At 66.1% G+C, this 56,110-nt stretch carries 53 protein-coding genes and 1 riboswitch (2 of these 54 cut by a window edge); of the genes, 17 read left to right on the top strand and 36 right to left on the bottom strand.

The annotated features are described in order from the left end of the window. The 11 genes from BRADO_RS28270 to BRADO_RS28220 form a co-directional block, all read right to left on the bottom strand. Positions 1–216: the start of a GMC family oxidoreductase gene (locus BRADO_RS28270; protein WP_012029621.1), read on the bottom strand. Its footprint begins 1,353 nt before the window's first position; 216 of the gene's 1,569 nt are visible here — the first part of the coding sequence; its start codon is at positions 214–216; the stop codon falls past the left edge of the window. Positions 217–254: 38 nt separating this feature from the next. Further along, complete coding sequence (locus BRADO_RS28265; protein ID WP_012029620.1) at positions 255–803, bottom strand: hypothetical protein; 549 nt, start codon at positions 801–803, stop codon at positions 255–257. A 49-nt stretch (positions 804–852) separates the two neighbouring features. Continuing rightward, complete coding sequence (locus BRADO_RS28260) at positions 853–1,248, bottom strand: VOC family protein (protein WP_012029619.1); 396 nt, start codon at positions 1,246–1,248, stop codon at positions 853–855. Position 1,249: 1 nt separating this feature from the next. After that, positions 1,250–1,567 (bottom strand): cytochrome c family protein, encoded by a 318-nt coding sequence (locus BRADO_RS28255; protein WP_012029618.1) that lies wholly within the window; start codon positions 1,565–1,567, stop codon positions 1,250–1,252. A 450-nt stretch (positions 1,568–2,017) separates the two neighbouring features. Then, positions 2,018–2,437, bottom strand: coding sequence for an alternative ribosome rescue aminoacyl-tRNA hydrolase ArfB (gene arfB, locus BRADO_RS28250; protein ID WP_012029617.1), 420 nt, complete (start codon positions 2,435–2,437; stop codon positions 2,018–2,020). Between the two features lie 1,110 nt (positions 2,438–3,547). Next, positions 3,548–4,927 carry a pitrilysin family protein gene (locus BRADO_RS28245; protein ID WP_012029616.1) on the bottom strand — a complete coding sequence of 460 codons (1,380 nt, stop codon included), beginning with the start codon at positions 4,925–4,927 and terminating at the stop codon, positions 3,548–3,550. Continuing rightward, positions 4,927–6,309: a pitrilysin family protein gene (locus tag BRADO_RS28240; protein WP_041757783.1), complete on the bottom strand. Its 1,383-nt coding sequence runs from the start codon at positions 6,307–6,309 to the stop codon at positions 4,927–4,929. Before BRADO_RS28240 ends, BRADO_RS28245 begins: the two co-directional genes overlap by 1 nt. 210 nt (positions 6,310–6,519) lie before the next feature. After that, the gene (locus BRADO_RS28235; protein ID WP_041757069.1) at positions 6,520–7,215 is read right to left on the bottom strand and encodes a hypothetical protein; all 696 of its coding nucleotides are present in this window, start codon (positions 7,213–7,215) and stop codon (positions 6,520–6,522) included. A gap of 174 nt (positions 7,216–7,389) precedes the next feature. Then, positions 7,390–7,887 (bottom strand): signal peptidase II, encoded by a 498-nt coding sequence (gene lspA, locus BRADO_RS28230; RefSeq protein WP_012029613.1) that lies wholly within the window; start codon positions 7,885–7,887, stop codon positions 7,390–7,392. Positions 7,888–8,081: 194 nt separating this feature from the next. Further along, on the bottom strand, positions 8,082–11,081 hold the full coding sequence (gene ileS, locus BRADO_RS28225; protein ID WP_012029612.1) for an isoleucine--tRNA ligase: 3,000 nt from the start codon (positions 11,079–11,081) through the stop codon (positions 8,082–8,084). Positions 11,082–11,387: 306 nt separating this feature from the next. Further along, positions 11,388–12,368, bottom strand: coding sequence for a bifunctional riboflavin kinase/FAD synthetase (locus BRADO_RS28220; RefSeq protein ID WP_012029611.1), 981 nt, complete (start codon positions 12,366–12,368; stop codon positions 11,388–11,390). A 267-nt stretch (positions 12,369–12,635) separates the two neighbouring features. Here BRADO_RS28220 and BRADO_RS28215 point away from each other — a divergent pair, with 267 nt between their 5' ends. Continuing rightward, positions 12,636–13,031 (top strand): response regulator, encoded by a 396-nt coding sequence (locus BRADO_RS28215; protein ID WP_006613531.1) that lies wholly within the window; start codon positions 12,636–12,638, stop codon positions 13,029–13,031. A 73-nt stretch (positions 13,032–13,104) separates the two neighbouring features. Here BRADO_RS28215 and BRADO_RS28210 read toward each other — a convergent pair whose 3' ends face one another. The 10 genes from BRADO_RS28210 to uvrC form a co-directional block, all read right to left on the bottom strand. Next, on the bottom strand, positions 13,105–13,959 hold the full coding sequence (locus BRADO_RS28210) for a TIGR01459 family HAD-type hydrolase (protein WP_012029610.1): 855 nt from the start codon (positions 13,957–13,959) through the stop codon (positions 13,105–13,107). A 15-nt stretch (positions 13,960–13,974) separates the two neighbouring features. After that, positions 13,975–15,561 (bottom strand): EAL domain-containing protein, encoded by a 1,587-nt coding sequence (locus tag BRADO_RS28205; RefSeq protein WP_012029609.1) that lies wholly within the window; start codon positions 15,559–15,561, stop codon positions 13,975–13,977. Positions 15,562–15,879: 318 nt separating this feature from the next. Then, entirely contained in the window at positions 15,880–16,425 is a 546-nt protein-coding gene (locus BRADO_RS28200; RefSeq protein WP_041757067.1) for a phage holin family protein, read from the bottom strand. A 395-nt stretch (positions 16,426–16,820) separates the two neighbouring features. Then, entirely contained in the window at positions 16,821–18,164 is a 1,344-nt protein-coding gene (locus tag BRADO_RS28195) for an aspartate aminotransferase family protein (RefSeq protein WP_012029607.1), read from the bottom strand. Positions 18,165–18,456: 292 nt separating this feature from the next. Next, a complete protein-coding gene (prmB, locus tag BRADO_RS28190; protein WP_041757065.1) occupies positions 18,457–19,431 on the bottom strand; it encodes a 50S ribosomal protein L3 N(5)-glutamine methyltransferase in 975 nt (324 codons plus the stop codon). After that, entirely contained in the window at positions 19,431–19,895 is a 465-nt protein-coding gene (locus tag BRADO_RS28185) for a molybdenum cofactor biosynthesis protein MoaE (protein ID WP_012029605.1), read from the bottom strand. The genes prmB and BRADO_RS28185 overlap by 1 nt, the downstream gene beginning before the upstream one ends. A 22-nt stretch (positions 19,896–19,917) precedes the next feature. Continuing rightward, a complete protein-coding gene (gene moaD / locus BRADO_RS28180; RefSeq protein ID WP_012029604.1) occupies positions 19,918–20,169 on the bottom strand; it encodes a molybdopterin converting factor subunit 1 in 252 nt (83 codons plus the stop codon). Then, positions 20,166–20,783: a CDP-diacylglycerol--glycerol-3-phosphate 3-phosphatidyltransferase gene (gene pgsA, locus BRADO_RS28175; protein WP_041757063.1), complete on the bottom strand. Its 618-nt coding sequence runs from the start codon at positions 20,781–20,783 to the stop codon at positions 20,166–20,168. The genes moaD and pgsA overlap by 4 nt, the downstream gene beginning before the upstream one ends. 252 nt (positions 20,784–21,035) lie before the next feature. Continuing rightward, entirely contained in the window at positions 21,036–21,371 is a 336-nt protein-coding gene (locus tag BRADO_RS28170) for a GIY-YIG nuclease family protein (RefSeq protein ID WP_012029602.1), read from the bottom strand. A gap of 310 nt (positions 21,372–21,681) precedes the next feature. Beyond that, positions 21,682–23,748 carry an excinuclease ABC subunit UvrC gene (gene uvrC, locus BRADO_RS28165; protein WP_012029601.1) on the bottom strand — a complete coding sequence of 689 codons (2,067 nt, stop codon included), beginning with the start codon at positions 23,746–23,748 and terminating at the stop codon, positions 21,682–21,684. A 252-nt stretch (positions 23,749–24,000) separates the two neighbouring features. Here uvrC and BRADO_RS28160 point away from each other — a divergent pair, with 252 nt between their 5' ends. Then, on the top strand, positions 24,001–24,645 hold the full coding sequence (locus BRADO_RS28160; RefSeq protein ID WP_012029600.1) for an outer membrane protein: 645 nt from the start codon (positions 24,001–24,003) through the stop codon (positions 24,643–24,645). 251 nt (positions 24,646–24,896) lie between these two features. On the opposite strand, the gene BRADO_RS28155 is transcribed toward BRADO_RS28160, so the two are convergent. The 4 genes from BRADO_RS28155 to BRADO_RS28140 form a co-directional block, all read right to left on the bottom strand. Then, positions 24,897–25,112, bottom strand: a complete 216-nt coding sequence (locus BRADO_RS28155) for a cold-shock protein (RefSeq protein WP_006612991.1) — start codon at positions 25,110–25,112, stop codon at positions 24,897–24,899. A gap of 252 nt (positions 25,113–25,364) precedes the next feature. Next, entirely contained in the window at positions 25,365–26,225 is an 861-nt protein-coding gene (locus BRADO_RS28150; RefSeq protein WP_012029599.1) for a 23S rRNA (adenine(2030)-N(6))-methyltransferase RlmJ, read from the bottom strand. A 104-nt stretch (positions 26,226–26,329) separates the two neighbouring features. Then, positions 26,330–27,034, bottom strand: coding sequence for a ribonuclease T2 (locus BRADO_RS28145; protein ID WP_012029598.1), 705 nt, complete (start codon positions 27,032–27,034; stop codon positions 26,330–26,332). A 121-nt stretch (positions 27,035–27,155) separates the two neighbouring features. Beyond that, positions 27,156–27,620, bottom strand: coding sequence for a hypothetical protein (locus tag BRADO_RS28140; protein ID WP_012029597.1), 465 nt, complete (start codon positions 27,618–27,620; stop codon positions 27,156–27,158). Between the two features lie 169 nt (positions 27,621–27,789). Between BRADO_RS28140 and BRADO_RS28135 the strand changes: the two genes are divergently transcribed. Together BRADO_RS28135 and BRADO_RS28130 are read left to right on the top strand one after the other, a co-directional pair. Then, positions 27,790–28,095 carry a hypothetical protein gene (locus tag BRADO_RS28135; RefSeq protein WP_012029596.1) on the top strand — a complete coding sequence of 102 codons (306 nt, stop codon included), beginning with the start codon at positions 27,790–27,792 and terminating at the stop codon, positions 28,093–28,095. 81 nt (positions 28,096–28,176) lie between these two features. Beyond that, entirely contained in the window at positions 28,177–28,716 is a 540-nt protein-coding gene (locus BRADO_RS28130; RefSeq protein WP_012029595.1) for a DUF3617 family protein, read from the top strand. A gap of 306 nt (positions 28,717–29,022) precedes the next feature. Here BRADO_RS28130 and BRADO_RS28125 read toward each other — a convergent pair whose 3' ends face one another. The 4 genes from BRADO_RS28125 to BRADO_RS28110 all read right to left on the bottom strand — a co-directional run bounded on the left by BRADO_RS28125 (position 29,023) and on the right by BRADO_RS28110 (position 33,580). Further along, positions 29,023–30,228 carry an ABC transporter substrate-binding protein gene (locus BRADO_RS28125; RefSeq protein ID WP_041757060.1) on the bottom strand — a complete coding sequence of 402 codons (1,206 nt, stop codon included), beginning with the start codon at positions 30,226–30,228 and terminating at the stop codon, positions 29,023–29,025. A gap of 84 nt (positions 30,229–30,312) precedes the next feature. Further along, positions 30,313–31,164, bottom strand: a complete 852-nt coding sequence (locus BRADO_RS28120) for a fumarylacetoacetate hydrolase family protein (RefSeq protein ID WP_012029593.1) — start codon at positions 31,162–31,164, stop codon at positions 30,313–30,315. Between the two features lie 31 nt (positions 31,165–31,195). Continuing rightward, positions 31,196–32,719 (bottom strand): bifunctional 3-(3-hydroxy-phenyl)propionate/3-hydroxycinnamic acid hydroxylase, encoded by a 1,524-nt coding sequence (locus tag BRADO_RS28115; RefSeq protein ID WP_012029592.1) that lies wholly within the window; start codon positions 32,717–32,719, stop codon positions 31,196–31,198. 69 nt (positions 32,720–32,788) lie between these two features. After that, on the bottom strand, positions 32,789–33,580 hold the full coding sequence (locus BRADO_RS28110) for a DNA-binding transcriptional regulator (RefSeq protein WP_041757782.1): 792 nt from the start codon (positions 33,578–33,580) through the stop codon (positions 32,789–32,791). A 140-nt stretch (positions 33,581–33,720) separates the two neighbouring features. Here BRADO_RS28110 and BRADO_RS28105 point away from each other — a divergent pair, with 140 nt between their 5' ends. Next, positions 33,721–34,704 carry a VOC family protein gene (locus tag BRADO_RS28105; protein ID WP_012029590.1) on the top strand — a complete coding sequence of 328 codons (984 nt, stop codon included), beginning with the start codon at positions 33,721–33,723 and terminating at the stop codon, positions 34,702–34,704. A gap of 13 nt (positions 34,705–34,717) precedes the next feature. Here BRADO_RS28105 and BRADO_RS28100 read toward each other — a convergent pair whose 3' ends face one another. From BRADO_RS28100 to BRADO_RS28090, 3 genes are all read right to left on the bottom strand, one after another. Further along, the gene (locus BRADO_RS28100; RefSeq protein ID WP_041757058.1) at positions 34,718–36,106 is read right to left on the bottom strand and encodes an ATP-binding protein; all 1,389 of its coding nucleotides are present in this window, start codon (positions 36,104–36,106) and stop codon (positions 34,718–34,720) included. A 319-nt stretch (positions 36,107–36,425) separates the two neighbouring features. Next, positions 36,426–37,157, bottom strand: a complete 732-nt coding sequence (locus tag BRADO_RS28095; protein ID WP_012029588.1) for a response regulator transcription factor — start codon at positions 37,155–37,157, stop codon at positions 36,426–36,428. Beyond that, the gene (locus tag BRADO_RS28090; protein WP_041757056.1) at positions 37,154–37,705 is read right to left on the bottom strand and encodes a MarR family winged helix-turn-helix transcriptional regulator; all 552 of its coding nucleotides are present in this window, start codon (positions 37,703–37,705) and stop codon (positions 37,154–37,156) included. The genes BRADO_RS28095 and BRADO_RS28090 overlap by 4 nt, the downstream gene beginning before the upstream one ends. A gap of 347 nt (positions 37,706–38,052) precedes the next feature. Between BRADO_RS28090 and BRADO_RS28085 the strand changes: the two genes are divergently transcribed. The 4 genes from BRADO_RS28085 (at position 38,053) to BRADO_RS28070 (ending at position 42,071) form a co-directional block, all read left to right on the top strand. Beyond that, positions 38,053–39,132: a branched-chain amino acid aminotransferase gene (locus tag BRADO_RS28085; RefSeq protein ID WP_012029586.1), complete on the top strand. Its 1,080-nt coding sequence runs from the start codon at positions 38,053–38,055 to the stop codon at positions 39,130–39,132. Positions 39,133–39,418: 286 nt separating this feature from the next. Continuing rightward, on the top strand, positions 39,419–41,059 hold the full coding sequence (gene hisS, locus BRADO_RS28080) for a histidine--tRNA ligase (protein ID WP_012029585.1): 1,641 nt from the start codon (positions 39,419–39,421) through the stop codon (positions 41,057–41,059). 185 nt (positions 41,060–41,244) lie between these two features. Beyond that, positions 41,245–41,448: a tautomerase family protein gene (locus tag BRADO_RS28075; RefSeq protein WP_012029584.1), complete on the top strand. Its 204-nt coding sequence runs from the start codon at positions 41,245–41,247 to the stop codon at positions 41,446–41,448. A gap of 227 nt (positions 41,449–41,675) precedes the next feature. Beyond that, positions 41,676–42,071: a thioesterase family protein gene (locus BRADO_RS28070; RefSeq protein ID WP_012029583.1), complete on the top strand. Its 396-nt coding sequence runs from the start codon at positions 41,676–41,678 to the stop codon at positions 42,069–42,071. 146 nt (positions 42,072–42,217) lie between these two features. On the opposite strand, the gene proC is transcribed toward BRADO_RS28070, so the two are convergent. Beyond that, positions 42,218–43,045, bottom strand: a complete 828-nt coding sequence (proC, locus tag BRADO_RS28065; protein ID WP_012029582.1) for a pyrroline-5-carboxylate reductase — start codon at positions 43,043–43,045, stop codon at positions 42,218–42,220. A gap of 164 nt (positions 43,046–43,209) precedes the next feature. Continuing rightward, the gene (locus tag BRADO_RS28060; RefSeq protein ID WP_012029581.1) at positions 43,210–43,710 is read right to left on the bottom strand and encodes a YbjN domain-containing protein; all 501 of its coding nucleotides are present in this window, start codon (positions 43,708–43,710) and stop codon (positions 43,210–43,212) included. Between the two features lie 403 nt (positions 43,711–44,113). After that, positions 44,114–44,308, top strand: a riboswitch (FMN riboswitch). 77 nt (positions 44,309–44,385) lie between these two features. On the opposite strand from BRADO_RS28060, the gene BRADO_RS28055 reads away from it, so the two are divergent. The 8 genes from BRADO_RS28055 (at position 44,386) to BRADO_RS28020 (ending at position 54,063) form a co-directional block, all read left to right on the top strand. Continuing rightward, complete coding sequence (locus BRADO_RS28055; protein WP_041757053.1) at positions 44,386–44,979, top strand: 6,7-dimethyl-8-ribityllumazine synthase; 594 nt, start codon at positions 44,386–44,388, stop codon at positions 44,977–44,979. A 301-nt stretch (positions 44,980–45,280) separates the two neighbouring features. Further along, positions 45,281–46,516 carry an MHYT domain-containing protein gene (locus tag BRADO_RS28050; protein WP_012029579.1) on the top strand — a complete coding sequence of 412 codons (1,236 nt, stop codon included), beginning with the start codon at positions 45,281–45,283 and terminating at the stop codon, positions 46,514–46,516. Between the two features lie 362 nt (positions 46,517–46,878). Then, a complete protein-coding gene (locus BRADO_RS28045) occupies positions 46,879–47,742 on the top strand; it encodes a xanthine dehydrogenase family protein subunit M (RefSeq protein ID WP_012029578.1) in 864 nt (287 codons plus the stop codon). 166 nt (positions 47,743–47,908) lie between these two features. Then, positions 47,909–48,409: a (2Fe-2S)-binding protein gene (locus tag BRADO_RS28040; RefSeq protein WP_012029577.1), complete on the top strand. Its 501-nt coding sequence runs from the start codon at positions 47,909–47,911 to the stop codon at positions 48,407–48,409. Continuing rightward, complete coding sequence (locus tag BRADO_RS28035; RefSeq protein ID WP_012029576.1) at positions 48,406–50,826, top strand: aerobic carbon-monoxide dehydrogenase large subunit; 2,421 nt, start codon at positions 48,406–48,408, stop codon at positions 50,824–50,826. The genes BRADO_RS28040 and BRADO_RS28035 overlap by 4 nt, the downstream gene beginning before the upstream one ends. 322 nt (positions 50,827–51,148) lie before the next feature. Further along, positions 51,149–52,018 (top strand): MoxR family ATPase, encoded by an 870-nt coding sequence (locus BRADO_RS28030; RefSeq protein ID WP_041757052.1) that lies wholly within the window; start codon positions 51,149–51,151, stop codon positions 52,016–52,018. After that, positions 52,015–53,220 carry a VWA domain-containing protein gene (locus tag BRADO_RS28025; protein ID WP_012029574.1) on the top strand — a complete coding sequence of 402 codons (1,206 nt, stop codon included), beginning with the start codon at positions 52,015–52,017 and terminating at the stop codon, positions 53,218–53,220. The genes BRADO_RS28030 and BRADO_RS28025 overlap by 4 nt, the downstream gene beginning before the upstream one ends. Positions 53,221–53,247: 27 nt before the next feature. Then, positions 53,248–54,063, top strand: a complete 816-nt coding sequence (locus BRADO_RS28020; protein ID WP_012029573.1) for an XdhC family protein — start codon at positions 53,248–53,250, stop codon at positions 54,061–54,063. Between the two features lie 6 nt (positions 54,064–54,069). On the opposite strand, the gene BRADO_RS28015 is transcribed toward BRADO_RS28020, so the two are convergent. Together BRADO_RS28015 and BRADO_RS28010 are read right to left on the bottom strand one after the other, a co-directional pair. After that, positions 54,070–55,164, bottom strand: a complete 1,095-nt coding sequence (locus BRADO_RS28015; RefSeq protein WP_012029572.1) for an HWE histidine kinase domain-containing protein — start codon at positions 55,162–55,164, stop codon at positions 54,070–54,072. A 313-nt stretch (positions 55,165–55,477) separates the two neighbouring features. Continuing rightward, a protein-coding gene (locus BRADO_RS28010; RefSeq protein WP_012029571.1) for a carbohydrate ABC transporter permease crosses the window boundary here: on the bottom strand, positions 55,478–56,110 show its 3' portion. It continues 192 nt past the right edge of the window; the window shows 633 of its 825 coding nt (coding positions 193–825); its start codon lies off the right edge, out of view; the stop codon is at positions 55,478–55,480.

Genomic DNA, 56,110 nt, shown 5'->3' with positions numbered 1-56,110 from the left:
CCAGGAGCCGGACGTGGTGCGCATGTCGGTCCAGGCGAGCTGGGTGAAGCTCTCCCATTCGTCGTTGATGAAGTCAGGGATCTCGTAGCGGCCGCCGGCCTCGAGGATCACGACCTTGATGCCCTTCTGTGCGAGCTCGTTGCCCAGGGTGCCGCCGCCGGCGCCCGAGCCCACGATCACGACCACGCTCGAATCGTTCAGATCGAATTTTGCCATTGTGGTTTCCTCCGTGTTCTCTTTGTTGTTCGCCGGCGTCAGGCTTTGGGCAGCCAGTCGATGTCGGAGAAGCCACGGTTGATGTAGCCGCCATGCTCGGCGGACGAGCCCTCGTAACCGAACTTCGGCCAGAGCTCCTTCTGATTGTAGAGCGACACCACGAGGTCGCCGCGCAGCGTCTTGAAGAATGTGGTCTGCTCGATGCCCTGCAGCAGCGTGACGCGGTCGGTCTCCCACGGCACCTGTGCGTACGGCACCTTGTGGCGGTCCTTCGCGTCCTGATCGAGCCTGGCCACGCCGTCCGTGATCATCGCCTTGACGGCGGCATCCGCGGCGGCTTTCTCGTCCCACGGCTTGACCGCGACGATGTAGTAGCGGTCGGCGAGGAAGTCGTGCGGATAGATGTCGCGTGCGACCTTCACCAGGGTCTTCAGCGTCGCCGGCGTCAACGCCTTCGCATCCTCGGCCCAGGCCTCGGTGACGCCGACGCCGGTCGCAGAGGCAACGGCGGCGGCCGGCACGGTCGCGGCCGCGCCCTTGAGAAAGACGCGGCGGTCGTATTTGTTGCGGCGATCGACTTCTCTCATGGCAGTTTCCTCCGTGTGATTTTTGTTTATGACTCTCATAGTCTGCTCGTCAGCCGAAGCGGCCGCCGCGCTGGATCACCTCGATCTTGTAGCCGTCGGGGTCGCTGACGAAGAAGAAGCGGGCGAGTGTCGCGCCATTGTGCTTGAAGTCGCGCAGCGGGCCCGGCGCCAGGTTCTCGCGCTCGAAGCGGGCGTGCTCGGCGTCGAGGTCATCGACCACGACCGCGAGATGGCCGTAGCCGTCGCCCAGCGTGTAAGGCTCCTTGCGATCGAAGTTGACCGTGAGCTCGACCTCGAATGGCGAGGAGGGATGGCGCAGATAGATCAGCGCAAAGCCGTCGAAGCGGAGATTGTCGGCGATCTCCAGGCCAAAGGCGCGCTTGTAGAAGTCGAGCGCCTTGGCCTCATCGAAGACGCGGATCATGGAGTGCACGGGCTTGGCCATCTCAATTGTCCTTCAGGTAGTTGATGATCGCGGCGCGCACGTCGGGCTTGGCCTGGCGATAGGCCATCACGGCGCCGGGGATCAATTCTTGCGGATTGGTCAGCCAGGCGTCGAGCTTGGTCTCGTCCCAGGTGAAGTCGGCCTTGGCGAAGCCGGCCGAATAGTGGAAGCCTTCGACCGAGCCGGCGCGGCGGCCGACGACCTTTGACAGCGGCGGTCCCTGCCGCAGCGGCTCGGCGCTGCTCAGCGTGTGGCAGACGCCGCATTGCTGCTTGAAGAGAGTCGCGCCATCGACGGGCTTGGGGGCGGGCAGTGCCATCTGCGCTGAGGCGATCGTGCTGCAAAACGCAGCGCTTGCAATTGATCCGCAGAGAAGAAGCGCATATTGCGCCGCACGCCGTCCCGACATCGTTCCTCGCTCGCATTTTTGATGAGAGTAGGTCGCAGCCGATGCGGCGTGGTAGTAGCCGGCTGTTTCAGCGAGAACAAAGCGGGCGCAGATGTTTGCAGCGCGAAAGCTGCGTCAGCATTGCGGACTCATCGTCATATGAATGGTTGTGTGATGTGGTGCAGGCGGCGTGATGAGGATCGATCTCTTGTGCCACAATCCCCGTCGTTCCGGGGCAAGGCCGAAAGGCCTTGAACCGCAATCCCGAGCTTGGCTTGCCTTTATTTCCAACTATATCGAGAGTCTGGGTTCAATCGCTAACGCTGGCGCGTTGACGATTGCGCGGAATGACGGGATGGGGCGAGGTGCGCGGCCGACGAACTAATCGTCGAAACGACGCGCGCCGCGTCCCGCTTTCACGTCGCTGCGAATTTTCTTGCCTTCGAGGCGGCGCTGCTTGGAGCCGAATGTCGGCTTGGTCGGACGCCGCACCTTCGGCCGCACCATGGCTTCGCGCAGCAGCGTGACGAGCCGCTCGATCGCATCGGCCTTGTTGCGCTCCTGGGTGCGGAAGCGTTCGGCCTGGATGACGATGACGCCGGTCTTGGTCATGCGCTGGCCGGCAAGGCGCGCCAGCCGTGCGGCGGCATCCTCCGGCAGCGTGATGCGGCTGGTGTCGAAGCGCAGCTGCGCCGAGGTCGACAGCTTGTTGACGTTCTGGCCGCCGGGCCCGGAGGCGCGGACGAACGAGATCTCGATGTCGTTCTCGTCGATGGCAAGGTCGCGGGAGATCCGCAGCATGGGGCACCAGGTGAGTCGGATGTGGCGTGCACCATAGCGGGTTTAGCGGCGGGGTGCGCGGGGGGATAGGCTCCCGCGGTCGGCCCCGGACCGTCACCAAGATCTCCGCCGTCATCCCGGCGAACGCCGGGATCCATACCCCAGGGAGTCGTTTGGGGCACGCCGGCCATGGGCATTTCGCGTCTCACATCTGCTGCGGCGTATGGGTCCGGGATCGGCGCCACGTCGCGCTCCGCGCGTCGTGGCTTGTCCGGGACGACGGCGGTGGGGATGGCGAACTTCACGGTTCAAACAGCTGACAGATGAGCCAAGGACACGGTGAGCCGAGGACCCGGTGAGGCCAAGGGCAGCTTCGGGCACAGCTTCGCGCTCTCGCGGCATCTCCTGCCCGAGCCTTGCATCGTCACAGCCCTCGCGAAGCGTGCAGAGGGCGCGGGGAATGCCGGGTGCTGGCCGCACCCATGGCCCGCCTGCGAAAAGAATGCAGGCGGCAGGTACCACAGGTTCAGCCGAGGCATCCCGGCATTCCCCGCGCGATGGGTGGAACGCTTATACGCAGTCTCCCTGGTGCCCGGCTCGTTGGCCACCATGGTCCGCGACGGCGCGTCAGCGCCGTTGCGAACGAGACACCAGCTTCGGGGTGTCAGGACGCTGCGACTTCACGTCCGCGAGCGATCGTTCGTCCGCGCATCCGAAGACACGCTGCGATCTCTCGCGGCCATCGCTTCCCCACCTCGCGTGTCGTGACGATCGCGCGCTGCGCCCCTCTGCGGTGAGGCGGGATGGGGGGAGGTAATCACTAATTCCGAAAAATAGCAAGGTGATTATTTTTAGCAGAAGCCTTGATCCCACCCTCCGCTGTCGTCCCGGCCTTGAGCCGGGACCCATACCCCCAGGAAGGGGTTTGAGGCACGCCGCTCGTTGGCACCTGCCGCCATCACGTCCGCCGCGGAGTATGGGTCCCGGCTCAAGGCCGGGACGACACCATTTCTGTGGCGGCGGCGGTGGTCAGCCGTGGATCGATACGCAAAATGCCCGGGACAAGCCCGGGCATGACGAACTCGCTAGGAGCTTTGCGTCTCGTTAAACAGAAGCAGCGACGCTGCTTCCTCAGTTCGTCTTCGTCGTCGGTGCCGTGGCCGGTGCCTGCCCCGGCTCCGCCGCGGCCTGCGGGGTGCGGCCGACGACGGCCGTCAGCAGGCCCTGGCTCCAGAGCTGCTTGGCCGCCTTCTTCGCGTCGTCCAGCGTCACGGCGTTGACGATCTCGCTGCGCTTCTCGATGTAGTCGATCGGCATCTTGTCGAGCTGGTATTGCAGCATCGCCTGCGCCAGCTTGGAGGAGGTGTCGAGCGCCAGCATCTGCGAGCCGTTGATGTAGGATTTGGCTTCGTCGAGCTCCTGCTGGGTCGGGCCTTCCTCGGCGATGCGGCGGATCTCCTGCTCGACGGCGGCGATGGTCTCGCCGGCGCGGTCGAAGCGGGTCGCGGTGTTGCCGATGAACAGCGCCGAATGGTCCATCCACAGCAGCGCGTCATAGACGGAGTAGGCGAGGCCGCGCTTCTCGCGGACCTCCTTGTACAGCCGTGACGACAGGCCGCCGCCGCCAAGGATGTGGTTGACGACGTAGGCGGCCATGAAGTTGGGGTCGTGACGGCGGATGCCGGGGCCGCCGAAGGTGATCACGGTCTGCGGCACGTCGAGCGGCACGAGCACGCGCTGCGGCGGCTTGGTGGCGACGATGTCGGGAACCGGCGTCAGCTGGGCCTTGGCCGGCAGCGCGCCGAAGGTCTGGTCCAGGAGCTTGCCGAGCGTGGCCGGATCGACGTCACCGACGACGGCGACCTTCAGCGTGTCCTTGGCGAGCACGCGGCCGACATAGGATTTGAGGTCGTCGACGGTGATGGTCGGCACGGTCTCCAACGTGCCGTTGGCTGGACGGCCATAGGGGTGGTTGGGGAAGGCCAGCTCGAGGAACTTGCGTCCCGCCAGCGAGCTCGGATTCGTCGTCTCGCGGCGCAGGCCCGATATCACCTGCGAGCGGATGCGCTCGACGTCGGTGCTGTCGAAATGCGGCGAGGTCAGCGCGGTGCGCAGCAGATCGAACGCCTCGTCTTTGGTGTCGCGCAGCATGCGCAAGGAGCCGCGGAACTGATCGCGCGACACCTGGAAGGAGAGCTCGATGGCGCGGCGGTCGAGCCGCTCATGGAAGGTCTTGGAATCGAGATCTCCGGAGCCCTCGTCGAGCAGGTCGGCGACGAGATTTCCGACGCCGGGCTTGCCCGCGGGGTCCTGCGAGGCGCCGCCTTCGAAGGCGTATTCCATCGCGATCAGGGGCACGGTGGCGTCCTGCACGAACCAGGCCTCGATGCCGCCGGGCGATACCAGCCGCTGGATCTTGGTCGCGGCATGGGCGGCCGGGGCGAGCGTCAGCGCCGCGGCGGCGACGCTGAGAACGCAGGCGAGGCGGCGGGCGAAGGTGATTGTGCTCATCACGACCGCTTCTCCTCGCGCTTGGCCGCATTGTCCTTGATCAGATAGCCCGTGACCGAGCGCTTCTTGTCGAGCCATTTCTGCGCGGCGGCGCGGACTTGCTCGGCTGTCACGGCGCGGATGCGGTCGGGCCAGCTTCTGATATCCTCGATGCTCAATCCGGTGGTGAGGCCGCCGCCATACCAGCGCGCCATCGTCGCCTGGTTGTCGTTGGCGTAGATCGCTTCCGCGATCAGCTGCGTCTTCACGCGCTCGAGATCCTCTGATCGCACCGGGTTCTGGGCGATCTCGGCGATGACGCCGTCGACGACGGCCTCGACCTGGGCGAAATCGACGCCCGGCCGCGGCGCGACCGCGACCGAGAACTGGCTCGGGTCGAGCGAGGTCCCCTGATAGGACGCACTGGCATTGACCGCGAGCGGCTTGTCGACGACGAGCGCGCGGTAGAGATAGGAGTTGCTGCCGCTGCCCATCAGCTGCGCCAGCACGTCGAGCGCGGCGGATTCACCAGGCGCGGCCGTGGTCGCCGAGGGCACCAGATAGAAACGGCGCATCGAGGGCTGCTCGACATGCGGATCGGCCAGAGTGACGGTGCGCGGCGCGATCGGCTCGGGCTCCTGCGGCCGCAGGCGACGCGCGGGGATATCGGGCTGCGAGGGAACCTTGGCAAAGGTCTGCTCGACCAGCGGGCGGACTTCCTTGGCGTCGGTGTCGCCGGCGATCACCAGGATCGCGTTGTTGGGCGCGTAAAAACGGCGATAGAACGCCAGCGCGTCCTCGCGGCTGAGCTTCTCGATCTCCGGTCTCCAGCCGATGACGGGACGGCCATAGGGATGGTTGACGTAGAGCGCCGCCATGATCTGCTCGTTGAGGCGGGCCTCCGGCGAGTTGGCGACGCGCATGTTGTACTCCTCGAGCACGACGTCGCGCTCGGGCAGCACGTTCTCATCTTTGAGAACCAGGCCGGTCATGCGGTCGGCCTCGAACTCCATCATCTTCGGCAACTGGTCGCGCGGCACGCGCTGGAAGTAGCCGGTGTAGTCGACCGAGGTGAAGGCGTTCTCGTTGCCGCCGATCTTCAGCACGGTTTTGGAGAACTCGCCGGCGGGATGCGCCTCGGTGCCCTTGAACATCAGGTGCTCGAGGAAATGCGCCAGCCCCGATTTGCCGGGCGTCTCGTCGGCGGAGCCGACCTTGTACCAGATCATCTGCGTCACCACCGGCGTGCGGTGATCCTGGATGACGACGACCTGCAGGCCGTTGGGCAGGGTGAAGCTGGCCGGGGGGTCGGAGGCGAACGTCGTTTGCGCCGAAGCGCCGGCCGTGAACGCCAGGAGGGAGACGAGCGCGGCGGCGGCAGAGGTGAACCGGTGCGAGGACATCATGATCCTTCTGAAGGCCCGCGGGGCGGGGCGATCGGGTTTGAGCGCAGCATGTTACATCGCGCCGGACTGAGCCCGGCGTCACAAAACGGCGACATGGTGCCGCCGGAAGACATTAAATTTCGCTAATAGCGAGGCGACCGCGAGGCTCGCCAGGGGCGTAGCCGGTATTGCAGGGTGGAGGCGGCGCATCCGCGCCGTCACCGTTGCTTACCGTTCCTTGCCGGTCAGGATGTCCATCTGCTTGCCGCCAACCGGCTCCATCTTGCCGGTGCCATAGGCATAGCTCGGCGACGGCGTCTGATAGCCGGGCGGCGGCTGCGTCAGGCTCTCGCGCTGCGGCTCGCTGGTGAACGTCTTGGATTCGTTGTCGCTGCCCTTGAACATCCCGAACAGGCCACCCTTGTAGCCGAGCTGCGAGGGACTCAGGATCGGACTGTTGCTCACGCCGGGCTGCACCGGCTCGGTCTGCTTCGCCGCGGCGGTCCGTCCCATCTTCAACTCTGCGGGGGTCAGCGGGCGAGACGAGGCGATCGGGTCCTTGTTCTCCTTTTTGCGCGCGGCGGCTGCGGCGCGGCGCTGCTGCTCGTCCGGGTCCCTGGGCCAGTTCGGCGCGTTCGACTGGGCAGCGGACGCCGGCGGCGGCAAGTCGAGCTTGGGCGGCACGACGAGCGGTGAGCGCTCGCGATAGTTGATCGTCGGCGTCTCCATGTTGGTGCCGCCGAGGCCGCGCATCAGATTGTCGATGATCTTCTCTTCGAAGGTCTTGTCGTCCTCTTCCTCCTCCTGCGCGCGGGCGATGCCCGCGGACATGATGAGGCCGATGCCGAGCGCAACCGCCGAAAGCCGCAGGCTGCGAAAGGCTGCGCGGGTCATGATCCTGCCGCTGACTTCGGTCTTGCGCATGGCTTGTCCTGTCCTCGCTTGTCCAGTGCCGCTCGTGCTGCGACGAACCGGCCACTCATCGACCGGTTTGCGCACGCGCCGCATGCGCACCTTCCGGTCGTCAGGCCGATCCCGAAAACGTGAAGAACCTCAGGCTCTTGGCTCCGGGTGAGCATCGGCCGGTATCGGCCCGGATCAGGGCGCTTTTGCGGCGTGACTCCCGAAGAAGGAGTCATACAGCAGGCCCGCCACCCCGGCAACGATCGCCACGTCGGCCATGTTGAAGATGTACCAGTTGTAGACCGTGCCGCCGATCTCGATGTGGAACAGCGCGAAATCGACCACCGCGCCATAGGCCAGCCGGTCGATGCCGTTGCCGATCGCGCCGCCGATGATCAAGCCCAGCGCCGCGGTCGCGAGCTTCGTTTCCGATCGCGCCATCCAGATCGCCAGCGCCACCACCGCGATCGCCTTCACCGCCATCAAGCCATATTGCGCCAGCGGGGTGTCGTTCTGCAGCCAGCCGAAGCTGATGCCGATGTTCCACGCGAGCACGAGATCGAAGAACGGCGTGACCTTGACGGTGCCGCGGTTGGCCAGGTCGAATCCGTAGAGCAGCCACAGCTTGGTGGCCTGGTCGACGACCAGCGTGGCGAGGCCGGCGAGCAGGCCGAGACGGAGGCGGGGGGTCATTGCAAGCTAATGAGTTGACGACCAAGCCGGCGACAAACACAGCTGTCGTCCCGGCGTACGCCGGGACCCATACCGCGGACGGCCAGTTGGTGGAAAGGACTCGGAGTCATCAGTCTTTGCTCACCAGGACGGCCGGTGGTTACGGGTCCCGGCGTGCGCCGGGACGACGGCGGAGTGTGTCGCGCCAGCGCGCATCACACGCCGACCCCGAGCGCCTTCCACTCGCGCAGCGCCTTCGCGTCGCGCGGGGAGACGTCGGGATATTCGGCGTCCTCGCCGACGCTCTCCAGGATCTTCCAGGAGCGGGCGCATTTCCTGCCGACGGCCTTCTCCACGACCACGCCGACACCTGGCACCGCATCGAGCCGGAATGCCTCGGCCGGCGCCTCGCCTTCGCGGACCTCGTAGTTCGAGGTGATGCAGACCTCGGCCAAGTCCGTATCGAACAAGGTGCCGAGCAGCGCGCGATCGGCGACATAGATGATCGGCGAGGCCTCGAGCGAGGAGCCGATGGTCTTGGCGGCGCGGGCAAGCTCCAGCGCGCCGGTGACGACGCGCCTGACATTGCGGATGGTCTCCCATTTCGCCGCGAGCGCATCGTCGCGATAGCCGTCCATCGCGTCCGGGAACAAGGTCAGATGCACCGACGGCTGGGCATCCGGGCGATACATCCGCCAGGCCTCGTCCGTGGTGAACGACAACACCGGCGCCAGCCATTTCAGGATGGCGTCGCAGATCAGGTCGATCGCGGTCAGCGCCGCCTTGCGCGCCACGGAGGACGGCGGGTCGCAATACAGCGTGTCCTTGCGGATGTCGAAATAGAACGCCGACAGCTCGGTGTTCATGAACGCGGCGAGGCTCGCGATCACGGTCTTGTAGTCGAACGCCGCATAGGCGCGGCGGATCACCTCGGCCTGCTGCGACAACTGATGCAGCATCAGCCGCTCCAGCTCCGGCATCTCAGTGAACGCGACCGCCTCGCTGCGCTTGTAATGGTGCAGGGTGCCGAGCATCCAGCGGATGCTGTTGCGCAGCTTGCGATAGGTCTCGATGGTGTTCTTGAGGATCTCCGGGCCGATGCGCTGGTCGTCGGCGTAGTCGGTGGCGCAGACCCAGAGGCGCAGGATGTCGGCGCCGGACTCCTTGATCACCTTCTGCGGCTCGACGGTGTTGCCGAGCGACTTCGACATCTTGCGGCCGTTCTCGTCGAGCGTGAAGCCGTGCGTCAGCACGACGTCGTACGGCGCGCGGCCGCGGGTGCCGCAGCTCTCCAAGAGCGACGAGTGGAACCAGCCGCGATGCTGGTCGGAGCCTTCCAGGTACATCACCGTATCCCGGCCGCCATCGACCTTGCGCTTGATGCCGGCGAGGCCGGGGAAGTGCACGGGGTCTTCGAGCACGAAGGCATGGGTCGAGCCGGAGTCGAACCAGACGTCGCAGATGTCGTCGACCTTCTTCCAGTCCTCGTTGGCGCGGGAGCCGAGGAAGCGCTCGCGCGCGCCGTCGGCGTACCAGGCGTCGGCGCCTTCCTTGGCGAAGGCATCAGCGATGCGGGTGTTGACCGCCTCGTCCTGCAGGATCTCGGCCGAGCCGTCGCCCTTCTCGCGCACGAACACGGCGATCGGCACGCCCCAGGCGCGCTGGCGCGAGATCACCCAGTCCGGGCGGTTGGCGATCATGCCGTTGATGCGGTTCTGGCCGGCCGCCGGCACCCATTGCGTGACCGAGATCGCCTGCAGCGCGCGGGCGCGCAAGGTGTCGCCGGACTTCGCTGCGCCGTGGTCCGCAATGTCCTTGTCCATCGCGATGAACCATTGCGGCGTGTTGCGGAAGATCACCGGCTTCTTGGAGCGCCAGGAATGCGGGTATTGATGCTTCAGCCGGCCGCGCGCCAGCAGCAGGCCCGCGTCGGTCAGCGCCTTGATGACGGCCTCGTTGGCGTCGCCCTTTTCGCCCTTGTCGTTGATGACGCGTTTTCCCGTGAAGCCGGGGGCGTGATCGGTCAGCGCTCCGTTCTCGTCGACGGTGTAGGGGATCGTGGTTGCGATGCCCCGGCCGTCGAGCTCGCGGGCATTGGCCATCCAGACGTCGAAGTCCTCGCGGCCATGGCCGGGGGCGGTGTGCACGAAGCCGGTGCCGGTGTCGTCGGTCACGTGCTCGCCTGACAGCAGCGGCACGACGAAATTGTAGCCGCCTTCGAGGCCCTTGAACGGATGCGCGCATTCGACCGCATCGAGCGTGTCGCTGGGGATGTCGCGCAGCTTGGTGTAGGACGTCACGCGCGCCTGCTTGAACACGCTCTCGGCGAGCGCGTCGGCAAGGATGAGCTTGTCGCCGGTCTTGGCCCAATTGTCCGCCGGCGCGTCGGTGACCTCGTAGAGGCCGTAGGCGATCTTCGGCGAGAACGAGATGGCGCGGTTGCCGGGGAGCGTCCAGGGCGTGGTGGTCCAGATCACCACCGAGGCGCCGGCCAGCGCGCCATGCGCCGGAGAGGTCACCGGAAACTTCACCCACACCGTGTCGGACTGATAGTCCTCGTACTCGACCTCGGCCTCGGCGAGCGCGGTCTTCTCGACCACGCTCCACATCACAGGCTTGGAGCCGCGATACAGCGTGCCGTTGGCGGCGAACTTCATCAGCTCGCGCGCGATCTGCGCCTCGGCCGGATAGGTCATGGTGGCGTAGGGATGGTCCCAGTCGCCGATCACGCCGAGACGCTTGAACTCCTCGCGCTGCACGTTGAGCCAATGCTCGGCATAGGCGCGGCACTCCCGGCGGAACGCGACCATGGCGGAGGAGTCGCGGAAGTCGGGCTTGGACTTGCCCTTCTTGCGGTAGTTCTCCTCCTCGATCTTCCACTCGATTGGCAGGCCGTGGCAGTCCCAGCCCGGCACGTAGTTGGAATCGTGGCCGAGCATCTGCTGGCTCTTGGTCACGACGTCCTTGAGGATCTTGTTCAGCGCGTGCCCGATGTGGATGTTGCCATTGGCATAGGGCGGGCCGTCATGCAGGACGAATTTCGGCCGTCCCTTGGCGGTCTCGCGCAGCTTGCCGTAGAGGTCGATGTCGTTCCAGTACTTCAGCAGCTCCGGCTCGCGCTGCGGCAGGCCGGCGCGCATCGGGAATTCCGTCTGCGGCAGGTACAAGGTCTTGGAATAATCGGCGGCGTCGGATTTTTGCGGCTTCTCGGACATCGTGATCTGGCTTGATGAGCTCAAAGAGGGGCGCGGAGGCGCGATCTGCGATCGCGGGCGGCGGAACGAGCAGAGACATCCCGGTCTTGCGCCGAGCTCGATAAGCTCAGGCGGAAGCCGGGCCGCTAATGCCGATGGTGCGCCGTATCAACATGGGGCTTCCTCATAGCAGCCGGGCGGCCGAATCGCAAAGTCATCCTGTGTTTCGGCGTCATTCCGGGGCGATGCGAAGCATCGAGCCCGGAATCTCGAGATTCCGGGTTCAGCCCTCGCGGGCTGCCCCGGTATGACGGACGCGGTGGAGAATCAGCCGATCTCGCCGAGCCGGGGGAAGAGGCCGGCGTTTGCCGCCAGCACGGCGCGTGCCCTCGCGCTGTCGTCGTCCATCTGCCGGATCAGGGCCTCGATGGAGGTGAATCTGGCCTCCTCGCGGATGAAGCCGATGAAGGCGACGTCCAGCACCTCGCCATAGAGGCTGTCCTTGAAGTCGAACAGGAAGGTCTCCAGCAGCGGCGCGCCGTTGTCGAAGGTCGGGCGGCGGCCAAAATTGGCGACGCCATCGATCAGGACCCGGTTCGCACCGCGGCCGCGGCCGACCCGGACGGCATAGATGCCGTGGCGCAGGCCGCAATCGCGGTCGAGCCGCATGTTGGCGGTGGGATAGCCGAGGTCGCGGCCGCGCTTCTCGCCGTGGATGACCTCCGCCGTCACGAACCAGGGGCCGCCGAGCATGGCGGTGGCCTCGGCCACTTGGCCTTCGGCCAGCGCCTCGCGGATCGCGGTGGAGGACACCGGCCGTTCGTCGATGTCGACATGCGGCTGGACCTCGACCGTGATGCCGAGCTTCGGCGCCTCGCTGGCGAGCAGGCTGGGCGAGCCGACCCGGCCCTTGCCAAAATGAAAGTCGTAGCCGACGGCGATCCCGGACACGCCCAGCCGGCCGATGAGATCGTGGTGAATGAAATCCTGCGCCGAGGTCTGGGCGCGGCCCTTGTCGAAGGTCATGACCACGGCGCCGGCCAGCCCGGCTCCGGCCAGCAGCCGCAGCTTGGCCGCCTCGTCGGTCAGCCGGAATTGCGGGGTGTTGGGGCTGAAGAAGCGCCGCGGATGCGGCTCGAAGGTCAGCGCCAGGGCCGGGCGGCCCTTGGCCCTGCCCATCTCGATGGCGGCCTCGATCACGGCCCGGTGACCAAGATGGACACCGTCGAAATTTCCCATCGCCACCACCGCTCCCTTGAGGATGTGCTGTGGCGGGGTGGCATCGCGGATGATCTGGAAAGCTGGCATCTGACGGAAATATCTCGCGAATTCATCAAGCCGCGGTGCGGCGAAGCTGGCCTCGACCGTGGGCGGCCGGCCTGCCGAAGTCAAGCCGCAGGGGTTCCGATTTTCATGCGGCGCAGCAAAGCGGACATGCGAATGGGGCGCAGTTAACGCGCTGTTTAACGGCTGATGCTACGTCTGGATGCGGATGGCGGAGGTCGTTCAAGACCTGAGCCGAAAATACCGTTCCGGTAACAGCGTACGCGTTGTGTTCGCGTTGGGGGAGTCAAGATGGCGGTTGATTTGACGATGCCGGTGCTCGTCGTCGACGATTACAGCACCATGATCCGGATCATCAGGAATCTTCTGAAGCAGATCGGTTTCGAGGACATCGACGACGCGAGCGACGGCTCGATGGCGCTGAACAAGATGCGCGCCAAGAAGTACGGCCTTGTGATCTCCGATTGGAACATGGAGCCGATGACCGGCTACGACCTGCTCCGCGAGGTCCGCGCCGATCCGAACCTGGCGACCACGCCGTTCATCATGATCACGGCGGAATCCAAGACCGAGAACGTCATCGCCGCCAAGAAGGCCGGCGTGAACAACTACATCGTCAAGCCGTTCAACGCCGCGACCCTGAAGACCAAGATCGACGCTGTCTTCCCGGACATGGCGACGGCCTGACGCGCGCTTGATCAATCTCGAGATGAAAAGACGCCCGGCGCTTGGCCGGGCGTTTTTCATTTTCAGGATCCGGTCACCATTTCAGCTCGCGCATCAGCGCGCGGGGCGGGTGGCCGAACAGCTCCTTGACCGAGGCCGGATCGAGCTGATCGATGCCGGCGAACTCCTCGGAATGGATGCCGCGGGTGACGAACAGGCAATCGATGCCGAAGCCGTGCGCGCCGGCGAGATCGGTGCGGACGGAGTCGCCGATCGCCAGCACCTCCTCGCGCGTGACCGGCCGGCCGGCATGCTGCTCGGCGAGCTGCATCGCGCGGTCGTAGATCGGCCGGTGCGGCTTGCCGTAGAAGATCACCTCGCCGCCGAGCTCGCGGTACAGTTCGGCGATGGCGCCGGCGCAGTAGATCAGGCGGTCGCCGCGCTCGACCACGATGTCCGGGTTGGCGCAGATCAGCGGCATCTTGCGCGCGAGGGCGCGCAGCAGCATGGGCCGATAATCCTCGGCGGTCTCGGTCTCGTCGTCATAGAGGCCGGTGCAGATGATGTAGTCGGCCGCTTCGAGCGGGGACAACGCCAGATCGAGGCCGCGATGGATCGAGTTGTCGCGCTCCGGGCCGAGCCAGAACACCTTGCCGCCGGGATGGTCGGAGACGTAGTGGCGGGTCAGGTCTCCGGAGGAGACGATCGCGCTGTAGACCTCGTCGGCAACGCCAAGCTTGCGCAACTGGCGCTGCACCGAGTCCGCTGGCCGCGGCGCATTGGTGATCAGGATGACCGTACCGCCCTCGCGCTTGAAGGAATGCAGCGCATCGCAGGCCTCGGGAAACGATTCCAAGCCGTTGTGGACGACGCCCCAGATGTCGCTCAGCAGCACCCGCTTGCGGCCGACCAGATCGCGCAACCGCTCCTCGAACCGTAGCGCGGTCATAGCCGGCGACGCGAATTAGATGGTCCCGGCGATGCGACGGGCGAGAGCGGCATTGCCGCTGCGCGTCGCTGCATTGGCGTTCGACGCATCGAGAGAGGGAGTGCCGGCGGCATTGGGGTCCTGAATCTTGATATCCTGCCCGCCCGGAGGGGTGACAGCGGCCTCGCCGGTAGCAGATGCGCCCTCTGGTCGCAATGGGCGGGGCGGCGCGAACAGGAAGCCCTGGCCGAAGCGAACGTCGTAATCGAGCAGGTCGACGACGCTGTTCTCGCCCTCGATCCGCTCGGCGATCAGGTCGATGCCAAAACGGCCGAGCAGGTCGGACAGATCAGTCGGGTGGATGTCGGACACCGAGCTCTGCTTGGGGTCGAGCAGCAGGGCGGCCGGCACCTTGATGAAGCGGACGCCGCGATCGGCGAGCTCGCGCGGCTCGAACCGGAGGTCGGTGACATGGTCGATCGAGAAGCGATAGCCGCGCTGCGCCAGCGCCGCGAGGTGCTCGGTCTCGGTCGGGCCCAGGCTGCGCAGGGTCGACTGCTTGAATTCGAGCACGAAGGAGGGCGCCAGCGCGCGGTTGGCCTCGAGGAAATCCAGACACTGGGCAAAGCTCGCCGGGCTGCTCAGAGTCGCGGACGACAGGTTGCAGAAGATCCCCACGTCTTTGTTGCGCACCATCAGGCGGCGCAGCACCTGGACGCAGCGAAGCAGCACCATGTGGTCGATGCGCCCGACCAGGCCTGCGGCCTCGGCGATGCCGATGAAGTCCTCCGCCGCGACGATCTGGTCACGCTCGTCGCGCAGCCGGGTCACCGCTTCGTAGAAGCGCACCTTGCGCTGGGGCAGCGTCACCAGCGGCTGGAGGTAGATGTCGAGGCGGTTCTCGTCGATCGCGCCTTTGACGGCCGCGAGGATCTGGGGCTGGCTGCGCGGCACGGCCGGAGCGGCAGGCGTGGCTACGGGCGGAGCCGGCGCAGCAGCCATAGGCTGCGGGTTCGGCGGCCGCACCACGGGGGCGATGCTCGGAGCCGCACCGAACGTGGCGGTCGCCTCCTTCGGCTTCGCATGCGAGGGGGCCGGGGGCAGGGCCTTCGGATCGGGATAGACGGCGGATGCGACGGGGGCTGCGGGCGCCGGGCTGGTGGCCTCGCGCGCAACGGCCGGGGCCTCAGCGGCCGGGGTCGCCACCTGCTGCGGAATGGCGGCGATAAGGTCCTCATGCTGGGCGACGGTGACAGCGAGTTGCTTCATCAGTCCGCCGAGTTCGTTGATCTCGCCAACGACGCTCTGGAGGCGATCGGCGCTGACCGAGCTCGACGACACGATGCGGCCTTCGACCGCCGACAGCCGCCGGCCAAACTCGGCAACCTGGCGGGCGAGGTCCGCCGTGCCGCGCGACAGATCGGCGATCTGGCTGCCGACGTCGGAGCGGTCGCGCAGCCGCATCGACACCGCGTTGTAGAGGATGAGAAAAGTCAGCGCGGCCAGCGACACGATTGCCGATTCGGATCCACTGATGCCGGCCACCGAATACAGGATCAGGCCGAGCGATGCCGCGACCAGAACCATGCAGATGGCGATAAAAATCGTGGAGATACGAATCATGCTGCGCGACGCTCCCAACCGAACACAACCCTAGCACTTCTGCTGATTCGCGAGGATAGTCGGCAGGATTCAAATACCGGACAACGCGGTGGATTTCCGCGCTGCGTGTCATTTACGCAAGTTTTCGTGCTGAAGTGGAGTTTAATCGTACTGGCGCCCGCCCGTAGAACAACGGAGGCGCGCTCGCGTCATCGCGCGAAACGTTTCGACACGATCTGCGTGCTGCGGATCGCTCGCGAAAAGATCAGCTCAAATTGTTTGTTCGATCAACCGCGGCGGCGGCACGCGAGCGATGCCCCCCTGCCGCTGCCGCTCCTCTCAGGCGCCGCGATGACGCCTGCGCAGGGCGGCCACGCCGAGCAACAGCGCCGCAACGGCAACGCCCACGGGGATATTGACCCGCCCCGGCGCGCGAGCGTGATTCGCCGATGCCGACGGCGCCAGTGGGATCGTATCCGGATCGATCTCGTCGCTGTCCGGCTGCCGTGACACGGGCGAAGCGATCGCCACGCGCAGGCGACTCGACAGCGATGGATAATGCGGGGTCGGGCTGCGCAGCTTGACCGCTGCGACGACCGCGCAGATCACCGCCAGCGCCACCATCAGACCGCCGACCACCGCGAAGGCGGGGAACAGCCCGTATTTCATTTCCACCCAGCGGAACAGCGCGGTCAGCCCGACGATGCAGGCCGCGATCAGGAAGATGCCGGCCGCGGCGAACAGCCCGGCGGCGACCGCGTAGGACGTTATCGTACCCGTCGCCTGCCGCGCACGGTCGCGCATGTAGGACTGGGTGGCGCGCTTGACGCGGTTGAGCCTCTGCTCGAGCCCCAATCGCAACAGCTCTCCCGGCGGTGCAAGCATGCGCGTTCTCCGATCATCCGTCCGCCGCGCGCGAACCGCCGGCTCGCGACATGAACGTGGAGGATTTGCGAAGGTTCCCCGACGCGCCGGCGCCATTCGGCTGCGTTCTGTCTCCTCAGCGCACGACATCGTGTTCTGAAAATGCAGGAGGCCGTGCATTCGACTTCGTCGCAGGCGCTGCGATTCCGGGGCAAGGCCGCAGGCCTTGAACCCGGAATCTCGAGGTTGTTTGACGCGTTGCTAACAATTTCAAGATTCCCCGGTTCAATCGTCATGCACGGCCGCTCTGCGACCGTACATGACGATTGCCCCGGAATGACGTCGTTGGAGGAACAACGAAAATGGCGGCCACGGGGGCCGCCATTTTGTCGTGATTGATGACGATGCCGCGCGGCTTACGCCACGGCCTTGATAACCTTGCCGACCTTCTCGACGATCTCGCCGATCTGGTCCTCGTTGATGATCAGCGGCGGGGTCAGAGCCAGGGTATCGCCGGCGATGCGCAGCATCAGGTCGGTGTTGTGGAAGGCCTGCTCCATCGCGGAGTAGCCGCGCTTGCCGACGGCGTCGGGCAGCGGGGCGAGGTCGATGCCGGCGGTCAGACCAACGGTGCGGATGTCGAGGACGTTGGGCAGCCCCTTCAGCGACATCACGGCGTCGGCCCATTTCGGCTCGATCGCCTTGGCATGCTCGAACAGCTTGTGGTCGCGATAGATGTCGAGCGTGGCGAGGCCGGCGGCGCAGGCGATCGGATGCGCCGAGTAGGTGTAGCCGTGGGTGAACTCGACCATGTGCTCCGGGCCGCTCATGAAGGCGTCGTGGATGGTGTCGCGCACCAGCACGCCGCCCATCGGCGCCGCGCCGTTGGTGACGCCCTTGGCGAAGGTCAAGAGGTCCGGCGTCACGCCATAGCGCTCGGCGGCGAAGGCGTGGCCGAGACGGCCGAAGCCGGTGATGACCTCGTCGAAGATCAGGAGGATGCCGTGCTTCTGGGTGATCTCGCGCAGGCGCTTGAGATAGCCCTTCGGCGCGGGGATGACGCCGGTGGAGCCGGCCATCGGCTCGACGATGACGGCAGCGATGGTGTTGGCGCCGTGCAACGCGACGAGGTTTTCCAGCTCCTCGGCGAAGTGCGCGCCGTATTCAGGCTCGCCCTTGGTGAAGGCCTGCTTCTCGCGGTCATAGGTCGCCGGAATGTGGTCGACGCCCGTGAGCAGCGTGCCGAACAGCTTGCGGTTGTTGACGATGCCGCCGACCGAGGTGCCGCCGAAGCCGACGCCGTGATAGCCGCGGACGCGGCCGATCAGGCGGGTGCGGCTGCCCTGGCCGTTGATCTGGTGATAGGCGAGCGCCATCTTCAGCGCGGTGTCGGCGGCCTCCGAGCCGGAGTTGCAGAAGAACACATGGTCCAGCCCGGCGGGGGCGAGATCGGCGATGCGGTTGGCGAGCTCGAAGGCCTGGGGAATGCCGAACTGGAACGGCGGCGCATAGTCGAGCGCTGCGGCCTGCTTGCCGATCGCCTCGGCGATCTCGGTGCGGCCATGGCCGGCGTTGCAGCACCACATGCCGGCTGCGGCATCGATGATGTTGCGGCCATCGACGGTGATGTAGTGCATGCCCTTGGCGCCGGCGAGCAGGCGCGGATTCTTCTTGAAGGCGCGGTTCGCGGTGAACGGCATCCAATGCGCGGCAAGATCATTCGGAACGGTGACGGCGGGGCGGGGGCTCTTGTCCAGCATGGGGACCTCTCGGGGAGTTGAGGCAGATTGTACGACGGCGACAGCATGACCCGGAAAGGTGGCGGAGCGATTGCCAGACACTGACCGAAACGGATCGTGCGTGAGGGGCCTGAATGCGCGCGCCGACGTGGTCAGCCGATGATCCGGGCCTCTGGCAAGCTATCAGCTTCGCGCCCGGACGGAAATGTCAAAGGTCCGGCGTTGGCGCTGCCCTGGTGAGCGAATTCTGCACAGCGGCAGCAGTTTGTGCCGTTTATTGGAAGTCCGCTGCGTCATTTCGCGTCAGCGCGCGTCAGACCAGATCCCGCGCCGTGATCCAGAACACCTCGCCCTCGGAGTCCTCGGTATCGAGCCACAGCAGCGGCAGGTCCGGATAGGCGGCTTCGATCTGCGGCCGGTCGCGGCCGACCTCGCAGAGCAGCCCGCCTTCCGCGGTGAGATGGTCGCGGGCTTCGCCGATGATGCGGTGGATGATGTCGAGGCCGTCGGCGCCGCCGTCGAAGGCCAGCGCCGGCTCGGCGCGGCATTCCCGGGGTAGGCCGGCCATGCCCTCGGCATCGACATAGGGCGGATTGGTGATGATCAGGTCGTAGCGGCGCTGGCTGAGCGGTGCGAACAGATCGCCGCGATGCAGCGAAATGCGCTCGCCGAGTTCGTAGTCGGCGACGTTCCTCGCCGCGACGGCGAGCGCGTCCTTGGAAATGTCGACCGCATCGATGACGGCATTCGGAAAGTGCCGGCTCGCGAGGATGGCAAGGCACCCTGAGCCGGTGCAGAGGTCGAGCACGCTGTCGACCGCCAGGGGATCGTCGATCAGCGAGGTGCCGTCCGCCTCCGCGCCGCCGAAATGGGTCTCGAGCAGCTCGCCGATGAAGGAGCGCGGCACGATGACGCGCTCGTCGACATAGAACGGCAGGCCGCGCATGTAGACCTTGTGGACGAGGTACGCCGCCGGCTTGCGCGTGGCGATCCGCGCCGAGATCAGGTCGAGGATGGTCTTGCCCTCGGCCGCGGTAACGCGGGCGGTGATGAACGTCTCGAATTGATCCGGACGCAGATGCAAGGCTTCGCCGATCAGGAAGGCGGCTTCGGCGACCGGATCGGTGGTGCCGTGCGCGAACACCAGCTCGGCACTCTGGAAGCAGCTCACGGCGTAGCGGAGATAGTCGAGAAGCGTGACGAGCTCGCCGGCGTTGACCTTGGGCAGCTTGGGCAGCTTGGGCGCTTGCGTCTTGCGCGGTGCGGCCGTCTTGACTGTCTTCGCCATCACTTCGTCCAGCGCGCCGCGGCGGCATCGTCGTGGCTCTTGGCCTCGACCCAGCTGCCGCCATCATTGGTTTCCTCGCGCTTCCAGAACGGCGCGTTGGTCTTGAGATAATCCATCAGGAACTCGGCCGCCTCGAACGCCGCCTGGCGGTGGCTGGATGCGGTCACCACCAGCACGATGTTCTCGCCCGGCGTGATGCGGCCGAAACGATGGATGACAGTGAGGCCCTGCAGCGGCCAGCGCGCCATTGCCTGCTCGGCATGACGCATGATCTCGGCTTCCGCCATGCCCGGATAATGCTCGAGCGTCAGCGCCGAGATTGGGGTGGCGTGGTCGTTGCCGCGGCACAGTCCGGAGAAGCTGACGACGGCGCCGATGTCGGTGCGGCCATGGCTGAGGGCTGCGATCTCGGCGGCGGTGTCGAAATCCTCGTGCTGCACGCGGACGGTAACGATCGCGGTCATGGCGGTTGTGTTCCGGCGCGCCTCAGCCGCCGGTCATCGGCGGGAAGAACGCGATCTCGCGGGCGCCGGCGATCACCGTGTCCGGCTGCACGTGGGTCTGGTCGATCGCCGTGCGGATCACCTTCGGCTTCTCGAACGCATAGGCGTAGCCCTCGCCCTGTTCGGTGAGCCAGGCGATCAGCTCGCCCACGGTACGCACATCGGCCGGCGGCTCGATGGTCTCCTCGGCCTTGCCGATGCGCTCCCGCACCCAGGCGAAATACTTCACCTTCATCGCGAGTCTTCCTCGATGAGGTGGTGAATGCCGGCGCGGAAATAATCGTAGCCGGTATAGATCGTGAAGATCGCCGAGGCCCACAGCAGCACGATGCCGATCATCGTCACCACCGGAACCACCTGGTCGCCGGCCTCGCCCGCCAGCAGGAAGCCGATCGCGATCAGCTGCATCGTGGTCTTCCACTTGGCGACCTTGGTCACGGGCACGCTGACGCGCAGCGCGGCGAGATATTCGCGCAGCCCCGACACCAGGATCTCGCGGCACAGGATCACGATCGCCGCCCATAAGGTCCAGCCATGGATGCTGTTGTCGGCGGCGAGCATCAGCAGACACGACGCGACCAGCAGCTTGTCGGCGATCGGGTCCAGCATGCGGCCGAACGCCGACTGCTGGTTCCAGATGCGGGCATAATAGCCGTCGAGATAGTCGGTGATGCCGGCGGCGATGAACACCGCGACGGCGACCCAGCGCAGCCACAGCGGGTAGTCCATGATGGACTGCGCGTAGATGCAGCCGACCACGACCGGTATCGCGGCGATGCGCGCATAGGTCAGGATGTTCGGCAGAGACGTCGACGTCTTGCTGGGCACGCGTGTGGTCGCAATATTCATCCGGTGTACCAATACTGCCGCCGTTCGAACGTCAACCTCCGAGCCGGGCAGCCCGGGCAGGATGACGCAGATATGACGCAAATCGCAACGAGGTCTTGCGGAGATAGGAACTCTCCCGCCCGGAGACAAAGAGAGCGCCAACGCTTCCTTAAGCAACGTGACGCGGCAGCGCCAGCCCTCTGATCGCAGCGCCGGGTGAGCGGACCGATCCTATTGCGCTGCAATGACAGCGGTGCGAATCGCGCGCCGCCGTCAGATCGCCTCGGCCTGGTGAACCGCGCACCAATGCGCCTGGCGCTCGGCGAACGCGCGGTCGCGGACGTAGGCCAGCGCCTCATCGTCGAAGGCTTCCAGCACCTCCAGGCTGAACGCGCCCTCGCCATGGGCGGCCCAGGCCGCCTGCAGCCCACCGCGGCGGTGGCCGCCCTGGCGCAGGGTGAACCAGAGCCGGTTCTGAATCTTGTCGAGATCCGGCGCGCACCCGATCCAGCGCTCGCCGGTCGCGGCGCAGATGACCGCGTAGATGCCGGCGGGGGTCTTGCGTTCCTTGTAGGCGGCAACGGCAGCCTTGCGCTGGTCGGGGGTCATGGGGGGCTCCGGATTTTCATCCGGGTGTATATCCGATAATTGTGCCCGGGTAAAATAATTTATTACGTTAGCGCAGGCTAGGGCACCGGCCCATCCACGTCATTCCGGGGCGCCCGCAGGGCGAGCCCGGAATTCATAACCGCGATCGGGAGTGGTGATGCGGATGACCGCCACATCCTGTCCCGTCCCCATGCCCGCTTGTGGCTATGGATTCCGGGCTCGCGCTACGCGCGCCCCGGAATGACGTGGAGAGAGCCGGGCTCAAGCTGACCGCGGAACGGGTTGAACAGCTCAACTCCGCCCGGTCCGCTCAGCTCGCATTGCTGTGGAAGTACTCGAAGATCTTCCGCGCGCTCTCGGCGCTCACGCCGGGGACCTTGCCGAGGTCGGCGATCGAGGCGCGCTCGATTTCCTTCAGCGTGCCGAAATGATGCAGCAGCGCGCGCTTGCGTGAGGGGCCGATGCCAGGAATCTCCTGCAGGCCGGCCTCGCGGATGTCCTTCTTGCGCAGCTTGCGGTGCGAGCCGATGACGAAGCGGTGCGCCTCGTCGCGCAGGCGCTGGATGAAATACAGCACGGGGTCGCGCGGCTCGAGCTTGATCGCCTCGCGCTCCGGGATGAACAGCGTCTCACGGCCGGCGTCGCGATCCGGGCCCTTGGCGACCGACATCAGCGCGACGTTGCCGACGCCGAGCTCGGTGAAGATCTCGCGGACGGCGTTCAGCTGTCCGCGGCCGCCGTCGATGATGACGAGATCGGGCCATTGCGGCACGTCGTCCTCCTTGGCCGCGCGCGCGACGTCCTTTTCCGACGGCGCGACCAGCCGCTTGAATCGGCGCTGCAGCACCTCCTTCATCATCGCGTAGTCGTCGCCGGGGGTGAGCCCCTCCGACTTGATGTTGAACTTGCGGTACTGGTTCTTCATGAAGCCGTCGGGGCCGGCGACGATCATCGCGCCGACCGCGTTGGTGCCCTGGATGTGGCTGTTGTCGTACACCTCGATGCGCTTCGGCACCTGCGGCAGGCCGAGCGTGGTCGTCATTGCCTCCAACAAGCGGCTCTGCGTCGCCGTGTCCGCGAGCTTGCGGCCGAGCGCCTCGCGCGCATTGGTCAGGGCATGCGTGACGAGATCCTTCTTCTCGCCGCGCTTCGGGCAGGACACCTCCACTTTGTGGCCTGCCTTGACGCACAGCGCCTCGGCGAGCAGCTCGGCCTCCTCGATCTCGTGCGACAGCAGGATCAGCCGTGGCGGCGGCTTGTCGTCGTAGAACTGCGACAGGAAGGCGGACAGCACCTCCTCTTGTGTGAACGTCTTCTCGGCGCGCGGGAAGTAGGCGCGGTTGCCCCAGTTCTGGCCGGTGCGGAAGAAGAACACCTCGACGCAGGAGAAGCCGCCCTCCTGGTGGATGGCGAACACGTCGGCTTCCTCGACCGTGCGCGGATTGATGCCCTGCTGCGAGGAGATCGCCGACAGCGCCGCGAGGCGGTCGCGATAGACGGCGGCGGTCTCGAACTCGAGCTCGGCGGAGGCCTTCTCCATCTCGCTTGCGAGCAGCGCCTTCACCGCCTGGCTGCGGCCGGACAGGAAATCGGTCGCCTCGCGGACCAGCTCGCTATAGCCGGGGAAGTCGATCTCCTGCGTGCAGGGTCCGGCGCAGCGCCGGATCTGATGCAAGAGGCAGGGGCGGGTGCGGCTCTCGAAGAACGAATCGGTGCAGGATCGGATCAGGAAGGCGCGCTGCAGCGCCGTGATGGTGCGGTTGACCGCGCCGGCCGAGGCGAACGGGCCGAAATAGCGGCCTGGCCGCGACTGCGCGCCGCGATGCTTGAGGATCTGCGGCGCCCAATGGTCGCCGGTAATGAGGATGTAGGGGAACGACTTGTCGTCGCGCAGCTGCACGTTGAAGCGCGGCTTGAGCTGCTTGATGAGGTTCGCCTCGAGCAGCAACGCTTCGGTCTCCGTGGTGGTCGAGACGATCTCGACGGTCACGGTGGCCGCGATCATGCGCAGGATGCGCGCCGGCAGCGGAGCGTTGGCGCGCGCATAGGACGCAAGACGCTTTTTGACGTTCTTGGCCTTGCCGACATAGAGCACGTCATGCGCCGCGTTCAGCATCCGGTAGACGCCGGGCGAGGTTGGCGCCAGCCGCACCGCGTTCTCGATCGCGGCATGGCCGATCGCGAGCGGGCCCTCGCCGACCGGCTCGGCGCTCTCTTCCGTCAGCTCGGGCAGGCGGCCGTCATCGTCCTCGTCCGCGCCGGACGCGGCGGGATCGAGATCGGGCGTATCGGTGGCCTCGGGCGGCAGGTCGGTCGCGGCGCCACGCCGGTGCGGGGGCGCCGGCGCCTGGGGTGGATCGGAGCTTTGGGTGGTCATGTCAGCAAATTAAGCGCTGCCGCGCCGTCCCGCCAGCATGCGCTGGCGCCATGCACAGGGCAGGACAGACGAGGAGGGCGGTAACGCTTCGTTAAGCACGTTAATGGCCTGCTAACCGGGCTTAACAACGGCTTAACCTAAAACTCTCGATAAATGCTCACGAAAAAAGTCGGGGTTCCGTAACCACACCGGCCCGCGCCCATCGCGCGGCGCTTGCTCCGGGTGGCGACGGCAAGTGGCGTGGAGTGAGCAATGAAAAGGTTCTTGGTCGGTGCTGCCGCTGTCGCGGGCCTGAGCGCAGCGGCTCTGGGATCGGGGTCGGCGCAGGCGGCCGATCTGGGCTACGGCTACGGCCGCGGCGCGCCCTATACGGTCAACCAGCCCCTCAACGCCTATAGCTGGGCCGGCCCCTATCTCGGCGGCACGCTGGGCTATCAATGGGGGACGGTCGGCAACAGCGCGACCAAGCCCTCGGGGCTCGTCGGCGGGGTGACGGCCGGCTACAACTGGCAGAATGGCAGTCCCTGGGTGCTCGGCATCGAGGGCGACATCAATCTCAGCGGCGCCAACGACACCTTCGCGCCGTGGAAGTTCTCGAACCCCTGGTTCGGCACGCTGCGCGGCCGCGTCGGCTATGCCTTCAACAACATCCTGTTCTACGGCACCGGCGGTCTCGCGCTCGGTGGCCTGCGCGCCGAGACCTTCGGCCTTTCGGAATCGCACACCGCCGTCGGCTGGACGCTCGGCGTCGGCACCGAGTTCGGCCTGGCGCAGAACTGGACCGCGAAGATCGAGTATCTCTACGTCGATCTCGACAGCAATAATTTCGTGATCACGGGGGCGAAGAACGACTATCGGTCTGGAATGATCCGCGCAGGCATCAACTTCCATTTCTGATGGCAAAACGGCAAAGCAACAAGACGGGATAGGAAGAAGAAAGTCGAACGACATCCTCCCGGCTGCTCGCGCGGCCGGGATTTTTTTGTCGCGTGACCGTCAGCACTCAGGCGCGCGTCTGCGCGCGCAACCAGAATGCGCGGCTCGAGCGCGAAGCCGGACGCGCTGCCGGCGGTTTTCGACTGATGAAGTCACGTCGACGCCCGCTGCAGCGGCTCGCGTCAGATGCGAGCCTGCCCGGCGGGCCGTGGCTACGACGACAGGACCAGGTTCACCGCCTTCGGGCCTTTGCCCTTCTTGTCCGGCTCAACCTCGAAGCTGATACGCTGTCCCTCGGTCAGATCCTTCAGCCCGGCGCGCTCCACTGCCGTGATATGCACGAACACGTCGCGACCACCATCGTCCGGCTTGATGAAGCCGTAGCCGCGCTCACCGTTGAAGAACTTGACTGTCCCAGTCATGGCCATCGGGAAACTCCTCCCCCGCAATGCTTCCTCCACTGCGCGCCCTGCGCAGCGTCCGACCGGACATCACTTTGATCGGAAAGCGTTGGCCACCTTAACGCCCAGCGCTCGCCGCGCCGGATCGCCGGATCTTGTTAGGCCTTGATCACCCCGCCGCAACCATTCGCGGAAGCGGAACGTAAAGCCAGTCTTACAGTCAGACACATTAATACGGTTCCGCGCCGATTGACTACGGCTTTTCGACGAACTTCCGCTTCAAGCTTTGGGGATGTCGAGACGAAAGCGCGCAGGGCCGCCCTGGCCGAGCGGCCTGACCAGCTCCTGCAGGATGAGCTTGAGCTCATCATGCAATGTCCAGGGCGGATTGACGATCAGCAGACCGGTGGAGGTTAGCGCCTCGCCTTCGATCTGCGGCGCAACGCTGAACTCGACGCGCAGCACCTTGCCCGGCGGCTTCGCCGCAGCTGCGAGATGCGCGACCTGATCAGCAAGCTGTTCGGTGGCGCGGCGGCTCTTGGCGGGATACCAGAGCACGTAGATACCGGTGGTCCACTTCGCGAAGGCTGCGGCAAAGCGGTCGCTCATGCGCTCGAACTCATCCTTGGCCTCGAAGGCGGGATCGATCAGCACGACGCCACGGCGCTCGTTCGGCGGCACGAAGGCGGGCAGGGCGACCCAGCCGTCGAGATCGACGACGCGGGCCTGGGTATCGCGCCGCAGCGCATCGATCAGTTGCTTGCGCGGGACATCGGCAAGCTCGCACAAGGTCATGCGGTCCTGCGGCCGCAGCAGCGCGCGCGCGATCAGCGGCGAGCCGGGATAGGCGACGAGATCGGCCTTCGGATTGAACGATCGGACGATGTCCAGATATGGCTGCAAGAGTGCATAAGCCTCGTCCGACAGGCGCGCCTGCAGCAGCCGCGCGATGCCGGTGAGATACTCGCCGCTGCGCGTGGCTTCGTCTCCGGTGAGGTCGTAGAGACCGGCGCCGGCATGGGTGTCGATGACCCGGAATGCCGCCGGCTTCTCCTGGAGGTAGACCAGGATGCGGGTCAGCACGATGTGTTTGATGACGTCGGCGAAGCCGCCAGCGTGGAAGGCGTGTCGGTAGTTCATGCCGCAGCAGTTACGCCGTTCCGCGAGGAAAAGGTACCCCGTCGTTGGCCTGCGGCCGCTCTCGGCAGGCGCGGGTGTCCGCCGGCCGAGCGCGAGGTTGTGGGCTAGCCGCCGCGCACCGGCGGCATGTTGACCTCGTCACGGCGGCACGCCTGACGGTCGACCTCGTCGCAGCTACGGAATTCGAGGTCCTTGGAGAGGCAGATCCGAACCTCGCTGAGCCGGGTTCGATTGCAGGTCACCGCGATGGCTGAATTGGTCAACTTGGGATTGGCCTTGATGAACGCGTCCTCGATCGCGGCGGGCGCCAATGTCTTGGCTTCCGCAAGGTCCAGGAACTCCGGCGGGATCTTGATCACGGCGCGGGCCTTGCGGATGGCCTCGAAATAGGCCTTGGCCGACAGACCGGAGCAGGTGCCGTGCTTGTCCCACTCATTGTAGATCAAGCCGGGCGCCGGCATCAGGTCGAGCATCGAGGTCATGATGTTGCGCGGCAGGCGGGGCGACGGCTGCTCGCAATATTCGGGGTAGCCGGCCTCGTATTGCGGCCACAGCCCATGCACGACGAAGGAGTAGGGCCGTCCGCTGCATTGCTGCGAGCGGCTGCCGCGTCCGCCACGCTCCTCGGCCTCGGCGCAGAATGATGGCGACCACGAGAGCGACAGCACGTAGAAGTCGAACGCGCCCGGCGCGTTCTGACGGCGGTCCTGAGCCTCCACGGGTGCAGCGTCCAGCGCACCCAGCAGCAGGGCCAAACAAACGACGGTTCTGGCAAGCAGGACGGCTGGTCGGCGCAGGTCATCAAACATGGCGAACTCCCCGGACAATGCCAGGAACCTAGCAGCCCCCAGGAACATTTCAAGAACAAAAACGGCTGCCCGGGAGCAGCCGATCGTCACCCGTGATTTTGGTGGAGGCGTCGCCCGCGACTCAGGGCTTGGCGGCGCGGCAGGCCGGGTTGAACGCCCAGTTACGGTCGAGGCCGACGACGCAGAACTCGACGCCCTGGTCATAGCCGGCGAAGCCGCCGTCCTCAATGATCGAATAATTGAGCGTGCGCGCCTTGCCGTCGCTGATCATCACGCTGCCGGTGCAGAAGCGGCGCGGGATGTTGTCCGACTGCCAGGGGCGGAAGGCGATCTCGCGGACATTGGCGACGCCGGTGATCGTCAGCGACGAATTCCAGAAGGTGCTTTCCTTGTCCTGGAACCGGCTCACGATGGTCGGGATGGCCGCCTCGCACGGGGCGACCCGGCCCTCATACTTGGGACCGGAGAGCCAGAAGTTCATCTCCAGCGGGTTGGCGGCGTGGGCCGGAGCGGTCGCGACCAGAGCGGCGAGCAGCGCGCCGCAGCCGGCACCGAGGATCGTGAGAGATGTGCTGAAGTCGCGCATGGGCCGTCCGCAAGGTCTGATGCAGGAGCATGGACCGTGCCGCGCCTGTTCCAGGAGGTCAAGTGCAACGCGGCAACACTCCACGATTAGTCCTGTTAACCCCCGGCCGGTGTTCTTTTCTTGGCCGGACAGGACCTTTAGGATGGCGGTAGCGCTTTGGGAGAATGCAATGCGGATGCTGAAGGTCGGATTGGTGAAGACGGCAGGCCTGCTGGCCGCGGGGATGCTGCTGGCCGGCGCGCCCGCCCGGGCCGACGTGGTGCCGCCGTTCAAGGGCAACGACACCGGCGGCATCATCGCCTATCAGTTGGCCCAGAGCACGGATGCGCGCCAGATCGCGGTCGATCATTGCGCGTCCTACGGCAAGGTCGCGAAATTCCGCGCGGTCGATCCGCACTATGGCGGCTACGTTTCGTTCGCCTGCCGCTGGGTGCCGTACGGCTCGGCGCAACGGCCGCTGCGGACACTGTACTGAACCTGTTCGAGGCCTGACTACACTAACGCCATGATTCGGCGTCATCGGTTCGCCGATTGACAGCTAAGCCGGAACACGATCATGACACGTCAGCGCCTCCTCCTCGGAGTCCTCTGTTGCAGCCTTCTGGGCGGAGCGGCGAGCGCGGCCTTCGCGCTCGACCTGCCGGTGCGCAAGGCGGGTCTCTGGGAGCTCAAGATGATTCGGTCCGGCGGCCAGCTGCCGGAGATGACGATGCAGCACTGCACCGACGAGACCACCGACAAGGACATGAACAACATGGCCTCGCCGATGGCGCAGCAGGTCTGCTCCAAGCAGGATATCCAGAAGACGGCGACCGGCTATGTCAGCGATTCCGTCTGCAGCTTCGGCGGCATGAGCACGACGTCGCATGCCGAGATCACCGGCGACTTCAATTCGGCCTACACGGTGAAGACGACCTCGAAGATCCAGGGCGGCGCCACCGGCGCCAAGGACACCGCAATGACCATCGAGGCGAAGTGGCTCGGCGCCTGCAAGGCGGACCAGAAACCCGGCGACATCGTCATGCCCGGCGGCATGAAGATGAACGTCAAGGACATGGCCAAGCTGAAGAACCTGATCCCGGGCGCGAAGCAGTAACGGCCACCCCTTCGGCACTTTGCCACGGCGGGACGGTTGGGACCAGGTTCCCAAGGCTTGACGCTTTGATCATGTCGAGCCGGCTGGCTGTCATCGGCCGCGAAGGCGAAGGCGGACGATCCAGTATTCCAGAGACGGCGGTGATCGACCGAGAGGCCGCGGCGTACTGGATCCCCGCCTTCGCGGGGAATGACACCGAGGGACGGCGAAAGCGCGCCCGGAAACAATCGCCGGTTCTAAGGAGCCGCTCGCTTGGACGTGACGATCACAGCGCACTGAGTTCGGGCATCGCACTCCCGGAGATGCTTACTTCCCGACCAGACTGCATTTGCTGCGGTCGAGCGGGCGAAATGCCTGATCGGGGGCGATCTTCGTCACGAGCTTGACGAAGTCCCGCGGCGCCTTCGCTTCGGCCGGTGTCTTCACCTGGACCAGATAGAGATCATGCACCATGCGCTGGTCGTCGCGGATCTGGCCATGCTCCGCATAGGCGTCCGAGACAGGGGTCGATTTCATCTTCGCCATGACCGTCGCGCCGTCATCACTGTCGGCATCCTTCACCGCCTGCAGATAGTGCCGCACGGCCGAGTAGACGCCGGCCTGGATCTGTGACGGCATCGCCTTGCGGCGTGCGTAGAACGCATCGGAGAAGCGCCGCGCGGCGGGCGAGGCATCCTCGAAGAAGCTGGTGACGATGAGGTCGCCCTGCGTGGCCTTGAGACCAATCGCCTCGATGTCGACGTTCTGGAACGACATCGGCACAATCTTCATGCCCTGCGCCGCCAGCCCGAATTCCTCCGCCTGCTTGATCGCGGTGGCGTTGTCGCCGGCGACGTTGAGCGCCAGGATCTTGGCGCCTGAAGCCTGCACCTGCAGCAGGAACGAGCCGTAGTCCGGCGTGCCGAGCTGCGCCTTGACGCTGCCGGCGACCGTGCCGCCGAGCGCGGAGATGCGGGCGCGCGCGGTGGCCTCGACCGAATGGCCGAACGCATAGTCGCCGGTGATGAAGAACCACGGCTCCTTGCTGGTCTGCATGATGCCCGACACCACGGCCGTCGCGGTCGAATAGGCGTCATGCGTCCACTGCACCGAGGTCGGTGCGCAGGCCTCGTCAGTCAGCTGATTGGCGCCGGCGCCCGAGATCAGGAAGATCCTGCCGTTGCCGCGCACCAGCTCCTGCACGCCGAGCGCTGCGCCGGAGCTGCCGCCATCGGCGATCGCCTGTACGCCGTCCTGCTCGAACCAGCGCCGCGCGATCGAGACCGCGATGTCCGGTTTGTTCTGATGGTCGGCCTGCAGGATTTCGATCGGCCTGCCGCTGATCTTGCCGCCGAACTCCTCCGCGGCCATCCGCGCCGCTTCGACAGAGCCCGGCCCCATCGCAGTCGCGAAGACGCCGGTCATGTCGGTGAGCACCCCGATGCGGATGGCTTGCCCTTTGATCTCCGCCTGCGCGGATGAACCTGCCAGCAGCAACAGCGCGGCGATGCCGGATGTGAGACGGCGCGACATGATGATCCTCCCCGGGTTCAACGATCTTGTTTGTTATGTCGTGTTTGATTGGAGCGCCCAGCGGTTGTCCGCGAGGCGAAGACGTCAGGCGGCCGTTTCGGCGGTCACGGGATTGCGCAGCACGCCGATGCCGGAGATCTCGACCTCGACCGTATCGCCCGGCTGCATGAACAACGGCGGCGTGCGCTTGAAGCCGACGCCTCCCGGCGTGCCGGTGACGATCACATCGCCCGGCAGCAGAGTCATGATGGTCGAGCAATAGACGATCAGGTCGGGCACGTCGGTGATCAGCCGATCCGTCGTGGTCCGCTGCACGGTCTCGCCATTGAGGCGGGTCTGCAGCGTCAGCCTGGACGGGTCGGGGATCTCGTCGGCGGTGACCAGCCAGGGGCCGAAGGCGCCGGACTTGTCGAAGGTCTTGCCCGACAGGAATTGCGACGTATGGCGCTGCCAGTCGCGGATGCTGCCTTCATTGTAGCAGGAATAGCCGGCGACATGCGTGAGCGCGTCCTCGCGCCGGACGTGCCGGCCTGCCTTGCCGATCACGAGCGCAAGCTCGCCTTCGTAGTCGAAATGATCGGAGACATCAGGGCGAACGATCGGCTGCAGATGTCCCACTTGGCTCGTCGGAAAACGCGCGAACAAAGCGGGCTTCTCGGTCACGGTCCGGCCGGTCTCGGCGACGTGGTCGCGATAGTTCAGGCCGACGCAGATGATCTTGCCGGGATCGGGAATGACGGGCGCTAAGGCAAGCGCGCTCAGGGGATAGTCGACCGGCTCGGAGGCGAGCAGCGCGGCAGCGGCGCCGAGCGCGTCCGCCTCGAGCAGCGCGCGCAGGCTCTTCGACGGCAGGCGCCGGCCGAGGTCGACGACACCATCGCCCTTCACCGCGCCGTAACCGGAACGCCCGTCGATGACAAAGGAAACCAGCTTCATACGTGAGCCCTTTCAGGAAAGACGGAAAAGATCAGGCGGCGCTCGGCAGCGGTGCGAGTCGGGCGACGCCGGACAGCAGCGACGCGGCATCCTCGCCGGTGCGGACGGCCCCGAGGATGTAGCGGTCCGGACGCATCAAAACGGCATCGGAGCCGTGCTGATCGAGCCACGCATCGAGGCCACCGGCCTCCTGGCCGCAAACGATCGCGACGTCAGCGGCCGACAGATCGGCATGATGCTGCTCGATAACCGCGGCCTCCAGGCCCGACCGGCACAGCAGCGCGAAGCGATAGCCGACGCGATCGTCGCTGCGGCTGTGGTCGCGGCCGCGGAATTGCGGCGCGAGTCGTCCCGTCAGGCTGCGATCGCCGCAAGCCAGGCCCGGTCCTAGCAGCGGCTTCTGCACGTCGAGCTTGAGCTGGCCGTCGCCCTGCGCCGTGCCGGTCGCGAGCGCCGCCTCGACCGCCTTGGTGTTGATGAGACCACCTAGCCGGATCGCGAGTTCGATGAATTCGCGCACATGCGGCGCGCGTTCACTTTGATAGGTGTCGAGAAGATCAGGCGTTGCCTTGCCGGCGATCACGCGCGCCAGTTTCCAGGCGAGGTTGGCCACATCGCGAATGCCGGCGCACATGCCCTGGCCAAGGAACGGTGGGGTCTGATGCGCGGAATCGCCTGCGAGCAGGAAGCGTCCGTTGCGCCATCGCTGGGCCACCGCGGAGTGGAAGGTGTAGACGGCGGCACGTTCGATCTCCGCCTCGGCGGGCCGCAGCCAGGGCGAAAGCAGCTCCCAGACGCGCGCAGGCCGGGTAATCTCGGCGGCGTCTTCGTGGGGGTGAACCGTGATCTCCCAGCGGCGGCGGCTGCCGGTGCCGCGAATGTAGGTCGCCGGACGCTGCGGGTTGCAGTGCTGGACGCTGAAATCGCCGAGGTCCGGCCGCGCCTCGCGCAGCAGCACGTCGCAGACCAGCCAGCGCTCGTGAAAGCCGAGATCGTCCAGCGCCGAGCCGATGAAGCGGCGCACCAGCGACCGCGCACCATCGCAGCCGACCACATAGGCGCAGGAGATGTCGACGAGCCGGCCGGTGTCCAACTCCTCGTAACGAACGCGCGCGCCGCTGTGATCCTGCTCGAGCGCAAAGACTTCGCAGCGCGTGCGAAGGTCGACATGCGCCCACCGCTCCAGGCCGTCATTGAGCACGGCTTCGAGATCGGGCTGGTGAAAGCGGTAGCTCAGATTCCAGCCCATCGCGGTCGGTTCGCTGGGGCGAGGCCAGTCGAGTAGCAATCGGCCGTCCGCATCGACGAAGCGCATGCCGGGACTCAAGGTGACATGGGGCAGGATGGCGTCCGCGAGGCCGATGGTCTGGAACACGCGCATGCATTCGTCGTCGAAATGCACCGCGCGCGGCAAGTGATAGGTCTTGGCCTCGCGCTCCAGGATCAGGGTGCGGAGGCCGCACAGGCCGAGCAGATTGCCGAGCGTCGAGCCGACCGGCCCGCGACCAACGATGACGACGTCGAAGTTTGGAGAGTGTACGGCCGTGTTGCTCATAGCCGCATCTGATCCGCAACCGCCTCGCAGCTTCAAGGCGCGGTCACGAACTGTCCGCCCAGCGGACGCCTAGCGTTCGACTGGAATGGCGGCCGCGGCGTCGCGCAAGGGCGCAGCATATTGGGCGACGGCTTCCTCCAAAGTCATGGCGGAGCGGATCCAGATGATCGAGATGCAGCCGAACACGACGTCATCGCGCACGATCGGCACCGCGATCGACGACGTCTTCGGATTGAACTCGCCCTCGTCGCGGATCGCAAAGCCGCGCTGAGCCGTTTCCTTCATCATGCGTTGCAGCCGATCGGGCGCCAGGAATGGAACGTCCTCGGCGTTCTCGATGCGCCGCAGATGGTTGATGATGAGGTCGCGCTCCGCCGGCGGGCAGGCCGCCAGATAGGCCCGGCCGGCCGAGGTCTGCAGCATCGGCAGGCGCTTGCCGATCATGCTGCGATCGATCGAGAGCGGGCTGCGCGCGTGCGTGGTTTCCTGGATGACCATCGCACCGTTCTCATAGGTCGACAGATCGACGGGCCAGACCAGGGTGCGGCTGAGCTCGGCGAGATAGGGCGCGGCGGCCTGGCAGATGACGATGCCGGGATCATAGCCGTCGCCGAGGCTCAGCGCGTGGCGCGTCACCCGGAAGCGGTCGTCGCTGGCGCTGCGGGCGACGTAGCCGAGCTCCTCCAATGTTTCGAGCAGGCGGTAGACCGTGGGGCGCGGCAGATCGAGCTGGCGGGCGACATCGCCGGCGCGAATGCCGCCGGAGCGATTGACCGCGCGCAGCACGTCAAGGCCGCGCTTGAATGCGCGGACACCCTCCGCAGGACGGGCTTGCGGAGATCGCGTCCGTTGCTTGGACACCCGGAACATCCTCCCTGGTCTTCGTTTGCGTCCGCCGATACCGTCCTGAGAACGCGAGCCGGATGCAGGGGCGGCAGTGTACTGCAGGACCGCGCGGAGCCGATACGAAATTCGGCCCGCGCCTGTCGGGAGGAAACACCATGGAGATCACGGCGCTCGGCTACATCGGGATCAAGTCGCCCCAGGCGGAGCAGTGGGGACGGATGGCGACCGAGCTGCTCGGGATGCAGCGCGTCGATCGCGCGGCTGACATGCAGGCCTACCGCATGGACGATCGCAAGCAGCGGCTGATCGTCGACGGCAGCGGTGATGACGGACTTGCCGTCATGGGCTGGGAGGTCGGCGATGCTGCGGCGCTCGCGCGGCTGGCTGGCCGTCTCGAGGACCATGGCGTGAAGGTCATCAGCGGCTCGCGCGCGCTCGCCGACGAGCGTCATGTCACCGAGCTGATCTCGTTTCAGGATCCGGCCGGCCACACAATCGAGGTGTTCTGGGGCGCAGCGGTTGCCGCGGATCCGTTCAGGCCGGGACGTCCGATCTCCGGCTTTCGCACCGGGCCGCTTGGCATGGGACATGTCGTGCTCAACGTCGAGGAGGTCGAGCCGCTGCTGACATTCTATCGCGACCTGCTCGGCTTCCAGGTGTCCGATTTCGGCCTGACGCCATACAAGCTGTATTTCTTCCACGTCAACGGCCGCCATCACAGCTTTGCGATGGTCGGCTCCGGCCGCCGCACGCTGCATCATTTCATGGTGGAGCTCGGCAGCCTCGACGACGTCGGTCAGGGCTATGATCTGGCACAGCTCGACGAGGGACGCGTGGCCTACACGCTGGGCCGGCACACCAACGACCACATGACCTCGTTCTACGTGAACACGCCGTCCGGCTTCTTCATCGAATATGGCTGGGGCGGCCGCGTGATCGATCCCGCGAGCTGGCAGCCGCACGAGACCTTCGATGGTCCGTCATTATGGGGACACGAGCGCTTGTATTTGCCGGATGAGCCGCGCAAGCGCATGCGCGACATGCGCCTGTCGGCCGCCGCACGCGGCGTCCGCGTTCCGGACCCGCGCGTTCCGCCGCTGAACTGCGCCTGGCTCGACGCCGTGATCGCACAGGAATGAGCTGAGCCGTCGACTACACCGGAATCCGCACGCTCGCGCGCAGGCCGCCCATGGGGCTGTCGCCTAGGGTGATGTCGCCGCCATGGGAGCGGGCGATGTCGCGGGCGATGGCGAGGCCGAGGCCGGTGCCGCCTTCGTCCTGGTTGCGGGCGTCGTCGAGGCGCAGGAAGGGCTTGAACACCTCCTCGCGCATGGCGGCGGGAATGCCCGGGCCGTCATCGTCGACGGTGATGGTGAGATAGCGGTGGTCGCGATGGCCGGTGATGGCGATCGCATCGGCATGGCGCGCGGCATTGGAGACGAGATTGCCGAGGCAGCGCTTGAGCGCCTGCGGCTTCACCGTGACCACCGGCAGGCCATGGAACGACACCGTGGCGGAGTGGCCGTTGCGCTCGGCATCGCTGCGCAGCTCCTCGAGCGCGTTGGAGATATCGGTCGGTTGCGCGATCTCGCCATTGTCGCCGCGGGCGAAGGCCAGATAGTCCTCCAGCATATGCGACATCTCGTCGACATCCTTGCGCATGGCGTCGATCTCGGGGCTGTCGCCGAGCAGCGCCAGCTCGAGCTTGAAGCGCGTCAGGATGGTGCGGAGGTCGTGGCTGACGCCGGCCAGCATCGCCGTGCGCTGCTCCATCGCGCGCTCGATGCGCGCCTTCATCTCGAGGAACGCATGCGCTGCGCGCCGCACCTCGCGCGCGCCGCGCGGCCTGAAGTTCGGCACCTCGCGGCCCTTGCCGAAACTCTCGGCGGCATCGGCCAGCCGCAGGATCGGCTTGATCTGGTTGCGCAGGAACAGCACCGACACGATCAACAGGATCGACGAGGTGCCGACCATCCAGAACAGGAAGATGTCGGTGTTGGAGGCATAGGCCGCGCCGCGCTGGGCGAACACGCGCATCACGGCGTCATCGAGCGCAATCCGGATCTCGACCAGATTGGAGCGGCCGACGGTGTCGATCCAGTAGGGGCGGCTGATCTGGCGGCCGATCTGGCTCGACAGCGACTGGTCGAGCAGATTGAAGAACGGCTTCGGCCCGGGCGGCGGCATGTCGCCGGCGGGGAGAAAGTCGACGACCAGGTTGAGCCGCTGCTGCGCGATCCGGCGCAGCATGGTGCGGTCCTTGTCCTGCGGATAGCCCTTGTAGATGTCGATCAGCGCCGCGACGTCCTGCACCACGGCGGCCGACAGGCGCCGCGTCACCGTGTTCCAGTGCCGCTCCATGAACACGCCCGCGACCACCGTCTGCAGGATCACCATCGGCACGATCATGATCAGCAGCGCGCGGGCGTAGAGACCGGTCGGCATCCAGCCCTTGAAAGCGTTGCCGACGATGCTGTTGGCCCGCGACACGCGGCGCGATGCGGTGCGGATGAGGGTGAGGCCGGTGTCGAGGGTGGTCATGCGCAGAGAGAGCATTGTTGTTGTGGCACGACCGCGCGCCGCAGGAGCGGTGCACCCTCTCCCCTTGTGGGAGAGGGTGGTTTCGAACGAAGTTCGAAACCGGGTGAGGGGTCTGTCACCGCGATCTCGCCTGCGGACGCATACCCCTCACCCGGCTCGCATGTCGCTCCGCTCATGCGATCCACCCTCTCCCACAAGGGGAGAGGGTGCACCGATCGTGCGGCCAGGGCGTCGTAAGCCTCAGCAATCGAGAGAAGCGGATGAGCATGATCGCCACCTGCGAAAAACACGCGCGTGATGTCAGAGCAGTTCTTCATGCTCAGCCCGATGTCATCAGCCGGTAGCCGATGCCGCGCACGGCCTGCAGGAACAGGGGATTGGCCGGATCGCTCTCCAGCTTGCGGCGGAGGCGGTTGATCTGGACGTCGACGGCGCGCTCGTTGACGGTGCCGTTGCCGGTCAGCGCGCCGCGCGGCACGGTCTCGCCGCGGGCATTGGCGAGAATGCGCAGCATCTCGCGCTCGCGGTCGGTGAGGTGGACGATCTCGTCGCCCTGTTTCAATTCGCCGCGCGCCAGATGATAGATGAACGGGCCGAAGCTGATCTGCTCGACGACCTCCTCGGCCGGCGGCGGCGCGGCGCGCTTGAGGATGTTGCCGATGCGCAGCGCCAGCTCGCGCGGCTCGAACGGTTTTGCAACGTAGTCGTCCGCGCCGAGTTGCAGGCCCTCGATGCGGCTTTCCGGCTCGGACCGCGCGGTCAGCATCACGATCGGCACCGAGGATTGCGTGCGGATCGAGCGGGCGAGGTCGAAGCCGCTCTCGCCGGGCATCATCACGTCGAGAATCAGGAGATCGAAATGCAGGCCGGTCAGCTTGGCGCGGGCATCGCTGGCGCTGGCCGCCGTGGTGACGCGATAGCCCTCGCCGCGCAGGAAGCGCGACAGCAGATCGCGGATGCGGCGGTCGTCGTCGACGAGCAGGAGATGCGGCGCGTCGTCGGCGGGCGTTTGCGGCGGATGCGGTGCGATGGCGGCGATCGTCACGGTCACTCCTTGGCGGCGGCGACAGGCGTTCTGAATATGGCTTCAAGCACCTTGTCCGGATCGTCGCGATCGATCATCGCGCGCAGGAATTGCCGGACCTTCTCGGCGCCAACAGGCCCGATCTGCTCCAGCGCGCGATCGATGCGCTTGGTCTGCAGCCCGGCCAGCCTGGCCACCAGCGCCTCGCCTTTCGGGGTGGCGAAAAGAAGGCGCTGCCGGCGATCATTGTTGCCGGTCTTCTGCACGATGTAGCCCTCGTCGAGCAGCTGCTTCAGCACGCGGCCGAGCGACTGCTTGGTGATGCGCAAGACGTCGAGCAGGTCGGCGACCTTCAGGCCCGGATAGCGTGTGACGAAATGCATCACGCGGTGATGCGCGCGGCCGAAGCCGAACGCCTCCAGCTCATGGTCGGCATCCCCGACGAAGTCGCGATAGGCGAAGAACAACAGCTCGATGATGTCCCAGCGCAGCGCCTCGCCGCCGGCAACCGCAGCGGGCTCGGCCGGGCGCACATCCGGGCTCAACGTCGGAGACGAGAAATTTATGTCAGCCATATTGACGTTTCTGCGGTTCAATGTTACAAAACAATCGCCCGCTACGAAATTTTAGATCGTTTCATCGGCGGGTGATCGTCTCAAGGCGTGTCTGAATGGGCCGAAAGCAACCCCGACGGGCAACCCTTGGCGACGGATTCAACAACCGTGTGATGTCGAGCGGCATTTCGGCAAACCATACTGGACTTCCGCGAGGCGCAAAAGCATGTCCTGTCGTGGCATGCTTGCCTGGCAACCCGGCGCGACGCCGGTCACGGCAGGTCTGAAATTCAAAGGGCTGACCGACCCGGATCGACGGGGCGGCGCCAGAACTCGCGAACGGCGACCAGAGCGGGGGAAGCAAGGACATGACTTTGACATTCGACATCAGGCCGACGGCGAACCCGACCTCCGACCAGGAGCGGGCGGCCAAGCTCGCCAATCCCGGCTTCGGCCGCGTGTTCACCGATCACATGGCCGTGGTCCAGTACAGCCAGGACAAGGGCTGGCACAGCGCGCGGGTCGAATCCCGTGCCAACTTCCCGCTCGATCCGGCCGCGGCCGTGCTGCACTACGCGCAGGAGATCTTCGAGGGGCTGAAGGCCTACAAGCGCGACGATGGCGGCGTGAACCTGTTCCGCCCCGACGCCAACGCCAAGCGCTTCTGGAATTCGGCCGAGCGCATGGCGATGGCGCAGCTGCCCGAGGCGGTCTTCATCGAGGCGGTCGAGCAGCTCGTCCGCATCGACCGCGCCTGGATCCCGGGCGGCGAGGGCAGCCTGTATCTGCGCCCGTTCATGATCGCCAACGAGGTGTTCCTCGGCGTGAAGCCGTCGGCGGAGTACATTTTCGCGGTCATCGCCTCGCCGGTCGGCTCCTATTTCAAGGGCGGCCCGGCCCCGGTCTCGATCTGGGTGTCGGAGAACTACACCCGGGCCGCGGTCGGCGGCACCGGCGGCGTCAAATGCGGCGGCAACTATGCCGCGAGCCTGAAGGCGCAGGCCGAGGCGATGGCCCAGGGCTGCGATCAGGTCGTGTTCCTGGATGCGATCGAGCGGCGTTACGTCGAGGAGCTCGGCGGCATGAACGTGTTCTTCGTGTTCGCCGACGGCTCACTGTCGACGCCGCCGCTCGGCACCATCCTGCCGGGCATCACGCGAGACTCCATCATCAAGCTGGCGCGCGACGCCGGCCGCGAGGTGCGCGAGGAGGCCTATTCGATCGACCAGTGGCGCGCGGATGCCGCAAGCGGCAAGCTCAAGGAAGCCTTCGCCTGCGGCACCGCCGCCGTGATCTCGCCGATCGGCAAGGTCCGCTCGGTGAGCGGCGACGTCGTCATCAATGGCGGCGAGGCCGGCCCGGTGGCCATGGGCCTGCGCAAGCAGCTGGTCGACATCCAGTACGGCCGAACTGCGGATCCGCATAATTGGATCAGGGACGTGAAGTAGGGGGCTGCTGCTGCTCCGTTCGCCGTCATGCCCGGGCTTGTCCCGGGCATCCGCGTCGTGCGGCATGAAAGTCGTGGATGGCCGGGTCAAGCCCGGCCATGACGAGCCTTAAATCGTGCAGCTCCCCCGGGTTGTGACCCTGCGCCCCGGCTGCTACCAAAGCCAGCAACGCATCCCATCCCGTAGGGTGGGCAAAGGACCGCGAAGCGGGCCGTGCCCACCGTTCCGGTATTTGTCAGCCATGGTGGGCACGCTGCGCTTTGCCCACCCTACGCTCTGGTATCAAATGAACGACAAACCCAAGAAACCCCAGAAGCTGAAGGCGCGGCTGCCGCGCGGGCTCGAGGATCGCGGCCCGGCGGCGATCGCCGCCACCCGCGAAATGGTCGAGAAGATCCGCGCCGTCTACGAGCGCTACGGCTTCGAGCCGGTGGAGACGCCGGCATTCGAATACACCGATGCGCTCGGCAAATTCCTGCCCGACCAGGACCGCCCGAACGAGGGCGTGTTCTCGTTCCAGGACGATGACGAGCAGTGGATCTCGCTGCGCTACGACCTGACCGCGCCGCTGGCGCGCTACGTCGCCGAGAATTTCGACGCGCTGCCGAAGCCGTATCGTTCTTATCGAGCAGGCTACGTGTTCCGCAACGAGAAGCCCGGTCCCGGCCGCTTCCGCCAGTTCATGCAGTTCGACGCCGACACCGTCGGCTCCGGTTCGCCGGCGGCGGATGCCGAAATGTGCATGATGGCGGCGGACACGATGGAGGCGCTCGGCATTGCCCGCGGCGACTACGCGGTCAAGGTCAATAGTCGAAAATTGCTCGATGGCGCCTTAGAGAGCATTGGTCTTGGTGGCGATGACAATGCTGGCAGGCGACTCGCCGTTCTGCGAGCGCTCGACAAGTATGATCGTCTTGGTGACCGCGGCGTGCGTGAACTGCTGGGGCCAGGACGGAAGGATGAAAGCGGTGACTTTACCAAAGGAGCCGGGCTCATCGAGGATGATATTACCCAAATAATGGGACTTTTCGAGCTTACGCCGCAATCGGCAAGTGATTTTGACCATCTGTCGGAATGGGAAAAACAAGAATCCAGCTACGTCGAAGTCAATTTCGATCAACGCCGTGGGCATCTGGTGAGGGAGATTCATTCGGATTTTGCGCCGGGGCGACTTCCGATCAATAATTTGGCTACGATTAAACTCCTTCGCAGCTGGTTCGGAGATTCTGCCAAAGTCTCGGAAGGCTTGGATGAGCTAGAACAAATTGCTCAGCTCGGGCAGGCTGCGCGCTATGGCTCCAAGCGGATCCGCATCGATCCATCGGTCGTTCGTGGTCTTGAATACTACACCGGTCCGGTCTTCGAGGTTGAGCTTCTTACCGCGATTCCGAACGAGAAGGGCCAGCCGGTGGTGTTCGGCTCGGTCGGCGGCGGCGGCCGCTACGATGGTCTCGTCTCGCGCTTCCGCGGCGAGCCGGTGCCGGCGACCGGGTTCTCAATCGGTGTCTCCCGTCTGCAGGCGGCGCTGACCCTGCTCGGCAAGCTCGACACGCGGCCGGCCTTCGGCCCCGTTGTCGTCACCGTGTTCGACCGCGACCGCGTCGCCGACTATCAGAAGATGGTCTCGACCCTGCGCGGCCACGGCATCCGCGCCGAGCTCTATCTCGGCAACCCGAAGAACATGGGCAACCAGCTCAAATATGCCGACCGCCGCAACGCGCCCTGCGTCATCATCCAGGGCTCGGACGAGAAGGCGCGCGGCGAGGTGCAGATCAAGGACCTGATCGAGGGCGCCAAGGCCGCCGCCGCGATCGCCTCCAACCAGGAATGGCGCGAGAGCCGCCCGGCGCAGGTCTCCGCCAAGGAGGACGAACTCGTCGCCGCCGTCCGCGAGGTGCTCGCGCGGCACGATGTGAGCTGGGGGTAACGAGACCAGGCAATCATCCGGCTCGGTTATCTTGCCGTCATTGCGAGCGAAGCGAAGCAATCCAGGGGCCAAACAGAACGATCTTTCGGAGTAACCCTGGATCGCTTCGTCGCTTTGCTCCTCGCGATGACGATCTAACTCGCAGCCGGTTGTAAGAACGACGAGAGATAGAAGGAGGAAACTCAATGCCCGAGATCACCATCAACATGGCCGCCGGCCGGACCGACGAGCAGAAGACCAACATGATGCGCGACATCAGCAAGGCGCTGGTGACGCATCTCGGCGTCGATCCCGAAGCCGTCGTCATCCAGATCAACGAGGCGCCGCTGGCACACAAGATGAAGGGCGGCAAGACCTTCGTCGAGCGCGCCGCCGAGCAGAAGAAGTAGCTCGCCGTCGTTCGGGCGAAGCGCGGCCGTCGCGTCCGTCTCGATATCCACCGCCGTCGTCCCGGCGAAAGCCGGGACCCATACCCCCAGGGAGTGGTTTAAGGCAGGGTGGTCATTGGCCTTTTGCCATCACAGCCGCCGCCGCCTATGGGTCCCGGATCGGCGCTCCGCCGCGCTGTCGCGCGTCTGAGCTTGTCCGGGACGACAACGGAGTTTGGAGCGCCGCCATGGACGCACGTGACATCATCAAGCCGGGCATGCGCGCCGAGCGCTCGCTGGTCGTTCCGCCGGAGCGCACGGTCGGCCACTTCGTGCCGCACATGCCCATGGTCTATGCAACGCCGATGATGATCCTGGAGATGGAGATGACCTCCGGCGACGCCATCAACCCGGTGCTGCCGCCGGGCTGGGTCACGGTCGGCACCGAGGTCAACATCCGCCATCTCGCGGCGTCGCCGGTCGGCGCCACCATCCGCACGGTGGCCGAGGTGATCGAGGTCGAGCGCCGCGTCATCCGCTTCGCGGTCGAGGCATTCCATGGCGAGGTGAAGATCGGCGACGGCCGCCATGGCCGCGGCCTGATCAATGTCGAGCAGTTCAAGAAGCGCTTCGCGGTGCCGTAGCGGCGCATGTCACCGTCATTGCGAGGAGCCAACGGTCCGCGCAAAGCGCGGCCCGATGACAAGCTCCGCGACGAAGCAATCCAGGGCCGCGGGCGTGGCCCTGGATTGCTTCGCTGCGCTCGCAATGACGGCGGAGGGTGGAGGAGCTATTTGGCCAATTCCTTCGACCTTGCCGTCGCCGCGGCCACCGCGCGCTCCAGCAGCGGCTGGAAGCCGTCCGCGGCCATCAGCACCGAGAGTGCGGCCGCGGTCGTGCCCCCGGGCGAGGTGACGTTCCGCCGCAATGTCGCAGATGAGAGATCCGAGCGATGCAGCAGCTCGCCCGCGCCGGACACCGTGTCGCGTGCCAGCTTCGTCGCCAGCGCCTCGGGCAGGCCAGCGGCGACGCCGGCGCGCGCGAGCTCCTCCGCGAGCAGGAAGACATAAGCGGGGCCGGAGCCGGAGACCGCGGTGACCGCGTCCATCAGCATCTCGTCATCCACCCATTCGACCGCCCCGGTCGCGCGCAGCAGCGCATCGGTCAGCGCGCGCTGGCTGGCGCTGACATTGGCGGCGGGTACGGCGACCGTGATGCCGCGGCCGATCGCGGCCGGCGTGTTGGGCATCGCGCGCACCACGGCGCCGCCCACCACATCCTGCAGGCTGGCGATCGTGGTGCCGGCCATGATCGACAGCACCAGCGTGGCGCCGCCCACCCACCGCTTCAGCGCCGGTCCGGCTTCGCGGAACATCTGCGGCTTGACGGCGAGGATGACGACCTCGGCCGGTGCGGCATCGGCCGGATTGAGCCGCACACCCTTGGCCACCAGCGCCGTGATCTCGGCCGACGGCATCGGCTCGATCACCACCACCCGCGCCGGATCGAGCCCGCCGGCCAGCCAGCCGCTCAGCATCGCGCCGCCCATCTTGCCGGCACCGGCCAGCACGATGGTGCCGGTGGTGTGTTGGAGTTCGTTGTTGCCCACGGAAGTCACCGCACAAAAGCTGTCGTCCCGGCCTTGAGCCGGGATCCATAACCACAGGCGGTTCTAGTGGAGCGAGGGCAGAGCGACAAGCATCGCGGGCGACATGGGCATCACGCGGTATGGGTCCCGGCTCAAGGCCGGGACGACACCGAATATGTCGAGGCGCCGGCGGCTTACGCCTCGCCCTCGGTATCGAACAGCGCCGCGGCCATGGCGTCGTGGGTCGACTTGCCGGCCCAGACCACGAACTGGAAGGCCGGGAAATAGCGCTCGCAGGCGTGGATGGCGCCGGCCAGCATGCTCTCGCATTGCGGGCCGGACGCCGTGATGCCGCCTGGCAGCACCAGGGCCTGGCGGTGCATCACCATGCCGGTGTGGGTCCAGATGTCGAAATGGCCAAGCCACAGCTGCTCGTTGATGGCCGCGATCAGCCGCTGCACTTCGGCGCGGCGCGCTTCCGGAATCTTCATGTCGAAGGCGCAGGCCAGATGCAGCGCCTCGATCTCACCCATCCAGGTGAAGGAGATCTGGTAGTCGGTCCACTGCCCCTTGGAGGCGATCGTGATCTCATCCTCGCCGGAGCGCTCGAACATCCAGTTGTTGTCGGACGCGATGTTCTCGACCACGCTCAGCGGATGAACTCCGGAATCGATAGTGCTTTCGAGCAGGGACATGCCGTCTCGACCTCGTCTTCTTGATCTCGTTGGTACTTACGCGGCGACCCGGCCCGCACCCTCTCGGCGCGTCGTGACCCGGCTGCAGTCCCGGAGGTACCCCGGGCGTGCGACGACAAACTGATGTGATTTGCGGAATCTGCGCAACGGGGGGGTGAGTCCGTCCACAGCGAAACACCGCTTCGTCCACAACTCCTGTCCAGCCTGTGGAATCATGGCCAAACCAGAACAAAACGGAATCGGATTCGCCGCAGCCGCCGCAATGGCCGGGGAAAATCCCCCCGGGGGCCGTGACGAAGCGGCCGCGCGCTGCATAGCGGCCCCTCGTGCGGTGCGGACATCAGGCCTTGTCGGCGGCCCGGACGGTCTGCATAGTTCCTGTGGGCCGTCCATTCCGGGCGGCTCATGTTCTCAGGGCGGGGCGAAATTCCCCACCGGCGGTAAGCGGTCTCGGTCGAGCCGCAAGCCCGCGAGCGCCTTTTCTGCAAGGGCCAGTCTGGAAAATCCTGTTCTCCGGATCGGGCCATGAAGAGAAGGGTCAGCAGATTCGGTGCGACTCCGAAGCCGACGGTCACAGTCCGGATGAAAGAGAACGGGTCCCGGCACCCCGCGCCATCCAGCGTGGGGGCGTCGTCGTTCCGTGTGCCCTGATTCTGGTCTCTCATGAGGATCGCCATGAATCAGATGTTGCAAGACTCCATCGACACCGCCACCACCACCGAAACTGCACAGCCGGCGGATACGCCGGTTGCGTCACCACCCGAGGAATTGCCTCCGGCGCCCTCGCATCCGCGCTTTGCCAAGCCGCAGCGCGTGGCCTTCGTGCAGTCGGCCTGGCACCGCGACGTCGTCGCCGAATGCCGGGTGGCGTTTCTCGACGAGATCGAGGCGCGCCACATTCCACGCGACCGTGTCGACATCTTCGAGGTGCCGGGCTCGTTCGAGATCCCGCTGCATGCGCAACTGCTCGCCAAGACGCGTCGCTACACCGCGATCGTCGCGGCGGGGCTCGTCGTCGACGGCGGCATCTATCGCCACGAATTTGTCGCCGACACCGTCATCAAGGCGCTGATGGACGTACAGCTGCGCACCGAGGTGCCGGTATTCTCGGCGGTGCTGACCCCGCAACAATTCCACGAGACACAGGCGCATTTCGATTTCTTCCGGAAGCATTTCGCGACCAAGGGCGTCGAGGTGGCGACGGCCTGTGCGGAGACCCTGCTGAGCCTCGAGCGCCTGCGCAGCCAGGTCGCGGCGGGGATCATCTGAGCGGGGGGATGGCGTGTGGCGGGCTATGGCCGGCCACATGCTTTCTCTCTGCACGATCGCACATCTTGCGACACGGGCGATCGGCTCCCCTCCCCGCAAGGGGGAGGGGAATTCACCGCCATTGCGGCGTGAGCTCGAATCCCAACTTGCTCGCGGCCACAACTTTGGGCTGCTGCGCCTCGCAACCCCAGCGACACCGCGTCCCCTCCCGCTCCCCGCCTTGTGTTGTCATTCTCGGCGCGCCCCCTGTAAAACCTCTCCCGGGAGGAGGCTGGCCCGTGGTGACGGGCAGCCGACAAGGATGATCGAAGGATACGATCCTTATCTCGTCGCGCTCTCGGTCGTGATCGCGAGCCTGGGTGGCTATACCGGATTCAGTCTCACCGCGCGCATTCGCAGCGGGCCGGGGGCGAACCCGCGCGTGCTGCTGTCCGGCGCCGCGGGCATCCTGGCGGTGGGCATCTGGACCATGCATTTCGTGGGCATGATGGCCGCGCCACTGCCTCCAGATGCCGTCTATCTGGTGCTGCCGACCATCATCTCCTTTTTGATCTGCGCGCTGGTCGTCGGGATTTCGCTGTTCTTCGTCAGCATCGGCGATCCCTCAGCCCAGCGCTTGATTCCCTCGGCGCTGCTGCTCGGTGCCGGCATCGCCAGCATGCACTATGTCGGCATGCACGGCCTCGCCGGCCGCTTCGGCCTGACGCACGACCCGTTGCTCGTGGCGCTGTCGGTCGCGATCGCGATCGTCGCCGCCTATGGCGGCTTGCGCATCTTCCTGGCGCGGCAGGATGGCCTGCGGCTCGCGATCAGCGCGCTCGCCTTCGGCGTCGCTGTCTCCGGTATGCATTATACGGCGATGCTGGGCATGCATGTGGTGCCGGCGGGCGAGGGCCATCAGCACGTGGCCGCAGGGCTTGCTGCGTCGCCGCAGGCGCTGGCGATCGTGGTCTCTGTGCTGTGCTTCGTCGTCGCCGCCGGCTTCCTGCTGTCGCTGGTGCCCGAGCCCCAGCGCCCGTCGAAGCCGACCCCGGTGATGGTCGAGCCAGCCCCCGAACTCGCGCCGGAACCGGTCAGCCCGCCGTCGCCGGCGCATCCCGTGGCGCCGACTCCTCCCGAGTCCGTCGAGAGTGTTGCGCCCGCGCGCGTCAAGGCCGCGCCGCTCGGCGGCATCGGCCAGCCGCCACGCGTTGCAGCGGCGCGGCTGCCGCTCGAAGGCGCCAACGGCACCCATTTCATCGATGCCAGTGATGTCCGCAGCGTCCGCGCCGACGCGCACTACACCAGGGTACATGACGGCACCCGCGAGCGGATGTGTCCGTGGTCGATCTCCGAGGCCGAGGCGCAGCTCGATCCCGGCCGCTTCATCCGCGTCCATCGCAGTCACATCGTCGCGATCGAGCACGTGACCTTCGTCGGCAAGGAGGGCGAGGGCGCGATCATCGAGCTCGACGGCCCGTCGAAGCCGCGCGTGCCGGTGAGCCGCGCCAAGGTCGCCGAGGTGAAGGCGCGGCTTGGGCTGCGGCGGCCGGCCTGATGTCAGAACGTTGATTTCGCAGCCGCAATATTCGGCGCACCCACTTCCCGCAACGCACGTCCATCGACACCGCAAGCATCGCCTGTCTGCGCGCCTTCGTGTCTCTTCTCGCACGCCGTTCGCGCAATTGGGTCGCCGTGGCTGACGCAATTCGTGCGCGTTGCTCCGCAATTCGTGCGAATTCACGGCTCTCCGTGTCCGCCCCGTTGCGCGGTGGGCGATCCCGATCGACGCTCCGCGCAATCCGCGATCGATTGCTCGCCTTTCGCTGCTGCAGCACGAACGTCCGTCGCAGCAAGCACCGGTCGCAGCAAGCAAACGGCCAAGCCGCAAAAGGCAGGCCAGCACAGGAGGGAACCAGCATGATTCCTGGCCCGTTCGACTATCACCGGCCTGCCAGCGTCGGCGATGCGATCAAGCTGCTCGCCGATCTCGGCGACGAGGCCCGCCCGCTCGCCGGCGGCCATAGCCTGCTGCCGATGATGAAGCTGCGGCTGGCGACCCCGGCGCATCTGGTCGATCTGCACGGCATCGCCGGCCTCAAGGGCATCTGCCGCGATGGCGACCGCATCGTGATCGGCGCCATGACGACCCAGGCCGAGCTGCTGGCGTCCGCCGAGATCGGCACCACCCTGCCGATTCTGCACGAGACGGCGCTTTTGATCGCCGATCCGCAGGTGCGCTACCGCGGCACGCTCGGCGGCAACGTCGCCAATGGCGATCCCGGCAACGACATGCCGGCGCTGATGCTGGCGCTGGACGCGAGCTATCGGCTGGAAGGCCCGAACGGCGCCCGCGAAGTTGCCGCGCGCGACTTCTACCAGGGCGCGTACTTCACCGCGCTCGAGCCTGGCGAGATCCTGACCAGGGTCAGCATTCCAGTTCCGCCGGCGGGGCACGGGCATGCCTATGAGAAGCTGAAGCGCAAGGTCGGCGACTATGCGACCGCTGCGGCCGGCGTCGTGCTGACCATGGCCGGCGGCAAGGTCGCGACTTGCGTGATCGCGCTGACCAACCTGCACGAGACGCCGCTGCTGGCGACCGACGCGGCGAACGCGGTGATCGGGACCACGTTGGATGATGCGGCGCTGAAGGCGGCCGCGACCGCCGCACGCGCGATCATGCAGCCGGCGTCAGACGCGCGCGGCCCGGCCGAATATCGCATCCATGTCGGTGGCATCATGGTGATGCGCGCGCTGCAGCGCGCGGCGAGCCGGGCGAAGTAGGGAATCGATCCGGAGGCTGCGCACGCGGGTGAGGCGGGACAAGTCTCACCGCGTCCACCACTCGTCTGGCTGACCCTCTCCCCGTGAACAACGCGGAGAGGGAGCCTCCCGACACCGCCGCTGATAGCTGGCCCAAAGTTCGAAGAAGATTTCCAGGGAGCACCGAATGCCCAAAACCCACGTCACGATGAAGGTGAATGGCAGCGAGGTCGAGGGCCTCGCCGAGCCGCGCACTTTGCTGGTCCACTTCCTGCGCGAGCAGGCGCAGCTCACCGGCACGCATATCGGCTGCGAGACCAGCCATTGCGGCGCCTGCACCGTCGATATCGACGGCATGAGCGTAAAGAGCTGCACCATGCTCGCGGTGCAGGCCAATGGCGCCGAGATCACAACGATCGAAGGCATGGCCAACGCCGACGGCACCCTGTCGCCGCTGCAGGAAGGCTTTCGCATGATGCACGGCCTGCAATGCGGCTTCTGCACGCCCGGCATGATTTTGCGCGCGCATCGGCTGCTGAAGGAAAATCCGTCGCCGACCGAAGCCGAGATCCGCGCCGGCATCTCCGGCAACATCTGCCGCTGCACCGGCTATCAGAACATCGTCAAGGCGATCCAATACGCCGCCGCCAAGATCAACGGCGTTGAATTCCAGGAGGCCGCGGAATGAACGACATGACTCCCACGCGGGAACAACGCGAAGCCGCCCTCGAAGGCATGGGCTGCCGGCGCAAGCGCGTCGAGGACATCCGCTTCACGCAAGGCAAGGGCAATTACGTCGACGACGTCAAGCTGCCGGGCATGCTGCATGGCGACTTCGTGCGCTCGCCGCATGCGCATGCCCGGGTCAAGGCGATCCACACCGAGGAGGCGCTCAAGGTGCCGGGCGTGCTCGCGGTGATCACCGCCGAGACCTTGAAGACCGTCAACCTCGCCTGGATGCCGACCCTCGCGGGCGACGTGCAGATGGTGCTCGCCGACGGCAAGGTGCTGTTCCAGAACCAGGAGGTCGCTTTCGTCGTCGCCACCGACCGCTACGCCGCCGATGACGGCGTCTCGAAGGTGGTCGTCGACTATGAGCCGCTGCCGGTGCTGGTCGATCCGTTCAAGGCGATGGACCCGGATGCGCCGGTCCTGCGCGAGGACCTCGCCGGCAAGACCACAGGCGCGCATGGGCCGCGCAAGCATCACAACCACATCTTCGAATGGAGCGTCGGCGACAAGGAGCTGACGGATGCCGCGTTCAAGAAGGCGGATGTGACGATCAAGGAGATGATCTCCTATCACCGCACCCATCCGTCGCCGCTCGAGACCTGTCAGTGCGTCTGCTCGTTCGACAAGATCAAGGGCGAGCTGACGATCTGGGGAACGTTCCAGGCGCCGCATGTGATCCGCACCGTGGTGTCGCTGATCGCGAAACTGCCGGAGCAGAAGATTCACGTCATCGCGCCGGATATCGGCGGCGGCTTCGGCAACAAGGTCGGCGCCTATCCCGGCTATATCTGTGCGGCGGTGGCCTCGATCGTCACCGGCAAGCCGGTGAAATGGGTCGAGGACCGCATCGAGAACCTCACCGCGACCGCGTTCGCGCGCGACTATCACATGACGACCGAGATCGCCGCGACCAAGGACGGCAAGGTCACCGGCCTGCGCGTCCACGTGCTGGCCGATCACGGTGGCTTCGATGCCTGCGCCGATCCGTCGAAATGGCCGGCCGGCTTCTTCAACATCGTCACCGGCTCGTATGATTTCCCGGTTGCGCATCTCGCGGTGGACGGCGTCTACACCAACAAGGCGCCGGGCGGGGTCGCCTACCGCTGCTCGTTCCGCGTCACCGAGGCGGCCTATTGCATCGAGCGCGCGATGGACATTTTGGCGCAAAAGCTCGGCATGGATCCGGCCGAACTGCGGCTGAAGAACTTCGTCAAGCCGGAGCAGTTCCCCTATCACTCAGCGCTCGGCTGGGAATACGATTCCGGCGACTATCACACCGCCATGCGAAAGATGATGGAGACGGTCGACTACGCCGGTCTGCGCAAGGAGCAGGCCGAGAAGCGCGCCGCCTTCAAGCGCGGCGAGACGCGGGAGATCATGGGCATCGGCATCGGCTTCTTCACCGAGATCGTCGGCGCCGGCCCGTCCAAGAACTGCGACATTCTCGGCATCGCGATGTTCGATTCCTGCGAGATCCGGCTGCACCCGACCGGCGCCGGCATCGCGCGCATGGGCACCAAGAGCCAGGGTCAGGGCCACGAGACCACCTGGGCGCAGATCATCGCCAGCGAGATCGGCATTCCCGCCGACAACATCATGGTCGAGGAGGGCAACACCGATACCGCGCCTTACGGCTTGGGCACCTACGGCTCGCGCTCGACGCCGGTCGCCGGCGCGGCCATCGCCATGGCGGCTCGGAAGATCAAGGCCAAGGCGCAGATGATCGCGGCCTACAAGCTCGAGGTCCACGAGGACGACCTCGAATGGGACATCGACGGCTTCCGGGTCAAGGGCCTGCCGGAGAAGGCGATGTCGATGAAGGACATCTGCTGGGCCGCATATAACTCGGTTCCTCCCGGCATGGAGCCGGGACTGGAGGCGGTGAGCTACTACGATCCGCCCAACATGACCTATCCGTTCGGCGCGTATCTCTGCGTGATGGACATCGATGTCGACACCGGCGTGTACAAGGTCCGGCGCTTCTACGCGCTCGACGATTGCGGCACCCGCATCAACCCGATGATCATTGAGGGCCAGGTCCATGGCGGCCTCACCGAAGCCTTCGCCATCGCGATGGGCCAGGAGATCCGCTACGATGCCGAGGGCAACGTCGTCACCGGCTCGTTCATGGATTTCTTCATGCCGACCGCGGTGGAGACGCCGCATTGGGAGACCGACTACACGGTGACTCCGTCGCCGCACCACCCGATCGGCGCCAAGGGTGTCGGCGAAAGCCCCAATGTCGGCGGCGTGCCGGCGTTCTCGAATGCGGTGAACGACGCCTTCTCGTTCCTCGGCGCCACCCACATCCAGATGCCCCACGACTTCTGGCGCAACTGGCAGGCCGCGAAGACTTTGGGTGTTGTGGCGTAGACTGACCTCTGGCTCCACCGTCATTGCGAGGAGCGAAGCGACGACCTGTCCGCCATAGCCCGAAGGGCGACGGCGGAAGCAATCCAGAGTCCTACCCGAGCCCCTGGATTGCTTCGCTTCGCTCGCAATGACGCGGAGAAAGCGTACGACATTGCGGCAGACGACATCGCGGCATCGGCCGTGAGCTCCCCTTCGCCTTGCGGGGAGGGGTTGGGGTGGATGTCTCCGGCGGCAGTATCGCTTGGAGCCACCCCTCCTTAGCTCTCCCCCACATTGGGGGAATCGCATCAAGGTCGCGGTAAGATTGAGAAAACAAACGCCTATGAAAACCCGCGACGACATCGCGCAATCTCTCGCCGCCTGCGGCTACATTGCCGATGGCGAGCTGGCGACGGCGATTGCGCTGATGCAGCTGTTGAAGCGGCCGCTGCTGCTAGAGGGCGAGGCCGGCGTCGGCAAGACGGAGGTGGCGAAGGCGCTGGCCGCGGTTGAAGGCACCGAGCTGATCCGGCTGCAATGCTATGAGGGACTCGACCAGAGCGCCGCGCTGTATGAGTGGAACTACCAGCGCCAGCTGCTGGCGATCGAGGCGCATCGTGGCCACGCCGATGCCATCGAAGACCAGATCTTCTCCGAGAAATATCTGCTCGAAAGGCCGCTGCTCGCTGCGATCCGCCGCGTCACCCCGCCGGTGCTGCTGATCGACGAGATCGACCGCGCCGACGACGAGTTCGAGGCATTCCTGCTGGAATTGCTGTCCGACTTCCAGATCTCGATTCCCGAGCTCGGCACCATCACGGCGACCAGCATCCCGCACGTCGTCCTGACCTCCAACGGCACCCGCGAATTGTCCGACGCACTGCGCCGCCGCTGCCTGTATCACTATGTCGACTATCCCGACGTCGACCGCGAGGCGCGCATCATCCTGGCGCGGATCGATGGCGCCTCTGCCTCGCTTGCGCTGCAGATCGCGCGACTGGTCGAGGGTCTGCGCAAGGAGGAACTGCGCAAGGTGCCCGGTGTCGCCGAGACGCTGGACTGGGCGGCGGCGCTGGTCGGGCTCGACGTCCGCGATCTCAAGGATCAGCCCGAGGTCGTCCATGACACGCTGATCTGCCTGCTGAAGACCCATGAAGACCGCGCGCGGGTCTCGCGCGAGGTAACCGCGCGCTTGCTGGGGAAGGTCGCATGAGCTGCTGCGGCGCCACGCCCGACCACGAGGACCTGGACGCGGTGGCGCGTCTGGTCGCCGGCCGCCTCGGCGCGTTCCTTCGGACATTGCGGGACAACGGCTTCGCGGTTGGCCTGAAGGAAGGGCGGGACGCTGCGGCTGTCATGGCCGCGGGCTATGCCGACAGGCCCGGCCTGCTGCGTTCCGCCTTCAAGCATCTGTTCGCGGCGCGGAAGAGCGAATGGGAGCGTTTCGACGGGCTGTTCGATGCGTTCTGGCTCGGCAAGCGCGTGCGCTCGCGAGTTCTGACGTCGGGATCGGCGCAGGCGGCGAACAGCCCCTCCTTGAAGAGCCTGCAGGACGCAGGGGCCGGCGAGAGGGGGCCGCAGGGCGCGACCGACCAGGTGCCGGGCGACGAGACGCCGCGCGAGACTGGCGGCGAGGGCGTTCGCGAGGGCGCCTCGCGCGTGGAGACGATCGGCGACACTGATTTCCGCAGGCTTGCCGATCCCAACCAGGTCGCGCTGGCGCATGAGGCGGCGGCGCGGCTCGCGAAGGCGATGCGCACGCGGCTGACGCGGCGCGACCAGCTGCGGCGCACGGGCGAGCGGCTCGATCTGCGCCGGACCATCCATCGCAACATCAGCCATGGCGGCGTGCCGATCGCGCTCGTGCATCGCCGCCGCAAGGTGAAGCCGCTGCGGCTGGTGGTGCTGCTCGATGCCTCCGGCTCGATGAGCGCCTACACCGCCGTGTTCCTGCGCTTCATCCACGGCGTGCTCGACGCATTTCGCGAGGCCGAAGCGTTCCTGTTTCACACCCGGCTCGCCTACGTCTCCGATGCGATGAAGGAGCGGGACGCCGCGCGCGCGCTCGACCGGCTGTCGATGATGGCGCAGGGCGCGGGCGGCGGCACCCGCATCGGCGAAAGCCTGGCGACCTTCAACCGCTGGCACGCGGCGCGCGTGATTCATTCGCGCACCTGCGTGATGATCGTTTCCGACGGCTACGATACTGGCGATCCTGATTTGCTTGATCGCGAAATGGCGCAGCTGCGCCGCCGCTGCCGCCGCATCGTCTGGCTCAACCCCATGCTCGGTTGGGACAGCTACGCGCCCGAGGCGCGCGGCATCAAGGCCGCGCTGCCTTACGTCGATCTCTACGCGCCCGCGCACACGCTGAATTCGCTCGCGGCGCTGGAGCCGTATCTGGCGAAGTTGTGAGGCCATGCCGAAAAGAGGAGCTCATCCATGACAATGTCCACGGAGATGCTCGACCTCGCCGCGCAGTTGAAAGCCGCCGATGAAAGCTTCGTGCTGGCCACCGTCGTGCGCACGGTGTCGGTGACGGCCGCCAAAGCGGGGGCCAAGGCGATCATCCGGCCTGACGGGACGATCGTCGCCGGCTGGATCGGCGGCGGCTGCGCCCGCGGCGCCGTGCTGAAGGCGGCGCGCGATGCGTTGTCCGACGGCGTGCCGCGGATGGTATCGGTGCAGCCGGAAAATATTCTCGCCGAGCTTGGCGTCCAGCCCGGGGAGACGAAGGAGGGCGTGCGTTTCGCCGCCAACATGTGCCCGAGCAAGGGCACGATGGATATTTTCGTCGAGCCGGTTCTGCCGCATCCCGCGCTGCTGATCCTCGGCGCCAGCCCGGTGGCGCTGGCACTGGCTGCGCAGGCGCGGCCACTCGGCTATCACGTCACCCTCGCCGCTCCAGCCGCCGATCTCGTCGCCACGCCGGAGGCGGATCGCCTGATCGACGGCTTCACGCTGGACGGTCTCGCCGGCGGGCGCCGGTTTGTTGTCGTGTCGACGCAGGGCCGGGGTGACGAGGCCGCATTGCGCGCGGCACTCGGCTGCGAGGCCGCCTACCACGCTTTCGTCGGCAGCCGCCGCAAGATGGACAGCCTGCGCGACAAGCTCCTCAGGGATGGTATCGATGTCGCGCGGCTCGATCGGGTGAAGGCGCCGGCAGGGCTCGACCTTGGCGCCATCACGCCGGAAGAGATCGCGATGTCGATCCTCGCCGAGATCACCCTGACGCGGCGGCGCGGCCAGCGCGGCTGATCGATGTCACGGTGTCAGCGGCAGATCGAAGGTCACTTTCAGTCCGTCAGCGGCGAAGTCGCGCGTCACCTGGCCCTTCAGCGCCGCACCGAGAATGCGCTCAAAGAGCAGCGAGCCGAAACCGTTGCGGGCCGGCGGGGTGACGGGCGGGCCGCCACTCTCCTGCCAGGACAGCCTGAGCCGCTCGTCTGCGTGCGTCCATTGCAGCGCCACACGCCCGGCCCCGGTCGACAACGCGCCATACTTCACCGCATTGGTGACGAGCTCATGCAGGCCCATGGAGAGATAGAGCGCAATCCCGGGCGCGAGCTGCACGGCCGGGCCGACGACGGCAACACGGTCGGATTGCAGCGGCGCCAGTTCGGCGCGGACCAGCTCGTCGAGACCGATCGCCTCGCGGCCGCGATCCAGCGCCAGCGCGTGACTGCGGGTGAGAGCAGCGATGCGGCTTCGCAGAACCTCGCCGAACTCGGCGAGTCCTGGATCCGCTCGGATGCTGAGCGCGATCACGCTGTCGACCAGCGCAAGCGTGTTCTTCACGCGATGATTGAGTTCATGCACCAGAACACGCTGATGCTGCTCGATTCGGCGTCGCCGCGCGTTCTCGGTGCGCAGCGCGATCTCGTCCATGACGATCTCGCTGAGCTCGGTCAGCTGCGCGATGTCGTCGTCGGTCCAGGTCCGCGGCACGTAGTCGATCGCGCAGAGCGCGCCGATCACCTCGCCGCCGGGCAGCCGCAGCGGAACGCCGAGATAGGCGATGATGCAGAGGCTGGCGGTCGACAGGCTGTTCCGCACCAGCGGCAGCTGGTTGGCGTCGTTGACGACCAGCGGCGCGGCCGAGGATACGACATGCTCACAGAACGAATGGCTGAGCGGCGTCTCGCGCAGCGAGGCCCACGGCTCGCACAGCCCGACCGAGCTCTTGAAGAACTGCCGGTCGCGATCGACCAGCGCGATGATCGAAGCCGGCGCCTGCAGCAGCCGTGTCGTGAGCCGCGTGACGCGGTCGAACCCCGGCTCGGGCGGCGAGTCGAGCAGTTCGGTCTGCAACACGGCCGTCATGTGGTCTGGCGCGGGGGCGTCGCGATCGGACGTCATGAAGCTTTCGTCGGTCGGGCGTTCAGCCGGTGAGAGATTTGCACGGCAGACCAACGGGAGCGCCAATCCCGGCCGGTCGATCGTGCGTACGCGATATATTCGGCTGGAACGAAGCCGGCACAGAGACGATCAGGAACCTGCGAGAAACGACCGGAGCTTGGAGCGAGCAGACCTGCGAATCCCGGTTCCATTCCGGTAACCAAGTGGGAGATCGTGGCCTGACGAAGGCAGTCCCGACATTTTGCCGCAGCTTTGCTCCGGCATTTCACATAGGGAAACGATCACGGCGAAGACGCGCGCTGGGTTGCCAGATTCAGCCTCCTTTCACGGCTCCCGCTGTGAGTCCTGCCACGATCTGCCGCTGCGCTGTGACTGTGAGCAGCAGCACCGGTAGCGTCACGATCAGCGCGGCAGCCGCGAGCGGGCCCCAGCTCAGCTGATCGAACGAGATCATGTTGTAGACAGCGACCGGCAAGGTGCGTGTCTCGCGTCCCGCGAGCACGATGCCGAACACGAAATTATTCCACGAGAAGATCACCGCGAGGATGAAGGCGACGGCGAGCCCGGGTTTGGCCACCGGCAATGCCACATGGCGGAAAACCTGCCAGCGCGTGGCGCCGTCGATCCGCGCGGCCTCCTCGAGCTCGATCGGCGTGGTCTCGAAATATCCGATCATGATCCAGATCACGATCGGCACGGTGACCACCAGATGGATGATGATCTGCGGCCACAGCGTACCAAGCAGGCCGAGCCACTGGAACAGCAGGAACAGCGGGATCAGGTAGGACAGGCCCGGCGTGATGCGCGCGATCAGGATCACGATCGCCGATTTGTGCGCGGCCATGCGGGCGATGCCGTAGCCGGCGGGGACGCCGACCAGCATCGCCAGTGCCGTCGCTCCGCCCGTCACCAGCAGGCTGTTCTTGAAGTAGGTGAAGAAGCGGTT

The sequence above is a fragment of the Bradyrhizobium sp. ORS 278 genome, from assembly GCF_000026145.1.
Lineage (GTDB): Bacteria > Pseudomonadota > Alphaproteobacteria > Rhizobiales > Xanthobacteraceae > Bradyrhizobium.
This window is presented reverse-complemented; position numbering and strand designations above follow the sequence as displayed.

Excerpts from the sequence above, each read along its gene's own strand:
- BRADO_RS28265 (WP_012029620.1), bottom strand. The coding sequence starts at position 803 with ATGAGAGAAGTCGATCGCCGCAACAAATACGACCGCCGCGTCTTTCTC.
- BRADO_RS28260 (WP_012029619.1), bottom strand. The coding sequence starts at position 1,248 with ATGGCCAAGCCCGTGCACTCCATGATCCGCGTCTTCGATGAGGCCAAG.
- BRADO_RS28255 (WP_012029618.1), bottom strand. The coding sequence starts at position 1,567 with ATGGCACTGCCCGCCCCCAAGCCCGTCGATGGCGCGACTCTCTTCAAG.
- arfB (WP_012029617.1), bottom strand. The coding sequence starts at position 2,437 with ATGCTGCGGATCTCCCGCGACCTTGCCATCGACGAGAACGACATCGAG.
- BRADO_RS28245 (WP_012029616.1), bottom strand. The coding sequence starts at position 4,927 with ATGAGCACAATCACCTTCGCCCGCCGCCTCGCCTGCGTTCTCAGCGTC.
- BRADO_RS28240 (WP_041757783.1), bottom strand. The coding sequence starts at position 6,309 with ATGTCCTCGCACCGGTTCACCTCTGCCGCCGCCGCGCTCGTCTCCCTC.
- BRADO_RS28235 (WP_041757069.1), bottom strand. The coding sequence starts at position 7,215 with ATGCGCAAGACCGAAGTCAGCGGCAGGATCATGACCCGCGCAGCCTTT.
- lspA (WP_012029613.1), bottom strand. The coding sequence starts at position 7,887 with ATGACCCCCCGCCTCCGTCTCGGCCTGCTCGCCGGCCTCGCCACGCTG.
- ileS (WP_012029612.1), bottom strand. The coding sequence starts at position 11,081 with ATGTCCGAGAAGCCGCAAAAATCCGACGCCGCCGATTATTCCAAGACC.
- BRADO_RS28220 (WP_012029611.1), bottom strand. The coding sequence starts at position 12,368 with ATGCCAGCTTTCCAGATCATCCGCGATGCCACCCCGCCACAGCACATC.
- BRADO_RS28215 (WP_006613531.1), top strand. The coding sequence starts at position 12,636 with ATGGCGGTTGATTTGACGATGCCGGTGCTCGTCGTCGACGATTACAGC.
- BRADO_RS28210 (WP_012029610.1), bottom strand. The coding sequence starts at position 13,959 with ATGACCGCGCTACGGTTCGAGGAGCGGTTGCGCGATCTGGTCGGCCGC.
- BRADO_RS28205 (WP_012029609.1), bottom strand. The coding sequence starts at position 15,561 with ATGATTCGTATCTCCACGATTTTTATCGCCATCTGCATGGTTCTGGTC.
- BRADO_RS28200 (WP_041757067.1), bottom strand. The coding sequence starts at position 16,425 with ATGCTTGCACCGCCGGGAGAGCTGTTGCGATTGGGGCTCGAGCAGAGG.
- BRADO_RS28195 (WP_012029607.1), bottom strand. The coding sequence starts at position 18,164 with ATGCTGGACAAGAGCCCCCGCCCCGCCGTCACCGTTCCGAATGATCTT.
- prmB (WP_041757065.1), bottom strand. The coding sequence starts at position 19,431 with ATGGCGAAGACAGTCAAGACGGCCGCACCGCGCAAGACGCAAGCGCCC.
- BRADO_RS28185 (WP_012029605.1), bottom strand. The coding sequence starts at position 19,895 with ATGACCGCGATCGTTACCGTCCGCGTGCAGCACGAGGATTTCGACACC.
- moaD (WP_012029604.1), bottom strand. The coding sequence starts at position 20,169 with ATGAAGGTGAAGTATTTCGCCTGGGTGCGGGAGCGCATCGGCAAGGCC.
- pgsA (WP_041757063.1), bottom strand. The coding sequence starts at position 20,783 with ATGAATATTGCGACCACACGCGTGCCCAGCAAGACGTCGACGTCTCTG.
- BRADO_RS28170 (WP_012029602.1), bottom strand. The coding sequence starts at position 21,371 with ATGACCCCCGACCAGCGCAAGGCTGCCGTTGCCGCCTACAAGGAACGC.
- uvrC (WP_012029601.1), bottom strand. The coding sequence starts at position 23,748 with ATGACCACCCAAAGCTCCGATCCACCCCAGGCGCCGGCGCCCCCGCAC.
- BRADO_RS28160 (WP_012029600.1), top strand. The coding sequence starts at position 24,001 with ATGAAAAGGTTCTTGGTCGGTGCTGCCGCTGTCGCGGGCCTGAGCGCA.
- BRADO_RS28155 (WP_006612991.1), bottom strand. The coding sequence starts at position 25,112 with ATGGCCATGACTGGGACAGTCAAGTTCTTCAACGGTGAGCGCGGCTAC.
- BRADO_RS28150 (WP_012029599.1), bottom strand. The coding sequence starts at position 26,225 with ATGAACTACCGACACGCCTTCCACGCTGGCGGCTTCGCCGACGTCATC.
- BRADO_RS28145 (WP_012029598.1), bottom strand. The coding sequence starts at position 27,034 with ATGTTTGATGACCTGCGCCGACCAGCCGTCCTGCTTGCCAGAACCGTC.
- BRADO_RS28140 (WP_012029597.1), bottom strand. The coding sequence starts at position 27,620 with ATGCGCGACTTCAGCACATCTCTCACGATCCTCGGTGCCGGCTGCGGC.
- BRADO_RS28135 (WP_012029596.1), top strand. The coding sequence starts at position 27,790 with ATGCGGATGCTGAAGGTCGGATTGGTGAAGACGGCAGGCCTGCTGGCC.
- BRADO_RS28130 (WP_012029595.1), top strand. The coding sequence starts at position 28,177 with ATGACACGTCAGCGCCTCCTCCTCGGAGTCCTCTGTTGCAGCCTTCTG.
- BRADO_RS28125 (WP_041757060.1), bottom strand. The coding sequence starts at position 30,228 with ATGTCGCGCCGTCTCACATCCGGCATCGCCGCGCTGTTGCTGCTGGCA.
- BRADO_RS28120 (WP_012029593.1), bottom strand. The coding sequence starts at position 31,164 with ATGAAGCTGGTTTCCTTTGTCATCGACGGGCGTTCCGGTTACGGCGCG.
- BRADO_RS28115 (WP_012029592.1), bottom strand. The coding sequence starts at position 32,719 with ATGAGCAACACGGCCGTACACTCTCCAAACTTCGACGTCGTCATCGTT.
- BRADO_RS28105 (WP_012029590.1), top strand. The coding sequence starts at position 33,721 with ATGGAGATCACGGCGCTCGGCTACATCGGGATCAAGTCGCCCCAGGCG.
- BRADO_RS28100 (WP_041757058.1), bottom strand. The coding sequence starts at position 36,106 with ATGACCACCCTCGACACCGGCCTCACCCTCATCCGCACCGCATCGCGC.
- BRADO_RS28090 (WP_041757056.1), bottom strand. The coding sequence starts at position 37,705 with ATGGCTGACATAAATTTCTCGTCTCCGACGTTGAGCCCGGATGTGCGC.
- BRADO_RS28085 (WP_012029586.1), top strand. The coding sequence starts at position 38,053 with ATGACTTTGACATTCGACATCAGGCCGACGGCGAACCCGACCTCCGAC.
- hisS (WP_012029585.1), top strand. The coding sequence starts at position 39,419 with ATGAACGACAAACCCAAGAAACCCCAGAAGCTGAAGGCGCGGCTGCCG.
- BRADO_RS28075 (WP_012029584.1), top strand. The coding sequence starts at position 41,245 with ATGCCCGAGATCACCATCAACATGGCCGCCGGCCGGACCGACGAGCAG.
- BRADO_RS28070 (WP_012029583.1), top strand. The coding sequence starts at position 41,676 with ATGGACGCACGTGACATCATCAAGCCGGGCATGCGCGCCGAGCGCTCG.
- BRADO_RS28060 (WP_012029581.1), bottom strand. The coding sequence starts at position 43,710 with ATGTCCCTGCTCGAAAGCACTATCGATTCCGGAGTTCATCCGCTGAGC.
- BRADO_RS28055 (WP_041757053.1), top strand. The coding sequence starts at position 44,386 with ATGAATCAGATGTTGCAAGACTCCATCGACACCGCCACCACCACCGAA.
- BRADO_RS28050 (WP_012029579.1), top strand. The coding sequence starts at position 45,281 with ATGATCGAAGGATACGATCCTTATCTCGTCGCGCTCTCGGTCGTGATC.
- BRADO_RS28045 (WP_012029578.1), top strand. The coding sequence starts at position 46,879 with ATGATTCCTGGCCCGTTCGACTATCACCGGCCTGCCAGCGTCGGCGAT.
- BRADO_RS28040 (WP_012029577.1), top strand. The coding sequence starts at position 47,909 with ATGCCCAAAACCCACGTCACGATGAAGGTGAATGGCAGCGAGGTCGAG.
- BRADO_RS28035 (WP_012029576.1), top strand. The coding sequence starts at position 48,406 with ATGAACGACATGACTCCCACGCGGGAACAACGCGAAGCCGCCCTCGAA.
- BRADO_RS28030 (WP_041757052.1), top strand. The coding sequence starts at position 51,149 with ATGAAAACCCGCGACGACATCGCGCAATCTCTCGCCGCCTGCGGCTAC.
- BRADO_RS28025 (WP_012029574.1), top strand. The coding sequence starts at position 52,015 with ATGAGCTGCTGCGGCGCCACGCCCGACCACGAGGACCTGGACGCGGTG.
- BRADO_RS28020 (WP_012029573.1), top strand. The coding sequence starts at position 53,248 with ATGACAATGTCCACGGAGATGCTCGACCTCGCCGCGCAGTTGAAAGCC.
- BRADO_RS28015 (WP_012029572.1), bottom strand. The coding sequence starts at position 55,164 with ATGACGTCCGATCGCGACGCCCCCGCGCCAGACCACATGACGGCCGTG.